Source organism: Streptomyces hazeniae (genome assembly GCF_031845485.1).
In the GTDB taxonomy this organism is placed as follows: domain Bacteria; phylum Actinomycetota; class Actinomycetes; order Streptomycetales; family Streptomycetaceae; genus Streptomyces; species Streptomyces hazeniae.
Map to the genome: position 1 here is coordinate 114,019 of NZ_JAVREQ010000010.1, position 55,727 is coordinate 169,745.

55 protein-coding genes, 1 tRNA gene, 1 pseudogene and 1 riboswitch (2 of these 58 only partly in view) are annotated in these 55,727 nt (G+C 72.2%); of the genes and pseudogenes, 30 read left to right on the plus strand and 27 right to left on the minus strand.

Features of this window, described 5'->3' with window-relative positions:
- The 6 genes from RM572_RS13425 to RM572_RS13450 all read left to right on the plus strand — a co-directional run.
- Positions 1-169, plus strand: the 3' end of a protein-coding gene (locus RM572_RS13425) for a metallopeptidase family protein (RefSeq protein WP_311673550.1). It extends 194 nt beyond the left edge of the window; 169 of the gene's 363 nt are visible here — the last part of the coding sequence; its start codon lies beyond the left edge, outside the window; the stop codon is at positions 167-169.
- Positions 166-684, plus strand: coding sequence for a fluoride efflux transporter FluC (locus tag RM572_RS13430; protein ID WP_311673551.1), 519 nt, complete (start codon positions 166-168; stop codon positions 682-684). The genes RM572_RS13425 and RM572_RS13430 overlap by 4 nt, the downstream gene beginning before the upstream one ends.
- Positions 681-1,052 (plus strand): fluoride efflux transporter CrcB, encoded by a 372-nt coding sequence (gene crcB / locus RM572_RS13435; protein WP_311673552.1) that lies wholly within the window; start codon positions 681-683, stop codon positions 1,050-1,052. Before RM572_RS13430 ends, crcB begins: the two co-directional genes overlap by 4 nt.
- 249 nt (positions 1,053-1,301) lie before the next feature.
- Positions 1,302-2,063, plus strand: a complete 762-nt coding sequence (locus RM572_RS13440) for a hypothetical protein (protein WP_311673553.1) — start codon at positions 1,302-1,304, stop codon at positions 2,061-2,063.
- Positions 2,064-2,320: 257 nt separating this feature from the next.
- Entirely contained in the window at positions 2,321-4,261 is a 1,941-nt protein-coding gene (locus tag RM572_RS13445) for a DEAD/DEAH box helicase (protein ID WP_311673554.1), read from the plus strand.
- A 227-nt stretch (positions 4,262-4,488) separates the two neighbouring features.
- A tRNA-Lys gene (locus tag RM572_RS13450) sits at positions 4,489-4,561 on the plus strand.
- Positions 4,562-4,620: 59 nt separating this feature from the next.
- Here the strand turns inward: RM572_RS13450 and ppk2 are convergent.
- Entirely contained in the window at positions 4,621-5,625 is a 1,005-nt protein-coding gene (gene ppk2, locus RM572_RS13455; protein WP_311673555.1) for a polyphosphate kinase 2, read from the minus strand.
- A 337-nt stretch (positions 5,626-5,962) separates the two neighbouring features.
- Positions 5,963-7,603, minus strand: a complete 1,641-nt coding sequence (locus RM572_RS13460) for an alpha/beta hydrolase (protein WP_311673620.1) — start codon at positions 7,601-7,603, stop codon at positions 5,963-5,965.
- 645 nt (positions 7,604-8,248) lie between these two features.
- Here RM572_RS13460 and RM572_RS13465 point away from each other — a divergent pair.
- The 7 genes from RM572_RS13465 (at position 8,249) to RM572_RS13495 (ending at position 14,442) form a co-directional block, all read left to right on the plus strand.
- Complete coding sequence (locus RM572_RS13465) at positions 8,249-8,929, plus strand: response regulator transcription factor (protein WP_311673556.1); 681 nt, start codon at positions 8,249-8,251, stop codon at positions 8,927-8,929.
- Positions 8,926-10,263 (plus strand): sensor histidine kinase, encoded by a 1,338-nt coding sequence (locus RM572_RS13470; RefSeq protein WP_311673557.1) that lies wholly within the window; start codon positions 8,926-8,928, stop codon positions 10,261-10,263. The genes RM572_RS13465 and RM572_RS13470 overlap by 4 nt, the downstream gene beginning before the upstream one ends.
- A 116-nt stretch (positions 10,264-10,379) precedes the next feature.
- Complete coding sequence (locus tag RM572_RS13475; protein ID WP_311673558.1) at positions 10,380-10,592, plus strand: hypothetical protein; 213 nt, start codon at positions 10,380-10,382, stop codon at positions 10,590-10,592.
- Between the two features lie 227 nt (positions 10,593-10,819).
- On the plus strand, positions 10,820-11,620 hold the full coding sequence (locus RM572_RS13480) for a peptidoglycan DD-metalloendopeptidase family protein (protein WP_311673559.1): 801 nt from the start codon (positions 10,820-10,822) through the stop codon (positions 11,618-11,620).
- Positions 11,614-12,891: a hypothetical protein gene (locus RM572_RS13485; protein ID WP_311673560.1), complete on the plus strand. Its 1,278-nt coding sequence runs from the start codon at positions 11,614-11,616 to the stop codon at positions 12,889-12,891. The genes RM572_RS13480 and RM572_RS13485 overlap by 7 nt, the downstream gene beginning before the upstream one ends.
- Before the next feature lie 121 nt (positions 12,892-13,012).
- Positions 13,013-13,441 carry a PPOX class F420-dependent oxidoreductase gene (locus RM572_RS13490; protein ID WP_311673561.1) on the plus strand — a complete coding sequence of 143 codons (429 nt, stop codon included), beginning with the start codon at positions 13,013-13,015 and terminating at the stop codon, positions 13,439-13,441.
- A 152-nt stretch (positions 13,442-13,593) separates the two neighbouring features.
- Positions 13,594-14,442 (plus strand): GNAT family N-acetyltransferase, encoded by an 849-nt coding sequence (locus RM572_RS13495; RefSeq protein ID WP_311673562.1) that lies wholly within the window; start codon positions 13,594-13,596, stop codon positions 14,440-14,442.
- On the opposite strand, the gene RM572_RS13500 is transcribed toward RM572_RS13495, so the two are convergent.
- The gene (locus tag RM572_RS13500) at positions 14,415-14,570 is read right to left on the minus strand and encodes a hypothetical protein (RefSeq protein WP_311673563.1); all 156 of its coding nucleotides are present in this window, start codon (positions 14,568-14,570) and stop codon (positions 14,415-14,417) included. The two genes, RM572_RS13495 and RM572_RS13500, sit on opposite strands and share 28 nt — an antisense overlap.
- A 140-nt stretch (positions 14,571-14,710) precedes the next feature.
- Here RM572_RS13500 and RM572_RS13505 point away from each other — a divergent pair, with 140 nt between their 5' ends.
- Entirely contained in the window at positions 14,711-16,294 is a 1,584-nt protein-coding gene (locus RM572_RS13505; RefSeq protein WP_311673564.1) for an FAD-binding oxidoreductase, read from the plus strand.
- 10 nt (positions 16,295-16,304) lie between these two features.
- On the opposite strand, the gene RM572_RS13510 is transcribed toward RM572_RS13505, so the two are convergent.
- Positions 16,305-16,574: a GntR family transcriptional regulator gene (locus tag RM572_RS13510; protein WP_311673565.1), complete on the minus strand. Its 270-nt coding sequence runs from the start codon at positions 16,572-16,574 to the stop codon at positions 16,305-16,307.
- A gap of 155 nt (positions 16,575-16,729) precedes the next feature.
- Here RM572_RS13510 and RM572_RS13515 point away from each other — a divergent pair, with 155 nt between their 5' ends.
- Together RM572_RS13515 and RM572_RS13520 are read left to right on the plus strand one after the other, a co-directional pair.
- Entirely contained in the window at positions 16,730-16,939 is a 210-nt protein-coding gene (locus tag RM572_RS13515; RefSeq protein WP_311673566.1) for a hypothetical protein, read from the plus strand.
- Positions 16,936-17,259 (plus strand): hypothetical protein, encoded by a 324-nt coding sequence (locus RM572_RS13520; protein WP_311673567.1) that lies wholly within the window; start codon positions 16,936-16,938, stop codon positions 17,257-17,259. Before RM572_RS13515 ends, RM572_RS13520 begins: the two co-directional genes overlap by 4 nt.
- A 46-nt stretch (positions 17,260-17,305) precedes the next feature.
- Here RM572_RS13520 and RM572_RS13525 read toward each other — a convergent pair whose 3' ends face one another.
- The 4 genes from RM572_RS13525 to RM572_RS13540 all read right to left on the minus strand — a co-directional run bounded on the left by RM572_RS13525 (position 17,306) and on the right by RM572_RS13540 (position 21,822).
- Positions 17,306-18,298, minus strand: coding sequence for an SCO2400 family protein (locus RM572_RS13525; protein ID WP_311673568.1), 993 nt, complete (start codon positions 18,296-18,298; stop codon positions 17,306-17,308).
- Positions 18,299-18,528: 230 nt separating this feature from the next.
- On the minus strand, positions 18,529-19,860 hold the full coding sequence (locus RM572_RS13530; RefSeq protein WP_311673569.1) for an RICIN domain-containing protein: 1,332 nt from the start codon (positions 19,858-19,860) through the stop codon (positions 18,529-18,531).
- Positions 19,861-19,974: 114 nt separating this feature from the next.
- On the minus strand, positions 19,975-20,757 hold the full coding sequence (locus tag RM572_RS13535; protein ID WP_311673570.1) for a class F sortase: 783 nt from the start codon (positions 20,755-20,757) through the stop codon (positions 19,975-19,977).
- Positions 20,758-20,937: 180 nt separating this feature from the next.
- Positions 20,938-21,822 carry a hypothetical protein gene (locus RM572_RS13540; protein WP_311673571.1) on the minus strand — a complete coding sequence of 295 codons (885 nt, stop codon included), beginning with the start codon at positions 21,820-21,822 and terminating at the stop codon, positions 20,938-20,940.
- A gap of 327 nt (positions 21,823-22,149) precedes the next feature.
- On the opposite strand from RM572_RS13540, the gene RM572_RS13545 reads away from it, so the two are divergent.
- The gene (locus RM572_RS13545) at positions 22,150-22,728 is read left to right on the plus strand and encodes a hypothetical protein (RefSeq protein ID WP_311673572.1); all 579 of its coding nucleotides are present in this window, start codon (positions 22,150-22,152) and stop codon (positions 22,726-22,728) included.
- Between the two features lie 616 nt (positions 22,729-23,344).
- A riboswitch (cyclic di-AMP (ydaO/yuaA leader) is annotated at positions 23,345-23,485 on the plus strand.
- Positions 23,486-23,497: 12 nt separating this feature from the next.
- The gene (locus tag RM572_RS13550; RefSeq protein ID WP_394813602.1) at positions 23,498-24,625 is read left to right on the plus strand and encodes a M23 family metallopeptidase; all 1,128 of its coding nucleotides are present in this window, start codon (positions 23,498-23,500) and stop codon (positions 24,623-24,625) included.
- 215 nt (positions 24,626-24,840) lie between these two features.
- On the opposite strand, the gene RM572_RS13555 is transcribed toward RM572_RS13550, so the two are convergent.
- The 6 genes from RM572_RS13555 to RM572_RS13580 all read right to left on the minus strand — a co-directional run bounded on the left by RM572_RS13555 (position 24,841) and on the right by RM572_RS13580 (position 29,654).
- Complete coding sequence (locus tag RM572_RS13555) at positions 24,841-26,034, minus strand: macrolide family glycosyltransferase (protein WP_311673573.1); 1,194 nt, start codon at positions 26,032-26,034, stop codon at positions 24,841-24,843.
- A 179-nt stretch (positions 26,035-26,213) separates the two neighbouring features.
- The gene (locus tag RM572_RS13560; RefSeq protein ID WP_136183423.1) at positions 26,214-26,651 is read right to left on the minus strand and encodes a PPOX class F420-dependent oxidoreductase; all 438 of its coding nucleotides are present in this window, start codon (positions 26,649-26,651) and stop codon (positions 26,214-26,216) included.
- A 95-nt stretch (positions 26,652-26,746) separates the two neighbouring features.
- Positions 26,747-27,694, minus strand: a complete 948-nt coding sequence (locus RM572_RS13565; RefSeq protein ID WP_311673574.1) for a DUF5996 family protein — start codon at positions 27,692-27,694, stop codon at positions 26,747-26,749.
- A 132-nt stretch (positions 27,695-27,826) separates the two neighbouring features.
- Positions 27,827-28,168 (minus strand): GNAT family N-acetyltransferase, encoded by a 342-nt coding sequence (locus tag RM572_RS13570; protein ID WP_311673575.1) that lies wholly within the window; start codon positions 28,166-28,168, stop codon positions 27,827-27,829.
- 50 nt (positions 28,169-28,218) lie between these two features.
- Entirely contained in the window at positions 28,219-28,533 is a 315-nt protein-coding gene (locus RM572_RS13575; RefSeq protein ID WP_027764818.1) for a tetratricopeptide repeat protein, read from the minus strand.
- Between the two features lie 77 nt (positions 28,534-28,610).
- A complete protein-coding gene (locus RM572_RS13580) occupies positions 28,611-29,654 on the minus strand; it encodes a pirin family protein (protein ID WP_311673576.1) in 1,044 nt (347 codons plus the stop codon).
- A gap of 215 nt (positions 29,655-29,869) precedes the next feature.
- Here RM572_RS13580 and RM572_RS13585 point away from each other — a divergent pair, with 215 nt between their 5' ends.
- The 6 genes from RM572_RS13585 (at position 29,870) to RM572_RS13610 (ending at position 37,320) form a co-directional block, all read left to right on the plus strand.
- Positions 29,870-30,328 (plus strand): SSI family serine proteinase inhibitor, encoded by a 459-nt coding sequence (locus tag RM572_RS13585; protein WP_311673577.1) that lies wholly within the window; start codon positions 29,870-29,872, stop codon positions 30,326-30,328.
- Between the two features lie 139 nt (positions 30,329-30,467).
- The gene (locus tag RM572_RS13590) at positions 30,468-31,184 is read left to right on the plus strand and encodes a DsbA family protein (protein ID WP_311673578.1); all 717 of its coding nucleotides are present in this window, start codon (positions 30,468-30,470) and stop codon (positions 31,182-31,184) included.
- A 58-nt stretch (positions 31,185-31,242) separates the two neighbouring features.
- The gene (locus tag RM572_RS13595) at positions 31,243-31,845 is read left to right on the plus strand and encodes a DUF4291 domain-containing protein (protein ID WP_311673579.1); all 603 of its coding nucleotides are present in this window, start codon (positions 31,243-31,245) and stop codon (positions 31,843-31,845) included.
- A 298-nt stretch (positions 31,846-32,143) separates the two neighbouring features.
- Positions 32,144-33,619, plus strand: coding sequence for an ATP-grasp domain-containing protein (locus tag RM572_RS13600; protein WP_311673580.1), 1,476 nt, complete (start codon positions 32,144-32,146; stop codon positions 33,617-33,619).
- Positions 33,616-35,700 (plus strand): PEP/pyruvate-binding domain-containing protein, encoded by a 2,085-nt coding sequence (locus tag RM572_RS13605; RefSeq protein ID WP_311673581.1) that lies wholly within the window; start codon positions 33,616-33,618, stop codon positions 35,698-35,700. Before RM572_RS13600 ends, RM572_RS13605 begins: the two co-directional genes overlap by 4 nt.
- A 213-nt stretch (positions 35,701-35,913) precedes the next feature.
- Positions 35,914-37,320: an MFS transporter gene (locus RM572_RS13610; protein ID WP_311673582.1), complete on the plus strand. Its 1,407-nt coding sequence runs from the start codon at positions 35,914-35,916 to the stop codon at positions 37,318-37,320.
- A 39-nt stretch (positions 37,321-37,359) separates the two neighbouring features.
- On the opposite strand, the gene RM572_RS13615 is transcribed toward RM572_RS13610, so the two are convergent.
- Positions 37,360-38,352 carry a helix-turn-helix transcriptional regulator gene (locus tag RM572_RS13615; RefSeq protein WP_311673583.1) on the minus strand — a complete coding sequence of 331 codons (993 nt, stop codon included), beginning with the start codon at positions 38,350-38,352 and terminating at the stop codon, positions 37,360-37,362.
- Between the two features lie 128 nt (positions 38,353-38,480).
- Between RM572_RS13615 and RM572_RS13620 the strand changes: the two genes are divergently transcribed.
- Positions 38,481-39,296: a hypothetical protein gene (locus tag RM572_RS13620; protein WP_311673584.1), complete on the plus strand. Its 816-nt coding sequence runs from the start codon at positions 38,481-38,483 to the stop codon at positions 39,294-39,296.
- A gap of 45 nt (positions 39,297-39,341) precedes the next feature.
- On the opposite strand, the gene RM572_RS13625 is transcribed toward RM572_RS13620, so the two are convergent.
- The 3 genes from RM572_RS13625 to RM572_RS13635 all read right to left on the minus strand — a co-directional run bounded on the left by RM572_RS13625 (position 39,342) and on the right by RM572_RS13635 (position 41,196).
- Positions 39,342-40,085 carry a sporulation protein gene (locus tag RM572_RS13625; protein ID WP_311673585.1) on the minus strand — a complete coding sequence of 248 codons (744 nt, stop codon included), beginning with the start codon at positions 40,083-40,085 and terminating at the stop codon, positions 39,342-39,344.
- A 114-nt stretch (positions 40,086-40,199) separates the two neighbouring features.
- Positions 40,200-40,625, minus strand: coding sequence for a DUF3592 domain-containing protein (locus tag RM572_RS13630; protein ID WP_311673587.1), 426 nt, complete (start codon positions 40,623-40,625; stop codon positions 40,200-40,202).
- Positions 40,626-40,746: 121 nt separating this feature from the next.
- Positions 40,747-41,196 carry a lamin tail domain-containing protein gene (locus tag RM572_RS13635; RefSeq protein ID WP_311673588.1) on the minus strand — a complete coding sequence of 150 codons (450 nt, stop codon included), beginning with the start codon at positions 41,194-41,196 and terminating at the stop codon, positions 40,747-40,749.
- Positions 41,197-41,504: 308 nt separating this feature from the next.
- Between RM572_RS13635 and RM572_RS13640 the strand changes: the two are divergent.
- Positions 41,505-42,104 (plus strand): annotated as a pseudogene (locus RM572_RS13640) (dienelactone hydrolase family protein); the annotation flags it as partial.
- Positions 42,101-42,541: a (deoxy)nucleoside triphosphate pyrophosphohydrolase gene (locus RM572_RS13645; RefSeq protein WP_311673589.1), complete on the plus strand. Its 441-nt coding sequence runs from the start codon at positions 42,101-42,103 to the stop codon at positions 42,539-42,541. The pseudogene RM572_RS13640 and the gene RM572_RS13645, both read left to right, overlap by 4 nt.
- Positions 42,542-42,668: 127 nt before the next feature.
- Here RM572_RS13645 and RM572_RS13650 read toward each other — a convergent pair whose 3' ends face one another.
- Positions 42,669-43,112, minus strand: a complete 444-nt coding sequence (locus tag RM572_RS13650) for a very short patch repair endonuclease (RefSeq protein ID WP_311673590.1) — start codon at positions 43,110-43,112, stop codon at positions 42,669-42,671.
- Positions 43,113-43,201: 89 nt separating this feature from the next.
- On the opposite strand from RM572_RS13650, the gene RM572_RS13655 reads away from it, so the two are divergent.
- Complete coding sequence (locus RM572_RS13655; RefSeq protein WP_311673591.1) at positions 43,202-44,461, plus strand: DNA cytosine methyltransferase; 1,260 nt, start codon at positions 43,202-43,204, stop codon at positions 44,459-44,461.
- Here RM572_RS13655 and RM572_RS13660 read toward each other — a convergent pair.
- The 6 genes from RM572_RS13660 to RM572_RS13685 form a co-directional block, all read right to left on the minus strand.
- On the minus strand, positions 44,454-45,329 hold the full coding sequence (locus tag RM572_RS13660; protein ID WP_311673592.1) for an HNH endonuclease: 876 nt from the start codon (positions 45,327-45,329) through the stop codon (positions 44,454-44,456). The genes RM572_RS13655 and RM572_RS13660 overlap by 8 nt on opposite strands.
- A 628-nt stretch (positions 45,330-45,957) precedes the next feature.
- Positions 45,958-48,954 carry a Z1 domain-containing protein gene (locus tag RM572_RS13665; protein ID WP_311673593.1) on the minus strand — a complete coding sequence of 999 codons (2,997 nt, stop codon included), beginning with the start codon at positions 48,952-48,954 and terminating at the stop codon, positions 45,958-45,960.
- A gap of 69 nt (positions 48,955-49,023) precedes the next feature.
- Positions 49,024-50,568, minus strand: a complete 1,545-nt coding sequence (locus RM572_RS13670) for an ATP-binding protein (protein WP_311673594.1) — start codon at positions 50,566-50,568, stop codon at positions 49,024-49,026.
- Between the two features lie 695 nt (positions 50,569-51,263).
- Positions 51,264-51,839, minus strand: a complete 576-nt coding sequence (locus RM572_RS13675; RefSeq protein ID WP_311673595.1) for a class IV adenylate cyclase — start codon at positions 51,837-51,839, stop codon at positions 51,264-51,266.
- Between the two features lie 24 nt (positions 51,840-51,863).
- Positions 51,864-52,112 (minus strand): hypothetical protein, encoded by a 249-nt coding sequence (locus RM572_RS13680; RefSeq protein ID WP_311673596.1) that lies wholly within the window; start codon positions 52,110-52,112, stop codon positions 51,864-51,866.
- Between the two features lie 22 nt (positions 52,113-52,134).
- Positions 52,135-52,965, minus strand: a complete 831-nt coding sequence (locus RM572_RS13685; RefSeq protein WP_311673597.1) for a helix-turn-helix domain-containing protein — start codon at positions 52,963-52,965, stop codon at positions 52,135-52,137.
- A gap of 509 nt (positions 52,966-53,474) precedes the next feature.
- Here RM572_RS13685 and RM572_RS13690 point away from each other — a divergent pair.
- On the plus strand, positions 53,475-53,978 hold the full coding sequence (locus RM572_RS13690; RefSeq protein ID WP_311673598.1) for a GNAT family N-acetyltransferase: 504 nt from the start codon (positions 53,475-53,477) through the stop codon (positions 53,976-53,978).
- Positions 53,975-54,388, plus strand: a complete 414-nt coding sequence (locus RM572_RS13695) for a RidA family protein (protein WP_106965615.1) — start codon at positions 53,975-53,977, stop codon at positions 54,386-54,388. The genes RM572_RS13690 and RM572_RS13695 overlap by 4 nt, the downstream gene beginning before the upstream one ends.
- Before the next feature lie 31 nt (positions 54,389-54,419).
- Here the strand turns inward: RM572_RS13695 and aac(6') are convergent, their stop codons facing one another.
- Together aac(6') and RM572_RS13705 are read right to left on the minus strand one after the other, a co-directional pair.
- On the minus strand, positions 54,420-54,905 hold the full coding sequence (gene aac(6'), locus RM572_RS13700) for an aminoglycoside 6'-N-acetyltransferase (protein ID WP_311673599.1): 486 nt from the start codon (positions 54,903-54,905) through the stop codon (positions 54,420-54,422).
- Positions 54,906-55,198: 293 nt separating this feature from the next.
- Positions 55,199-55,727: the 3' portion of a sugar O-acetyltransferase gene (locus RM572_RS13705; RefSeq protein ID WP_311673600.1), read on the minus strand. It continues 26 nt past the right edge of the window; 529 of the gene's 555 nt are visible here — the last part of the coding sequence; the start codon falls outside the window, past its right edge; it ends in the stop codon at positions 55,199-55,201.

Sequence of the window (55,727 nt, forward strand, 5' to 3'; positions counted from 1 at the left end):
GCTGCCGGACCGCATCACGGTCTACCTCGGACCGACGCTGCGGCTCGTCGAGTCCGAGGGCGGCGACCGCGACCTGGTGGTCGAGGAGGTCGAGATCACGGTCGTCCACGAGATCGCCCACCACTTCGGCATCGACGACGAACGTCTGCACGCCCTGGGCTACGGGTGACCCGCTCCGGCGCCCGGCGACCGTCCTCCGATCCCGTCGACTCGGACGTCGACCTGCGCCTCGCGCGGCACCGGGCGGAGACCGTGGGCCGGCGACGGTGGCCGCTGCTCGGCGCGATCGCCTGCGGGGGCGCGTCGGGCGCGCTCGCGCGCCACGCGTTGACGCTCGCGCTCCCCGCACGCCCCCATGGCTTCCCGTGGGGGACGTTCGCCGTGAACGGGCTCGGCTGTGCGCTGATCGGCGTGCTGATGGTGCTGATCGCCGAAGCGCGGCCCGGCCCGGGACGGTGGCGCGCGGCGTGGTCCCACCCGCTCGCCCGGCCGTTCCTCGGCGTCGGCGTGCTGGGCGGGTTCACCACCTTTTCCACGTACGCCGTCGAGGCGGTCGCGCGGGCGGCGGACGGTCGTCCCGGCGTGGCGCTCGTGTCCGTGGCCGCCACGCCGCTGGTGGCCGTCGCCGCGGTGGCCGCGGGTGCGTGGGGGACCCGCAGGGTCGTGGGGAGGCGACGGCCGTGACGTGGCTGTGGGTCGCACTGGGCGGGGCGCTCGGGGCCCCGCTGAGGTACCTGGCGGACCGGGCGGTGCAGAGCCGTCACGCCACCGACTTCCCCTGGGGGACCTTCGCCGTCAACGTCACCGGCTGCCTGGCACTGGGCCTGCTCACGGGTGCGGTTCTCGGCGGGAGCGGAGCGGGGGACGACGTGCAGGCGCTGCTCGGAACGGGGCTGTGCGGGGCGCTGACCACGTATTCGACGTTCTCCTGGGAGACGCTGCGGCTCGCGGAGAGCGGCCGTGGGGTGCTCGCCGGGGCGAACGTGGCCGCGTCGGTGTGTGCGGGCACCGGCGCGGCGGCCGCGGGACTGGTGCTGACCGGCGCGGTCTGAGGCCCCCGGCGACGAGCCGCACACCCGCGCCGCCCCGCCGCCGGGCGCGGCGAACCACGGGACGCGCAGGGAATGCTGACGGGCCGGCGGGTCACCGGCGCCGAACGGCGGTGCTCGCCTGCGCCGACGGAGGGAACGTCGGGTCCGCGGCGGTGCCCGGCGCCGTGTCCTGCGGGAGGTCGGGGAAGTTGAGCAGGACGCTGGTTCCCCGCCCGCACTGCCCGCACCGCTCGCATCCCCGGAGGCACCGTGTCCAGAGCGTCCCTCGCCCGCAGCGTCCCTACTCGTGTCCCCGCCCGCGTCCCCGCCCGTGCCGCCGCCCGCAGGGTCGGCCGCGCGACCGCCCGTACGGTCGCCTGTGCGCTGCTGCTGGCCGCCGCTACCGGCTGCATGGCCGCCGGGTCGTCCGACGACGCGAAGGACGGCCGTGACGGCGACCGGAAGTCGGCCGGCTCGGACGAGAAGGCCGGAGGCCGGGACGGGGAGAAGGCGGACGGCCACCACGGTGACGGAGGGCGCCCGGGCCGCGCGGGTGCGGACGGGGGAGACGGCAAGGAGGCCGGCGACCGGCGCGGGGACGGCTCCCACGGCTCCCACGGCGACGACGGCGACGACGGCGGCGAGGGCGGCAAGGACGGGAAGGGCGAGCGCGAGGGCGACGACCGGGCGAAGGGCGGCCGCGGCGACGGGAGGGACGGCGACGGTGACGACGGGGGCACCCCCGGCGGCGGCCCGCAGCCCCCGGCCACCGGCGGCACCCCGGGTGACGCGACGGGCGGCGGCGACCCCGGCCCGTCGCCGTCCAGCGGCACGGGCGGATCCGAGGGCGGCAGTACGCCCGGCGGCACGGGCGGCGGAGACGCGAACGGCGGCGGCGCCACGTCCGGCGGCACCTCCGGTGCCTCGGGACCGTCCGGTGGTGCCACCCCGCCCGCGGGGGGCAGCGGCGGCGGCTCGGAGGGCGGCGGTGCGGGCGGCGCGGGAGCCCCGGCCTGGGCGCACGACCGGTGACACCCGGGCATCCCGAACCGCCTGCCGAGAACGCGTGTGTGACGGCCCTCACCACCGGCTGCACCGGTTTGCGCGCCACCCCACCGGGTGCGTATGGTGGTAGATCGTTTGATCCCATTCACCCTCGCCCGGCGCCACGACTGAAGCGCGCCGTGTGGCGCGTTCCTTCCCTGCCGTGGCAGACCGCATCGAGGCGGTCCAGTGTGCTTCACGGAGTTATGGGCACGTGCCGATGACTCCGGAAGGTTTGTTCACGCATGTCTGCGCCCGTTTCCGCCCTTGACGCCGTTCTCCCCGAGGACGCCGACGCGGAACAGTCCCTCACCTTCGGCGACCTCGGTCTTCCCGAGCAGGTCGTCCGCAAGCTCGCACAGAACGGCGTCACCACGCCGTTCCCCATCCAGGCCGCCACCATCCCCGACGCCCTCGCCGGCAAGGACATCCTCGGCCGCGGCCGTACCGGCTCCGGCAAGACGCTGTCGTTCGGCCTGCCGCTGCTCAGCCGCCTCACCGGCGGCCGTACGGAGAAGAAGCGCCCGCGCGGCGTCATCCTCACCCCGACCCGCGAACTGGCCATGCAGGTCTCCGACGCGCTCCAGCCGTACGGCGACGTGCTCGGCCTCAAGTTCAAGGTCGTCTGCGGCGGCACCTCGATGGGCAACCAGATCTACGCCCTCGAGCGCGGAGTCGACATCCTCGTCGCCACCCCGGGCCGCCTGCGCGACCTGATCAACCGCGGCGCCTGCTCGCTCCAGGACGTCGAGATCGCCGTCCTGGACGAGGCCGACCAGATGTCCGACCTGGGCTTCCTGCCCGAGGTCACCGAGCTCCTCGACCTCATCCCGGAGGGCGGCCAGCGCATGCTGTTCTCCGCCACCCTGGAGAAGGAGATCGGCACCCTCGTCGACCGCTACCTCGTCGACCCGGTCAGCCACCAGGTGGACGCGGCCCAGGGCGCCGTCACGACCATGACGCACCACGTGCTGGTGGTGAAGCCGCGTGACAAGCAGCCCGTCACCGCGGCGATCGCCGCCCGCAAGGGCCGCACCATCATCTTCGTCCGCACCCAGCTCGGCGCCGACCGCGTCGCCGAGCAGCTGCGCGACGCCGGCGTGCGCGCCGACGCCCTGCACGGCGGCATGACCCAGGGTGCCCGCACCCGCACCCTCGCCGACTTCAAGGACGGCAAGGTCAACACGCTCGTCGCCACGGACGTCGCCGCCCGCGGCATCCACGTCGACGGCATCGACCTGGTCCTCAACGTGGACCCGGCCGGCGACCACAAGGACTACCTGCACCGCTCCGGCCGCACCGCCCGCGCGGGCGAGTCCGGCACCGTCGTCTCCCTCGCCCTGCCGCACCAGCGGCGGCAGATCTTCCGGCTGATGGAGGACGCGGGCGTCGACGCCTCCCGCCACATCATCGGCCGCGGCGACGTCTTCGACGACGAGGTCGCCCGCATCACCGGCGCCCGCTCGCTGACCGAGGTGCAGGCCGAGTCCACGGCGAACTCCGCCAAGCAGGCGGAGCGCGAGGCCAAGGACCTGGCCCGGCGCCTGGAAGGCGCGCAGCGCCGCGCCGCCGAGCTGCGCGAGGAGGCCGACCGCCTCACCGCGCGCGCCGCGCGCGAGCGGGGCGACGACCCGGACGAGGCCGTCGCCGCGGCCGCCGAGGCGCTCGCCGCCGAGGCGGCGGCGGAGGCCGAGGCCGAGGCGAAGGCCCGCGCCGCGGAGGAGCGCCGCCGCGAGGAGCGCCGCGAACGCAAGCGCGACGAGCGGTCGTTCGACCGCCGCGACGACCGGCGCGAGGGCGGCGGCCGTGACGACCGGCGGGACGACCGCCCGTTCAACCGTGACCGTCGTGACGGCGGCCGTCCGTTCAAGCGGGACGACCGGCGCGACGACCGTCGGCCCTACAACCGCGACCGGCGGGAGGACCGTCCGTTCAACCGCGAGCGGCGCGAGGACCGTCCGTTCAACCGTGACCGTCGTGACGGCGGCCGTCCGTTCAACCGCGACGACCGGCGCGACGACCGCCGGCCCTTCAACCGCGACCGTCGTGACGAGCGCCGCCCGTACGGCCGCCGCGACGACCACCGCGGCAGCGGCGCCGGCTCCTTCCACCGGGGCGGCGGCAACGCGGGCGGGCGCCACTCCGACCGCCGCACCGACAAGCCGCGCTGGAAGCGCAACGGCTGACGCGACGGGCTGACGCCCGGCACGACTCCCCGGCCCGGGACCCGAACTCCGTTCGGGTCCCGGGCCGTTGTCGTCGCGGTGGCGTGGGCCGGTGCGGCTGATGACGCGGCCGGTGTGCTGCCCGCTGACGAGATCGCCGTGCTCTCCGGGGGAGGGCCCGAGGTGTAGGCGCTTCACGGGGGAATGGCTTCGATGATCGACCCGCCTCCGGGCTATGCTGCGGGGGCGGGTCGTTAGCTCAATTGGCAGAGCAGTGGACTTTTAATCCATTGGTTGTGGGTTCGAGTCCCACACGACCTACCGAAGGAGCCCGGGCCGGGCGATGTCCCCGCCCGGGCTCCGCGGCGTCCGGGGGCGTCTCACCGCGTCTCGGCCGTGTCACAGGTGGGCTGCCCGGGGTGGCGGCCCGGGCCCGCGTCGTGGTCGGCGAGGGGCGTGGGGGAGAGGTCGGTCGGTTCCTCGCCCGCCTCCAGGAGGGTGTCCGCGGGGCCGACGATCAGCGGGTCGCAGTCCCCGACGACGTCCGGGTCCTTGGTGGGGTAGTCGCAGCGGCTCAGCAGGTGGCGCATGGCCTCCAGCCGGGCCCGCTTCTTGTCGTTGCTCTTGACCACGGTCCACGGCGCGTGCGGGGTGTCGGTGGCGCGGAACATGTCGACCTTCGCCGTGGTGTAGGCGTCCCACAGGTCGAGCGACGCCAGGTCGGTGGGCGAGAGCTTCCACCGGCGCACCGGGTCGACCTGGCGTATCGCGAAGCGGGTGCGTTGCTCGCCCTGGGAGAGGGAGAACCAGAACTTCACGAGCAGGATGCCCTCGTCCGTCAGCATCTGCTCGAACAGCGGAGCCTGCTCGAGGAAGAGGCGGTGCTCCTCCGGGGTGCAGAAGCCCATGACCCGCTCGACGCCGGCCCGGTTGTACCAGGAGCGGTCGAAGAAGACGATCTCCCCGGCGGACGGGAGGTGGGCGGCGTACCGCTGGAAGTACCACTGGCCGCGTTCCCGCTCGGTCGGCTTCTCCAGCGCGACGACGCGTGCGCCGCGGGGGTTGAGGCGTTCGGTGAAGCGCTGGATCGTGCCGCCTTTGCCCGCCGCGTCCCGGCCCTCGCAGACCACGACGATGCGCTGCCCGGTCTCCCGGGCCCACCGCTGCACCTTCAGCAGTTCGATCTGGAGCAGGCGCTTCGTGCGCTCGTACGGTTTTCTGCGCAGCTTCTCGTCGTACGGGTGGTTCTCGCGCCACGTCGAGAGCGGCCGTCCCTCCGCGTCCAGCACCACGGGTTGCTCGGGGCGCCGGTCGTCGATGGTCAGCCCTTGCAGGAGCTTCTTCTCCGCCGCCCGGAGGTCGTCCTCGACGGGTGACCCGGTCATGCTGTCCCCTTCCCCGGCCGGAACGCGGACCGGCGCCCGCCTCCCCCCGGCCGTCCCCTTCCCTCTACCCCGGTCGCGGGGTCGCAGACGGGGGAGGCGGACGGGCCGGGTGGTGCGGCGTTGTGGGAGGGAGGCGCGGGGGGTGTGGGGTGGTGAGGGGAGGCGGGGGAAGTCGGGCACCGCTCTCCCCTCACCGGTATGGGGCCTCACCGGTATGGGGCCTCACCGGTATGAGGGGTGGGCGGGGGCCGGAGTGTGGGGCCTCCGGCCCCCGCCTGGTCGGTGCGGCGCCGATGCCGTGGGCGGTGGGGAGCGTCCGCGGTGTCGGCGCCGCGGGTCAGGGAGCGGAGACGGTCGCCGTGCCCGGCGCCTGCGCCTGTGCCGACGCCTGTGCCTCGGGCTGCGGTTCGGCGTGCGGGGCGCAGGTGACGTCCCGCTTCCCGAGGGTGCCGTCCAGCAGGTAGGCGTCGACGCGCTTGTTGACGCACGGGTTGGTGAGCCCGGAGACGCCGTGCGAACCGGCGTCCCGTTCGGTGACGAGCCGGGAGCCCTTCAGCCGCTCGTGGAGCTCGACGGCGCCCTCGTACGGGGTGGCGGCGTCGCGTTCGGCCTGGACGATCAGCGTGGGAGGCAGCTTCCGGCCCGGACGGACCTCGACGGGTTCGCGCTGCTCCAGCGGCCAGTCGGCGCAGGGCAGGTTCATCCAGGTGTTGGACCAGGTCAGGAACGGGTGGTCGCGGTGCAGGCGGGTGCTGTCCCGGTCCCAGCGCTTCCAGTTCGACGGCCAGCGCGCGTCGTTGCACTCGACGGCGGTGTAGACGGCGTTGCCGTTCTCCGAGGAGACGTTGCCCGCGGTGTCGGAGGGGTCCGGGCCCGCGGCGTCGACGAGGGCCTGCTCGTCGCCCTTGGCGTAGGCGGACCAGACGGCGGCGACGGGCGCCCAGGCACGGTCGGAGTAGGTGGCGCCCTGGAAGAAGCCGAGCAGTTCGGCGGGGCCGACGAGGCCGCCGACGGGCTCCTTCTTCACGGCGGCGCGCAGCGCGGTGAACCGCTCCTGGACCTGCTCGGCGGTGGCACCGATGCCGTACACGTCGTCGTGCTCGGCGACCCATGCGGTCCAGTCGTTCCAGCGCGTCTGGAAGGCGACGTTCTGGTCGAGGTTGGCCTGGTACCAGATCTTCTCGCGGGACGGGTTGACCACGCTGTCGAACACCATCCGGCGGACGTGGCCGGGGAACAGCTCGGCGTAGACGGCGCCGAGGTAGGTGCCGTAGGAGACGCCGAGGTAGTTGAGCTTCTTCTCGCCCAGCGCGGCCCGGATCACGTCCAGGTCGCGGGCGGTGTTCGGGGTGTTCATGTGGCGGAGGAGGTCGCCGCTGCGCTCGACGCAGCCGTCCGCGTACGCGCGGGCGAGCTTGCGGTGGGCGCGCTTGTCCGCCTCGTCGTCGGGGACGGGCGCGGGCTTGGGGGCCTTGGCGAACTCCTGCGGGTCCATGCAGGAGAGGGGGGCGGAACGGCCGACGCCGCGCGGGTCGAAGCCGACGAAGTCGTACGCCTCGGCGAGGTTCTTCCACGCCTCGCTGCCCGTGGTGGAGCGCAGCGGGAAGCGCATGCCGGAACCGCCGGGACCGCCGGGGTTGTAGAGGAGCGAGCCCTGGTGGGCGTCCTTCCCGCCGGTCGCGGCGGCGCGGTCGACGGCGAGCTTCACGGTGTCGCCGTTCGGCTCGGCGTAGTCGACGGGCACGGTGACCCAGCCGCACCGGACGGGGTCGGGCAGTTCCCAGCCGGCGGGGCAGGCCGCCCAGTCGATGCCCTGGGCGGCGGCACGGGCGGCGGCGACGCGCACGCCGCGGGCCTCGGCCCGGTGGTCCCGTTGGGCCCGGTCGGCCGCGGCCGTGGGGGCATCGGCCGCGGCCGCCGGGGCGGCGCCGGCCGACGGTACGGCCACGACGCCGGCTATGAGGGCGGTGGTCGCCAGGGTGCTCGCGGCGGCGAGGACGGTGCCGCGCCGGGTGCGGGCGCCGCCCGGACCGGTGCCGGCGGTGCCGCGTGCGGCTCCGCGTCTGGTGCGGCCGTTCGGTGCGGTGAAGGCGGTCAAGGCGTTCCCCCTTGCGGTTCCGCCGCGGTGGCGGCGATGGTGCCGCTGCCGGCAGGTGGGGTCTGCGGGCAGGTGCTGCTGGTGGGTGTCGCTGGTAGGTGGGGCTGATCCTTCAACCCCACCGAGGGGTGTGCACAAGCCTCGGACGTGCTTCTTTACTTGTGCATGGCGAAGTGTGGCCATCAGGGGGGCGACGGACCGCCAACTGGCTGGCGGGCGCCCGCCGACCGGCTGGAGACGGCAGCCGTCCGGTGGTTACGCCGTACGGGTGGGGGCGTCAGACTGGGCGGCGGCCGAAGCACTCGGGGGGGCGCCGGGCGGGGCGACCCGCTCGGCGTTCGGCCCTCGTTCCGGCGTACTGCCTCGCCGCGGCGACGGCCCGCTCCGGGGTACGGGTCAGGCTGCCTCCCCGCGGCGGCCCGTACGCGATGTGAGACCCGCCACATCGGCTGGTCCTCCGGGGCGCCCTCCCGCAGTGTGTTCGGGACATCCCTGACGGTCCGGTACGAGCTCCCGAGGTACGCCGTGTCCCCCACCGCGGAAACCGCCGCCACGCTGCGGCTTCTCATCGTCGACGACGAGGTGCTCATCCGGTCGGGCCTGACCGTGATCCTCGGCAGCGCCCCGGACATAGAGGTCGTCGGCTCCTGCGCGGGCGCGGACGCGCTGACCGCCGTACGGGAGCACCGGCCCGACGTCGTCCTGCTCGACATCCGGATGCCGGACGTCGACGGGATCACCCTGCTGCGGCACATCCGCCGCCTGCCGGAACCGCCGCACGTGGCGATGCTGACGACCTTCGACACCGACGAGTACCTCGGCGAGGCGCTGGCGCTGGGCGCGGGCGGGTTCCTGCTGAAGGACACCGACCCGGAGGTGCTGGTGCGGTCGGTGCGGGCCCTGGGCACGGGCGCGGGGTGCATGTCGTCCTCGGTGGTGCGGCGCCTGCGGGACGGCGGCCGGGGCGGCGAGGCGGTGTCCGCCGACCGTGCCGTCGCGGAGCTGTCCGGGCGGGAGAAGCAGGTGCTCACCTTCATCGGGGAGGGGCTGTCGAACGGCGAGATCGGCGCCCGGATGTGCTTCTCCACGGCGACCGCGAAGGACGACGTGAGCGCGGTGCTCACCAAGCTCGGCGTGGCCAACCGGGTGCAGGCGGCCGTGATCGCGGAACGCGCGGGCCTGCTCGGCGCCGACGGCGCGCGATGAACGCCCACGGCGCCGCCGGATTCCGCGGCACCCGCGAGGTTCCCGACGCCCGCGAGACTTCCGGCACTCGCGAGAACTTCGACGCGGGCGACGGCACCGCCGCCGACGAGGTGCGGGCCGGCGACCAGAGGCGTGCCGGCGACGCCCCCGCGCAGGGCGGGGGCCGGCTGCGGCGGGCGGTGCGCGCGCCGCTGACCGCCCTGCGGTGGATGCGCCGCGGCTGGCTGACCGACGCCGTGGTCGCCGTGCTGGCCTCGCTCGACGTGTACTTCTCGCTGCCCACCCCGCATCTGTGGCAGACGGTGCTGTCCTGGGTCGCCGCGGGGGCGCTGCTGCTGCGCCGCCGCTGGCCCCGGCTGACGCTCGCTCTGGCGCTGCCCGGTCTGTACGCGGGGGTCGCGCTGCTGGCGTCCATCGTGGCGCTGGGCACGCTGGCCAGCCGGTGCCGGGTCGCCTGGCAGGTGCGGCTCGCGGTGGTGGCCGTGGTGACGGGCAGCTTCATCCCGTGGCCGCTGAGCCGGTTCGCGGAGGCGGAGCCCGGACTGCTCGTGCAGAACCTGATCTACGCGCTGGTGCTCGGCGTCGGTCCCGCCGTCATAGGGCTCCTGGTGCAGACCCGGCAGGACCTGTCGGCCCGCGTCGCGGAGCTGGCGACCGTGCGCGACCACGAGCGGGAGCTGCACGCCCGTACGGTCCTGGCCCGCGAACACGCCCGGCTGGCACGGGAGATGCACGACGTGGTGTCCCACAAGGCCAGCCTGATGGCCGTGCAGGCGGGGGCGCTGGAGGTGACCGCCGCCGACCCGGAGGTCAAGGAGGCCGCCGGGACGCTGCGCCGGCTGGCGACGGGCACCCTGGAGGAACTGCGCGGCATGATCGTGGTGCTGCGCGCGGCGGGTGCCGGGCCGACGGAACTGCTTCCGCAGCCGCGGCTGGGCAACCTGCCGGAGCTGGTCGAGGGGTCCGGGCTGGACGCCGAACTGCGCATGGACGGCGCCGACGGCCGCCGGCTTCCGGAGGCGGTCGAACGGACCGCGTACCGCACCGTGCAGGAGGCGCTGACCAACGTCCGCAAGCACGCGCCCGGCGCCCGCACCCTGGTCACCGTCGACGTCGACGACGAGGCGCTGCGGGTGAGCATCCGCAACGGGCCGCCGGACGGGGCGGCGCCGCGTCCGGACATTCCCGGCGGCGGCCACGGCATCGTGGGCCTCCAGGAGCGCGCCGTCCTGCTCGGCGGCCGGCTCACGTTCGGGCCGACCCCGGAAGGGGGCTACGCCGTGCGCGCCGAGGTGCCGCTGGAGCGCCCCGCGAAGCACGCGTCCGCGCACTGAGCCGGCGCCGGAGACCCTGCTTTCCGTCCGCCCTTCCGTCCGCGAGCCGCCGTCCGAGGCCAGCCGAATGGGCGAAAGGAGATGCGGCGGGCGGCGCGGAGAGCGAGCGTGGAGGCATGGCCCGTGCACCCGTCGTCGTGTATCCGCCCGCGGAGGGCGGCGGTGGCGGCCGCCGTGTCCGTGCCGACGGAACGATTCTCGGCATCGCGTACAGCGAGGCCGACCTGCTGGAGTTCCTGCGCCGTGCGGGCCTGGACCCGGAGGGCATCCGGCTGGACGACCCGGACCTGATCGAGTGGCGCGGCGGCGGGCCCGACGTGTGGCTGTGAGGCGGCCGGGCGGCCGAGGGGGAGCCGGGCGCCAGAGGTCGGACCAACGGCACCCGCTCCGCGTTGTCCACCGGTTGGGGACGATTCGTCCACCAGTGGTCTTCTGCTTCCCGGGTCCGTCACTTTCGCACCCCGCCCGCTTATTGTCGCGTGCATGACGCCCCTGCTTTCCTGGCGGCATCCGGCCCGGACGGAAACACGATTCCACTACGCCTCCAGGAGAGCGCATGTTCCGATTCCACGGCAGACGCGCCGCCCGAAGACTTCTCACCACGGTCGTCTCGGCCGGCGCGGTACTGGCGACGATGGTCGCCCTCCCCGCCGCCGCCACGGCCGCACCGCAGCAGGCGCCGACCGCCCCGGCCCTCGCCTACTCCGGCTCGTGCCCGACCGCCGGTGTGATCAGCCAGGGCTACCACGACGGGCACGACGGCGTGGACATCGCCAACAGCCGGGGCACGCCCATCTACGCCGTCGGACCCGGCACCGTCACCCACTCCGGCCCGGCCGGCGGGTACGGCCAGTGGATCCGCATCCGGCACACCGACGGCACGGTCACCGAGTACGGGCACATGTACCACCGTGACGTGTCCGTCGGACAGACCGTCACCGGCGGCCAGCGCATCGCGCTGATGGGCAGCGAAGGCCAGTCCACCGGCCCGCACCTGCACTTCGAGGTCCACCCGGACGGCGGCTTCGGCTTCGGCGCCAACCCCGTCACCTACCTGTCGGCACGCGGCGTCGGCCTGCCCTGCACCCCGGGCGGCGGAGGCGGGGACGGCACGTCCTTCCCGACCTGGGGCTCCGGCGTGAACATCCGCGCCCAGGCCACCACCAACTCCTCCGTGACCGCCACCCTCTCCGGTCCGACGACGGTCACCGTGCAGTGCCAGAAGCGCGGCCAGATGGTGCACTACGGCGGCTACAGCAACGACGCCTGGTCCTACCTGCCGGACTACGGCGGCTACATCTCGAACATCTTCATCGACGTCTCCGACGCCTGGCTGCCGGGGGTGCCGACGTGCTGACCTCGCGGGTACGACGCCACCGGGCGCTGAGCGGCGCCGTCGCACTGCTCGCCATGGTCGGCCTGGGCGCCGCCTCCGGCCCGGCCGGTGCCGCGCCCGCCGGCCCGGCGAAGCCGGGCCAGGAGGTGTCCTGGCGTGCGGAGTTGGGTGTGCGGGGCGGTGACGACGTGGGCGTCCGTTTCACGGACGGTGCGCTGCGGCTGCGTGCGGAGGGTGTGCGTCCGGCGTCGGCCGGGGGCGAGGGCGCGCAGGGTGCGGCGGTGCTGCCGGTGCGCGAGCTGGGCCGTACGGTGCACCGGGTGTCGGTGGACCTTCAGGCGCGGACGCCGCAGGGCACGCGGGTCGCGGTCGACGTGCGCGGGCGCGGCGCGGGTGGCGTGTGGACGGAGTGGCGGGAGGCGGCGGCCGGTGCGCCGGCGCTGCTGCCGCGTGCGGCGTCCTCGGTGCAGGCGCGGGTGACCCTGTTCGGGATGGCGGACGGCTCGGCCGGTCCGGTGGTGGAGGGGTTGCGGCTGTCGGCGGAGGCGGTGCCGGCCTCGGAGCGGGCGAAGGAGCGGCCGCAGGCGGCTGCGGCGTTCTCCGCGACGGTGTTCGCGACCCGTGAGGGTCTGGTGGGGCACACCACTGCCAACGGTCATGTCATCCAGCCCAACGACCACTTCGTGGCGCTGCCCTCGCGGCGGGGTCTGTCGCCGAGGGGCAGCCACGAGTACTCGGTGCGGGTGTGCGGCCCGGCGCGCTGCGAGACGGCGCCGGTGTGGGACGTCGGCCCGTGGAACACCAAGGACGACTACTGGAACCCGTCCTCCGTGCGGGAGATGTGGAAGGACCTGCCGCAGGGCAGGCCCGAAGCGCAGGCCGCCTACCAGGACGACTACAACGGCGGCGCGGACCAGTTCGGCCGCCAGGTCGCCAACCCGGCGGGCATCGACCTCGCCGACGGCACCTTCTACAACGTCGGCCTGAACGACAACGGCTGGGTCACCGTCACCTACCTGTGGACGGGGGGCGGCGGTTCGGACACCAAGCCGTTCCCGACCTGGGGCTCGGACGTCAACATCCGGGAACAGGCCACGACGAACTCGGCGTCGGTGGCTTCCCTGCCCGGCCCGACGACGGTCAACGTGCAGTGTCAGAAGCGCGGTCAGATGGTGCACTACCAGGGCTACAGCAACGACGCGTGGTCCTACCTGCCGGACTACGGCGGCTACATTTCGAACATCTTCGTCGATGTGGCCGACTCCTGGTTGCCGGGAGTGCCCACCTGCTAGCGCGCACCCGTCGGCTCGCCGCCCTCCCGTGTGCGGCGTGACGGCCGGCCCCGTGGACGTGTGCCACGGGGCCGGTCCCTTTCCGCCGGGCTTGTCGGTGTTGCGTGCGATCATCGGGCGCATGGCGAAGAAGATGACCGAGGACGAGTGGCGGGCCTTCGTGTCGGCGGGGACGCGCACCGGCAAGCTCGCGACCGTGCGCGCCGACGGCAGCCCCCACGTCGCCCCGGTGTGGTTCGTGCTGGACGGCGACGACGTGGTCTTCAACACCGGCGCGGAGACGGTGAAGGGCCGGAACCTCGCCCGCGAGGGCCGGGTGTCGCTGTGCGTGGACGACGAACGGCCGCCGTACTCCATGGTGGTGCTGCGCGGCCGCGCCGAGCTGAGCGAGGACCTGCCCGAGGTCCGCGCCTGGGCGACGCGCATCGCCGCCCGCTACATGGGCGAGGGCCGCGCCGAGGAGTACGGCGCGCGCAACGGCGTCCCCGGCGAACTCCTGGTCCGCATGCGCGTCGAACACGCCCTCGGCCTCGACGCCCTCGCGGACTGACCAAGGACGTCACTGCTGCCTCCGGCCTGCTCAGTGACCTCCGCGAGCACAACGTGCACCACGTCGCGCGCTGAGCGTTCCTGCCGCGCACCGGCCGGCCGGGTGCCGGGAAAACCGGGTGCGGGACGACTGGAGGAGCGAGAGCCTGGGCCATGGCCTGGACACTCTCGGACGACCTCGACGCCTTCCGTGCGCACGCCGGGGGCTTTCTGCGCGCCCGCCCGGACGTCAACACCACGACGCTCTCGGTCAGCAGCACGCTGGCCGCGCTCGGCATCGACGTGTACGGCGACCGGCCGCCGGTGTTCGGCTGGTGGCACGCGGCGGACGGGGAGGTGGCCGGGGCGTTCCTGCGCACTCCGCCCTACCCGGTGGCGCTGTCCGCGATGCCCGAGGAAGCCGCCGCCGCACTGCCCGCCGCGCTCGCCGGACGCGACCCGGCGCCCCCGGGCGTGAACGGCCCGGCAGCCGTGGCCGAGGCGTTCGCCGCCGCGTACGGCCGGGAGAACAGCGGCGAGGTGCGCGTGCTGCGCCACGAACGGCTGTTCCGGCTGGGGACGCTGCGCCCGCCGCAGCCCGCGCCGGCCGGCCGCGCCCGCACGGCCACCGCCGCCGACCGCGACCTGCTCGTCGCCTGGTGGGCCGCGTTCCGGCGCGACGCCGGGCTTCCGTCGTCGGACGACGGGCGCATGATCGACGACCGGATCGGCGGCGGCCGGTTGATGCTGTGGGAGACCGGGCCGGAACCGGTGGCCATGGCCGCCATGGGCGCACCGGTCGCGGGCGCGGCACGCGTCGGACCGGTGTACACGCCGCAGGCGCAGCGCGGCCGGGGCTACGGCGGTGCCGTCACGGCGGCCCTCTCGCAGGCCGCGCTCGACGCGGGCGTGCGTGACGTCCTGCTCTTCACCGACCTCGCCAACCCCACCAGCAACGCCCTCTACCAGCGCCTCGGTTACCGCGTCCTCGGCGACTACACCTCGTACGCGTTCGCACGGTGACCGGCCACGGGAGCGCCGCCGGGGATACCGGTGCGCGCCCCGTCCGGGGGCTGCAGGCGTTCCTGCAGGTGCACGGTGACGGTGCCGCCCTCGTGCTCGCGGAGTGTGCGGCGGAGGTCGGCCTTCACGGGCAGTGCCGTCCGTCCCGGGGAGCGCGCCGCTCCCCTCCGTGGCGACGGCCCGCGCTGCGGAAAGTCATCGCCGACGACCCGTGGGCAGGGCACCCACCCGGAGGTTACCGTCGGGTAGGACCTGGGGAGGGCAACGCATGACAGACGTGTGGGAGCGTTCGTGGTGGGGTTGGGGGCGGGCCGACCGTGCCCTGAGCGACGAGGAGTGCACCGCCCTGGGCGCGCAGTTGCCGGGGCTGCCGGACGCGCCCCTGCCGGTGCCGCGCGTGGCCGGCCTCGACCTCCCGGCGCCCCGCGTCGCCCCGCCGCCCGCACTCGCCCACGCGGTGACCGACGCGCCGCCCGACCGCGCCGGGCACACCTACGGCAAGGCGTACCGCGACGTCGTGCGCGCCCTGCACGGCGACCTCGCCGCCGCGCCCGACCTGGTGGCCTACCCGCGCGCCGAGCAGGAGATCGCCGACCTGCTGGACTGGGCGGGGGAGCACCGCGTCGCCGTCGTCCCGTACGGCGCGGGCAGTTCGGTGGTCGGCGGCACGGAGTACCGGCCGGGGGACGGCGACCACGCGGGCGTGCTGTCGCTGGACCTGTCCGCGCTGGGCCGGGTGCTGGAGATCGACCGCGCCTCCCGCGCCGCCCGCGTCCAGGCCGGCGTGTACGGGCCGGCGCTGGAAGAGCAACTGCGCCCTGCGGGGCTGACGTTGCGGCACTTCCCGCAGAGCTTCGAGTTCTCCACACTCGGCGGCTGGCTCGCCACCCGCGCCGGTGGCCACTACGCCACGCTGCACACGCGCATCGACGACTTCGTCGAGTCGCTGCGCGTGCTCACCCCCGTCGGGGTGAACGAGTCGTGGCGGCTGCCGGGTTCGGGAGCCGGGCCGTCCCCCGACCGCCTGTTCCTCGGCTCCGAGGGCACCCTCGGCGTCATCACCGAGGCGTGGATGCGGCTCCAGGCCCGTCCCGTCCACAAGGCGTCGACCGCCGTGCGGTTCGCCGGGTTCGCCACCGCGTGCGAGGCGGTGCGCGCCGTCGCGCAGTCCGGACTGCACCCGGCCAACTGCCGCTTGCTCGACCCCGGCGAGGCCGCCCTCTCCGGCGCGGGGAAGGGCGAGGAGAGCGTGCTGGTGCTCGGCGTGGAGTCCGCGCACCACCCGGTGGACGGCCGGCTCGCCGAACTCGTCGCCCTGGCCCGGGACCACGGCGGCGCCCCCGCCGCCGACGAGGTGCGGGCGGAGGACGACGCCGTCGGCTCCTGGCGCCGCGCCTTCCTGCGCATGCCGTACCTGCGTGACGCACTCGCCCGGATGAGCGCGCTGACGGAGACGTTCGAGACCGCCTGCACCTGGGACCGTGCGGCCGGGCTGTACGAGGCGGTGCGCACGGAGGTGGGCGCGGCGGTGGAGAAGGTCACCGGCGCGCCCGGCATGGTCAACTGCCGCTTCACGCACGTCTATCCGGACGGCCCGGCGATGTACTTCACGGTGATCGCCGCGGGCCGGCGCGGCTCGGAGGTCGCCATGTGGGACGAGGTGAAGACGGCCTCCCTGGAGGTCCTGGCCCGCCACCGGGCGACCGTGACCCACCACCACGCGGTCGGCCGCGACCACCGCCCGGCCTACGACCGCCAGCGCCCGGACCCGTTCGCGCTGGCGCTGCGCGCTGCGAAGTCCGCCCTCGACCCGCAGGGCGTCCTCAACCCCGGCGTCCTTCTGGGCGACTGAGCGGGGACGGTCAGCCGTTCCCGGACGCGTCGGGCTGCGCGACGTAGGTGCCTCGCTGCGGCACGGTGAAGAGTTCGCCCGACTCCGTCAGTACGGCGATGGCGCGGCGGACCGTCGAGCGGGCGAGGCCGTATTCCTGCACGAGCGAGGTCTCCGAGGCGATCGCCCGGCCGGGCGCCCAGTCGCCTCGGGCGATGCGCGCGCGGATGATCTCGGCGAGCTGCCGGTAGGGCGTCAGAGGTGCGCCGTGATCGATTTCCGCGTCCGGATCCATGGCCATGGCTCGACGCTAGGCGTCTGGGTACGAGCCAGCACCTTGAGATACGTATAGAGACGTAGCGATACAAGACGCTACTATGGGCGCACAGGAAGACCCCCGCAGCCGTGCGACCGGCTCGGGGGCGTGGCCCTTCGCTGCTGAGGAGCGAACGACGTATGAAGACTATCCGGCGCGCGTTGGCGCGTGTGTATCCGCCCACGGGACGGCACCGGCTGGGGATCGCGGAACCGCGGCCCGCGGGGCGTCACGCCCGGCGTGGTGTACGGGTCGGCGCCTGGCAGCGCCGCCTCGTGCTGCTGCTCGCCGTGCACTACGGCCTCGACCTCGACACCCGCGACATCCACGCGCGGGGAGTGGCGTGGTGACCGGCGAACACCGGCGGGCCGTATGCCGGCTGCTGCCCTGGGACTCCCCGGAGGGCAAGCCCGCCTACCTGGTGACCGACGACCCCGAGGGAATGCTCTCGCTGCTCGCCGACGGCATCGAGGACACCCAGGTCGACACGGCGCGGCGCGTGCTGGCGCACGCCCGGGAGATGCTCGCGGACGAACGGGTCCGCATGACCGGCGACGAGTACGCGTTCGTGACCCGGCGGCTGGCGGAGTGCCTGCACGACCTGCTGCGGATCGTCGCCTCGCGCGGGGCGCGGCTGGGGATCGAGGAGTTGCCGGTGCGCGGCTCCTGAACTCCCCTGAACTCCCCTGGACTCCTCGCCTGCCCGGTGAGGGCGGTCAGGTGCAGAAGATGAACCAGCAGTCGTCGTAGTCGTCGTCCGGGGGTTCCGGGTTCTCGTCCTGCGGCGGGGTCGGCTGCGGCTGGGTGGGCTCGGGTTCCGGCTCCGCGGGCGTCGTGGGGGCGGGGTCGGTCGGCTCCGGCTGGACGCTGCCGACCACCTCGGTCGGCTCCTCCTCCGGCTCCTTCGACTCCTTCTCGTCCTTCGGCTCGTCGCTCTCCTCCGCGCTCGCGGAGGCCGAGGGGTCCGAGCCGGGGCTGCGGGAGGTGTCCGCCGCGGAGGGGTCGGGGGACGCCTCGTCGGCGGGCTCCTGCGTCTCCGCGCCGTTCGCGCCGACGGCCTGCGGGTCCGGGCTGGAGGCGGTGGGTTCGCTCCAGGGGAGCGACGGGCTGCCGACCTCGGTGACGGCCATGCCCAGCAGCACCGTGCCCAGGCAGGCGGCGAGAACCACCAGGCGCTTGCCATGGCCCTTGCGGGCGCGCCGACCGCGGGAGCGGCGCGCGCTGCGGCCGGCCGGGGCGGGGGTTTCCGCGTCGCGCGCCTCGGGTTCGGCGCGTTCCTCGGCGGGGGCGGCGGAGGGGACGGGCTCTTCCCGTTCCGGGCGGCGCCGGGGAGGGGCGTAGAGGTCCTGCGGCGGCTCCTGGTGGAACGCCTGTGCGCGATAGGCCGATTGACCGGGCCCACCCGGCGCCGGTCCGCCCGGCCGGGGATGCCCCTGTCCGTGGTGCCCCTGTCCGTGGTGACCTGGCCCGGGGTGCCCGTGTCCGGGGTGGCCGGTGGGTGTCGGGCCGCCGCGCTGCGGGTGGCCGTACTGCTGCGGCGGGCCTGCGTGGCCTCGGGGAGCAGCAGGGCCGGGGTGCGGTGTGTGGGGCGCGGGATGGCCGTCGTAGGGGGTTCCGGGTGCAGGGGTGAGGTACCCGGCCGGGACTCCGCATCCCGGACAGGCCAGGGCGCCGTTGAGGTGCCTGCGGCACGTGGGGCAGTAGTCCATGGCGTGCGGAAGGCTATGCGGAGGCACCGCGACGCGTAACCGGGGTTCTGTGAGGGTCCTGTGCCGAATCCGTTGACGTGTTCACGGCGACGGGCGGTCGGTCCCGGTTGTGCCCCCTCTGTGCGGGTGCGCAGAGGGGGCGGGTCGCGCCCCGGGGCCCGGGGAGGTCACTGTCGGGGCGCGACCCGGATCGGTGGCCGGCGGTCGGTCCGACGGTCGGGGCGGGTGGGTCAGGAGGGTGCGTTCCATTTCTGGTTCGCCGTACCTCCGCACGTCCAGATCTGGAGCCGGGTGCCGTTGGCGGAGTTGTTGTCGGTGACGTCCAGGCACTTGTCCGCCTGCGGGTTGACGATGTCCCGCGCGCCGGTCACCACCCACTGCTGCGCGGCGCTGCCGTTGCACGTCCACAGCTGGACCCTCGTGCCGTCGGCGGTGCCGCCGGAGTCCACGTCCAGGCACTTGCCGAGCGCCCGGATCGTGCCGTCGGAGGCGACGGTCCAGTGCTGCGCGGCGTTGCCGTTGCAGTCGTGGAGCTGCACGGGTGTGCCGTCGGCGGTGCCGGCGTTGGCGACGTCCACGCACTTCCCGGCGAGCCCGGTGATCTGTCCGCTAGGGCCCGTACCACCGCCCTCGCCGGAGGTCACCCGGACGTAGTCGACGACGAGCTGCTGCGGGAAGACGGTGCTGCCGTCGGGGTCGCCGGGCCAGTAGCCGCCCACGGCGAGGTTGAGGATGAGGAAGAACGGCTTGTCGAACACCCAGTCCCGGCCGCCGAGGTCGGCGGGCGTACGGGTCTGGTAGACGTTGCCGTCCACGGACCACGTGATGCGGTTCGGCGACCAGTCCACGGCGAAGGTGTGGAAGGCGTCGGCGAACTGCTGCCCGCCGGGCAGGGTGTAGGCGGCGCCGATGCCACCCGAACCGGAGTAGCCGGGGCCGTGGAGCGTGCCGTGCACGGTGCTGGGCTCGAAACCGACGTTCTCCATGACGTCGATCTCGCCGCTGGCCGGCCAGCCGATGTCGCCGATGTCGTTGCCGAGCATCCAGAACGCCGGCCACATGCCCTGGCCGCGCGGCACCTTCAGTCGGGCCTCGACGTGGCCGTAGGTGGTGGTGAACTTGCCCGAGGTGTTGAGGCGGGACGAGGTGTACTCGCAACGCCCGTACCAGCACTGGTAGTTGCCGGGGTTCTCCTTGCGGGCGGTGATGACCAGGTTGCCGTTGCCGTCCAGGGCGGCGTTGTCGTTGCCGGGCGTGTACCACTGGCGTTCGTGGTTGTTGACGTTGTCGCCGGTCTCGATGTGCCACCGGGACCCGTCGACGGCTGCGCCGGCGGGTCCGTCGAAGTTGTCCTCGAAGAGCACCGCGCGGGGGGCGTCGGCCTGCGCGGCCTGTCCCTGCGGGGCGGTGGCGGTGTGGTCCGGGCGGTCGGGGGCGGGTGCGGCGGCGCCGGGCACGGCGGCCGTCCAGCCCAGCGCGGCGGCCAGGCCGACCGCCAGCAGGGCGCTGCGGCGGCGTCGCCGGGTGGTGGGGTGCGGGTGGTGGGGGTGTCTGTGGGGCATCGCGGTCACCTCGTCGCTTGGGGGAGCGAACTCGGCCCTGTACGGGCGGGATTGGTCCGTACCTCTGACGCCACGAGTGAAGCGGTTGAGAATGTCCGCGTCAAGAGAGCGCTCTCACTCGCTCTGGTGGACCGTCCGCCGGACGTCGGTGAGGTGCGCGAAGACCACGACGTTGCCGGTGTACTCCCCGGCCTCCTCGTCGAACGTCCCGCCGCAGGTGATCAGCCGCAACTCCGGCCGTGCGGACGGGCCGTAGACCTCGGTGTCCGGGAAGTGCGCCCCGTCGTAGACCTCCACGGCGTCGAGGGTGAAGACGGCGGTGAAGCCGTCCCGCCGCTCGATCTCCACCTCCGCGCCCTTGCGCAGCGCGCCCAGGCCGTAGAAGACGGCCGGGCCGTCGGCGGTGTCGACGTGTCCCGCGACGATCGCGGTGCCCACGGCGCCGGGCGGCGTGCCGTCCGCATACCACCCGGCGAGGTTCTCGTCCTGCGGAGGCGGCGCCTCCAGACTCCCGTCGTCGTGCAGGCCCAGGCGGGTGAGCGGGGCGGAAACCCCGATCGACGGGATGCGAACGCGCAGCGGGTCGGAGGCGCGCGGGCCGGACCGGGAGCGCTCGGGGCGGAGGCTCTCCCGGCCGCCGGTCTCCCGGCCGCCGGTCTCCCGGCCGTTCGTGTCCTGGCCTTTCGTGTCCTGGCGGTTCGTGTCCCGGCCGTTCGTGTGCGCGCCGGACGGCGTCGGGGCGGGCGTCTCGGGATCGGGGAGGGCGCGGGGGGCGTCGCGGGCGAATCCCGCCTCGGCGGGCGGCTGCGGCGGGGCCTGCCCGTCCGTGCCGTGGTCGAAGAGCCAGACGGCGGCACAGGCGGAGGCGGCGACGAGCGTCGAGACGCACGTCTCCACGCCGCGACCGCGGCGACGTGGGCGTGATGCCGCCGTCGGACCCGCCATCGGACCTCCTCGCGTGCGGGTACGTGTACGGGTGCGGGTGCGGGTGCGGGCGTCAACGGCGGTACGGTGCGGACGTCGCCGGGGCGACGCCGCACCCGTACGCCGGAACGGCCTGCCGTGGGGCTGCCCGGGTCAGCCGTCCAGTCTGCGGTGGCGACGGCGCAGGTAGAGCGCACCGCCGGCCGCGGCCACCAGGGCGAGTGAGCCGCCGGTCAGCATGGCGGAGTCCACACCCGCTCCGGCGCCCCCGACGCCGGTGTGGACGCGGCCGTGCGGCATCTTCCCGTGCCGGTCGTGCCGCCAGTCCTGCCGGTCGTCGTGGCCGTCCTTGCCGTCCCTGCCGTGCTTGCCCCAGTCGTCCCCGTGGTGGCCCCCCTTGCCGCGGTCGCCGTTCTTGTCGAACGGGTCGCCGCCGTCCCCCGGCCACTCCTTCCAGTCCTCGCCCTCCGGCCAGGAGTCCCCGGCACCGGAGCCCTTCGGAGCGCCGTCCTCCGGAGCGCCCTCGTCGGACCACTCCTTCCAGTCCTCGCCCTCCGGCCACTCGTCGCCGGCCTTCGCCTCGGCGCTGCCCGTCGCGGGCTGCCGCTCACCGGCGCGGTGCTCCGCGTCCCCGGCCGCGGGCTTCGCGGGACCGACCACGACCGTGCCGGCGAGTTCCCTCCCGTCCGTGCAGGAGCCGCCGAGCGCGTACCGGCCCGGCTTGGTGTCGCGCGTGACGCGCAGCTTGCCCTTCGCCGTCCGGGCCTCCGCGTCCCTCGGCTCCAGCCCGAGGATTCCGGCGCCCAGGGCACTGGCGTCCACTCCGGCGCTGCCGCCGGGCCCGCAGGCGTCCGTCGACAACGTGACCGTGCCGCCCGGACGCGCCGTGCCCGGGGCGACCCTGATGGCGCCGTCGTCACCGGCGGCGAAGGCGGTCGTGACGGTCGTTGCGGTTATGCCGACGACGGCCACGGACAGCGCCGCGCCGGAGAGCCGCCGAGCGACTCTCGGCCGGCGCGGCGTGGAAAACGCACGCATGAACGAACCTCCGACGATGGCGGGGTGCGCGGCGCGCGGCTGCGCCGGCGTGCTCCCGGGACGCCCCGCGTCCGCATCCGAGCCAAGTCGCATCCCCCCGGTTCCGCGCTCCGGGCGGAGCGCCCCGTCGTCGGCGCAGGTGGGCGGTGGTGCCCGTGGACGTTGCTCCATGCGGCGGACGGTGGACGGAGCGATGCCCGGGCGGCGGGACCGGGCGGGCCGGGCCAGGGGGATGTACGGGTGAACTCCGGGCCCGTACCCCCCTTGTGGGTGACACGGCTGATCCGGGCGGGTGACTTCGGGCCGGTGGGCCTCGTTGTCTCTGGCATGGCTGTGATGCTCACGCAGTGGTCGCCGGTGCCCTGGTCGGGAGAAACGGTTCCCCGTCCGGCTCTTCCGCCCCCGGCGGATGCCTCCGCGCCCACGCCCATCTACGAGACGCTCGTACGCGAGTGGTCCCTGGCCGGCCGCACCGTTCCGGGGCAGGGAGGCCGTCACGGCCGCAGCGAGCCCGTGGAGACCGGCGCGCGGTGGTGGCGCACGGAGGAGGGGCGGCCGTCCTACGGCGGCCCTTCGCCGGTGGTGCCCGGTCCTGCCGCGTACGGGGGCGCGGTGTACGGCGGCAACGGCGGTGACCTGTACGGCACTTCGCTTGAGCGGTACGGCTTCTCCGCAGAGCGGCAGGCCAACGGTACGGAGGGGTACGGCACCTCCGCCGCCCCCTACCGGAGTGTCGCGCCCTACGTGGGCGTCTCCGGTTACGGCGACGGGGGCGACGACGCGGGCGGCCGTGCAGCGGAGGCGCGACCGGCGGAGGGTGTGGCCGGCGAGACGGAGGCGGCGGCCGCCGATCCGGAGAAGGCGGAGGAGAGTCCGCCCGCGTGGGAGCGCGTGGCGATTCTCTGACGCGTCCGGGGCGGTTCGGTGCCGTGGGGCGGTGGCTGGTGGGGGGCGGGGGCGTGGGCTGCGGTCCGGGCCGACGACCCGGAAACCCATGATGTACGGGCCGCGTTCTCGGTGAACGGTGGGCACGACTCTTACTTCGCGGCCCACACATCACGGGCAAGTGTTTCCGGGCGCATCGCCCCTGCCCTCCGCCCACGCCCCCTCACGTCCGTCGCGGTCGCGGCCCGCCCGTGCGCTGGAGGGGGAGGCGTGCGGGGTCGTCTGCCCTGAGCTTCGCTCGGGTGCGCTCATGTCCGACTCGCACCGGAAGGCCGGTTCCGTGACGGAGGTTGGGGCGGGTGCGCTGACGGTCCGTTGGTGGAGGTTCGGTGTCGGCCGTCGTGATCCACTCGTGATCACCCACGGAACCGGCGTGCTGACGGGGTGTGTTGGTGCGTCCGTATTGCTCCTCGGTGGGCGGGAAGTCCCTGCCAAAGCGTAGGCAAAATCAGCGGCCCGGCTTGGTTTCCCGGCTGCGGGTCTATTAACGTTCGATAACGCAGCGCGGTCGTCACTGCCGTCACTCCAGGCGGCACCGTGCGCCGTCGCCTAATCCCGCACGTGGGTCACGCGAGTCTCACCGCTCGCGCCGACACACCGAGGGAGCCGGGGAACCACCTTTCAGGGGTGAATCGGCGGTCCCGCCCAAGGACCGCTGTAGGAGACCTTCCTGCTCCGAACCCGTCAGCTAACCCGGTAGGCGAGAAGGAAGGAAAGGAGAGCGCCCCCAGTGGCGTCCACCAGGCATGCCCCCGAGGCCCGCGACCTCTACGGAAGCGGACATGTCGGCGACACCGACCTCACCACCGAGTTCCCCCAGTTCGAGGAGTCCTTCGACGCCACCGGCGCCTACGCCGTGCCGACCGTCTACGGGCCGGAGCAGGACGGGGCGTACGACGGGTGGAACCCGACCGCCGAATCGGTGCGGCCGGTGCGCGGCCGGCACCGCGTGGCGAAGCAGCGCGGCGGGATGGCCCGCAGCGGTGCGGTGCTCGGGGTCGGCATGATCGCGGCCGTCGGCGCGGGCGGAATGGCCACGGCCAAGGACAAGCCGTCCTCCGTCACGATGGCCGACATGTCCTCCCTCGCCGGCACGGTGGCGGACGAACTGCCCAGCGAGATAGGTGACCTGGTCCCCGGCGTCGACGGTTCGGCGGACACCACGACGGTCGCCGCTCACGCGCCGCTCGCCCAGGCCGGCTTCAGCACCGAGACCGCTGCTCCGGAGGGGGACGCCGGGGAGTCCCTGCGGGCCCGCATCCTGGCGCAGGCCGCCCAGCAGCAGTCGGCCGCCGACGCCACCGTCCGCGAGGACGCCGCGGACATCGCGCGCGCGGAGGCCGCCGAGGCCGCCGCGAAGAAGGCGGAGGCCGAGCGCAAGGCCGAGGCCGAGCGCAAGCGCGAAGCCGCCGAGGAGGCCCGCCGCAAGGCCGAGGCCGCTCGGCTCGCCGAACTCGCCCGCAGCTACAGCGTGCCGCTCTCCTCGTACACGCTCAGCTCCAGCTACGGCGCCGGCGGCAGCATGTGGGAGAACGACCACACCGGCCAGGACTTCGCCGCGCAGACCGGCACCCCGGTGATGGCCGTGCACAGCGGCACCGTGAAGGAGGCCGGCTGGGCCGGCTCGTACGGCTACCGCGTCGTACTCGAACTCGACGACGGCACCGAGGTCTGGTACTGCCACCTGTCCTCGATGAACGTCTCCGCCGGGTCCGAGGTCAACACCAAGGACGTCATCGGCAACGTCGGCTCCACCGGCAACTCCACCGGACCGCACCTCCACCTGGAGGTCCGGCCGGGCGGCGGTTCGCCCGTCGACCCGCTGTCCTGGCTGCGTGGGAAGGGACTGAACGTCTGACCCTTCTGCTCCGGGATTCCTTTTCACGTCCCTGATGCAGGGACGGTGCCGCCGCCTCGTGCCCGTCGAGGCCTGTGACACCTCCTCCCCCCACCGCAGTACTCGGCGACAAGGAGGGGCGGGGCGGCGGCAACCGGGGAACCGGGGCGGGCGGCCACCGAGACTCCGGCGGTCCTGGCGGACCACCCCCCGACGCCAGGGCCGCCGGACCCTTTCTAGCGCCGGCTCAGGAGGGCTTCCAGGAGGTCGGCGGCCCGTGTGGTGCCGCCCTCCGCGCGGGCGTCCTCGCGCAGCCGGGCGGACCGTCGGGCCACCTCGGGGTCGGAGGTGAGGGCGGTCAGCGCGGCGCGCAGCGACGCGGCGTCCGCGTCCGCGGTGTCGAGGCGGCGGGCCACGCCCAGTTCGACGAGGCGGTCCGCGTTCTGGAACTGCTCCGCGCCCTGCGGCACCGCGATCATCGGCACGCCCGTGAAGAGCCCTTCGCTGCTGCCGCCCATCCCGGCGTGCGTGACGAAGGCGTCCGCCTGGCCCAGAATCGCCAACTGCGGTACCCAGGAGTGCACTTCGACGTTCACCGGGATCTCGCCCAGCTCGGACGGGTCGACGTAGCGGCCGATCTGCAGCACCACGTGCCAGCCGGGGAGGCCGCCGAAGGCGGCCAGGCACTGCCGGTAGAACTCCGGCTGCCGGGTGTACGCCGAACCGAGCGACACGAGCAGCACGTTCTCGGCCCCGGCCGGACGGGTCCACGCACCCTGGTCGGCGCGGTCCCCGAAGCAGGGCCCGACGAAACTCACCACATCGGGGTCCACGAGGTCGGCGTGCGGCTGCATCGCCCGGGGGATCATGGCCAGCGCGCGGTCGGGCAGCCCGACGAAGGACGGGCCGTCCGTCGTGGTCGCGCCGGACGCCTCGGCCCAGGCGGATACGCGGTCGAAGTACTCCTGGGCGCCGGGCAGTTGCAGCATCTGCTTCAGCACGGCCTGTTCCTCGTCGTGCCAGGCCACGTACGTCGGTGACAGCTGCACCGCGGGGCGGCCCTGCCGCTCGGCGAGGGCGCGGACGGCGTAGCCGCCGATGTCGTACAGGTAGAGGTCGGCGGGGTCGTCCTCGTACACCGCCTCGATCTGCGGGAGCACGTGCATCGCGTCGTCCAGGAAGACGCTCATCGCGCCGACCGGGTCCTCCGGCCAGTCGTTGTCGGTCACCGGGAGCGTCGAGTCGAACGGCACGAACGTGGCGCCGGTGCCGGTGACGAGGTCCGCGACGGCGTGCCCGTTGGCGTAGGTCACGCGGTGGCCGCGCGCCACCAGTTCGCGGATGATCTCCAGGCTCGGCAGCACGTGGCTGACGGCGGGCACGCCGACCATGGCGATGTGGGCGCGCGGGTGGGAGCGGGGCAGGTTCATGAGTCTCCTCGAGGATCTACGGGCGTGACGGCATCGGCCCGCGGCGAAGGCCCGGGCACGGGTGACGGTGGCGGCGCGCTGCGCCGCGCCGTCTCACTCGTAGATCTGCAGGAAGGAGTACATGCCGGCGAGGTTAGCCCGTGGCCCTCCGGGCTTCCACCGGATTTCCGCCGGGCGGCTCAGCGGCGGGGCTGACCGTAGGCGTGGCGGACGTGGAGGCGGACGACGAGGCGGCGGTCCGTGACCATCGAGCGGCGGTACTGGTTCCAGTCGCCGTGTTCGCCGGAGATCGCGCGGTACACGTCGACCAGTTCCTCCACCGTCGCATCGTACGGGTCCGCCGCGACGGCGGTCAGCTCCGCGTCGCCCTCGGCGACCGTCCAGGACCAGCCGTCGGCCGTCGTGACGTGGTAGCTCGCGCGCGGGTCGCGGGCGAGGTTGCGGGTCTTGGCACGGTCCGCGGTGACCGACACCCGGACGATCCGCTGCTCCGGGTCGTACGCGTGCAGCACGTTGGACAGTTGCGGCCGGCCGTCCCGCTTCAGCGTCACCAGAACGCCCCGGTTCTGGTCCGTCAGCAGCGACAGCAGCGCCTCCTGCGGCACCTTCTCGTCCATGTCTCGCTCCTCCGCGCGTCGGGGAAAGGGCGGCGGCGCCCCCGGCACGCCCCTTCCCCCGATCCTCGCAGGCCAAGCCCGCTGCGGGAGACGGCTCAGCGCCGGGCGTCCCAGCGGCCGGGGTCGTCCTCCAGCGACGCCCGCGCCCACCGCCCGTGCTCGGCGGCCGCCGCGTAGGTGTCCTGGAGGAAGGCCATCAGCGCGCCGTCCGGGTCCGGGGACGTCCGCACGGCCTCGTAGGGGAGCAGGAACTGCCCGTTCTGCGCGCTGTAGTACGCCTCGTCCGGCCGCACAGGGTGGTCCGCGAAGCCCTCGGGTTCGGGGTAGGCGTACGCGTAGAAGGCGCCCTCCTCGCCGCCGCCCGGCCAGAAGCCGCAGCTGCTCAGTTCGCGGGAGTAGCCCTCGACCATCACCCAGTCACCGCAGTTGGGCGCGCCGCCGCGGTGCGGTGGGGCGGGGCGTCCGGAGAAACGGGTGCAGGCCAGGTCCATCGCGCCCCAGAAGAAGTGCACGGGACTGACCTTGCCGACGAAGTGCGAGCGGAACTCGCCCATCACCCGCTGCGCCTGGAGGAGCTGGCGCCAGAACAGCTGCGCGGCGCCGGGGTCGTAGGAGGCGTGCCGGTCGTCCTCGGCGAACGGGATGGCCGGCTCGACCTCGTTCGGGTGGCCCTGGATGGGGGCCTCGACGCCCAGTTCGTCCAGTGCGCGCATCGTCTCGGTGTGGAAGCGGGCCACCGACATGGGCTCCAGCGGTACGTGGCGCGTGCCGGTGGAGTCGCGGCGCAGCACCAGCCGGTGGTCGACGAAGTCGAACTCCACGTCGAAGGCCCCGTCGCGGTACGGCACGGCGGAGGTGGTCAGTCCGCGCGCGCTGACGTACAGGGTGACCTGCCACCAGTGGTTGACCAGCGGCGCGTGGGCCAGGCGCACCTTGCCCACGATCTGCGTCCACATGTGCAGGGTGTCGCGGGTGTCGGCCCAGTCGTCCACCCGCAGCCGCGGCCATGCCGCGGTCGCCCGTGCTGCTGTCCGGTCCGTCACGGCCGTGCCTCCCGGGTCGGCGTCGCCGGTCTCCCTTCGCAGGGTCGCCCCCCGTGCCCGGCCCGGCAAGTCAGGCGTTCGCGGGCTGCTCGGGCTGCTCGGGCTGCTCGGGCTGCTCGGGCTGCGTCCCGCCTACTCGGGCTGCGGTGCGTCGACGTCCGCGAGGTGGGCGTCGTCGACCAGGTCGGCGTACTCGCGGTGACGCCGGATGTACCGCGCGATGTAGGGGCACAGGGGCGTCACCCGGAGGCCGCGGTCGCGGGCGGTCTCGAGGGCCTCGCGGGCGAGCCGGCTGCCGAGGCCCTGACCCTCGTACGCGTCGGAGACCTCGGTGTGCGTGAGGACGAGGCGGCCGGGCTCCTGCCGGTAGTCGGCGCGGCCGGCGGGCTCGCCGGAGACGCGGAGTTCGAAGCGGGAACGGTCGGGGAGGTCGACGACCTCCACGTCCTCGTGTCGTGCGGAGTTCTCGGGCATGGGGCCTCCCTGGTCTACGGGCACCGGCCGGGCGGCCGGTGCCGGACGGATCACTCGCGGGCGCCGCCGCCGGTCATGGCTTCGGCGAGGCGCAGGTGCCGGATGGCCTCGACCGGGCGGTTCTGCCGTTCGAGGGTGCGGCCGAGCACCAGGTGCGCGTACGCCTCCGCCGGGTCCTGTTCCAGCACGGCGCGGAGTTCGGTCTCGGCGCGTCCGAGCTGCGCGGAGTGGTAGTACGCGCGGGCCAGGAGGAGCCGGGTGCCGAGCTTCCGCGGTTCCGCGTCGACGAGCGGCCGCAGGATGCGGGCCGCACCGGCGTAGTCGCGGGCCTCGTAGAACAGCACGGCGCGTTCGTACTCCTGCATCGGCGTCGGCGTGCCGCCCGGGGGCGCGGGTGTGCTCCGGTTCGTCGGGCTGTCGGGGGTCGCGGGCGTGTCCGGGGTCATCGGCGGTCACCCTCCGTCCTGGGGTCGGGGGAGCCGCCCCGAAGCTCCGCCGTGCCGGTGTCGGCGGTGGTGCGGTGCGGCAGCTCCTGTGGAGAGGTGGTGCCCAGTCGTCCGGCCTGGAAGTCCTCGAAGGCCTGGACGATCTCGGCCCGGGTGTTCATGACGAACGGCCCGTAGCGGGCCACCGGCTCGCGGATCGGCAGGCCGCCGAGCAGCAGGACCTCCCAGCCGGTGCGGCTGCCGTTGTAGTCCTGGCCGGGCGCCGCCTCGAGGGTGAGCGCGGAGCCGGGCCCGAAGACCGCGAGCTGCCCCTCCTCCAGCGGGCGCCGTTCCGGACCGACCGTGCCGCGCCCGGCCAGGACGTACGCCATGGCGTTGAAGTCCTCGGGCCAGGGCAGCGCGAGCCGCGCGCCGGGGCCGACGGTGGCGTGCACGTAGGTGATGGGTGTGCGGGTCACGCCCGGTCCGCGGTGTCCGCCCAGGTCGCCGGCGATGACGCGGAGCAGCGCCCCGCCGTCGTCGCTGGAGAGCAGCACGGTCTCGGCGGCCTTGATGTCCTGGTAGCTGGGGTCCGTCCACTTCAGCGACTTGGGCAGGTTGACCCAGAGCTGGACGCCGTGGAAGAGGCCGCCGGTGGCGACGAAGTCCTGCGGCGGCAGCTCGGAGTGCAGCACTCCGGCGCCTGCGGTCATCCACTGGGTGGCGCCCTCGGTGATGAGGCCGCCTCCGCCGGTGGAGTCCTGGTGCTCGAAGGCGCCGTCCATCATGTAGGTGACGGTCTCGAAGCCGCGATGCGGATGCCAGGGCGCGCCCTTGGCCTCGCCGGGGCCGTACTCGACGGCGCCGAGGTGGTCCAGGAGCAGGAACGGGTCGGCGAGCGAGAGGTCGATCCCGGGGAAGGGGCGGCGGACCTCGAAGCCCTCGCCCTCCTTGTGGCGGCGCGCGGTGACGGTCTTCGTCACCGGGCGCCAGGCGGTGCCGGCCCCGGAGGGGCGGACGACGCGGGGCAGGGTCAGGGTGTCGGCGGTCACGGCGGGCATGGTTGCTCCCTTCCACGGACTCCGGGTGCCCCCGGAGCGGCGTCACCCCCGGCAACATGGTTGAAAGTCGAACTATTCCTGGAGTCGGAACCTGCGACCATCCGTGTGCACCTCGTGGCACACCGCAACCCCGGCCGGGGTCGGCGCGTTGAGCACGGGGACCGGCGTCGCCGCCGGCCCGCGAACCGTACGCACGTACGCGCCTGGAGCACCGCATGCACGTCCACCGCGCCCGCCGCCCCCGCCGTAAGGCAGCCGCCGCACACGTCCTCGCCGCTCTCGCCGTCGTCACGGCGGCGCCGCTCCTCGCCCCGGCGCCCGCCGGTGCCGTACTGCCGCCGGTCAGCGACCACCTCGTACTCACCGTCTCCGACTCCGGCCACCCGGCGCGCGACGGCCGGTTCGAGCTGTTCTGCCACCCCGCCGGCGGCGACCACCCGCGCGCCAAGGCGGCCTGCGCGCGGCTGGACGAGGTGACGGTGTGGGGCAGCGACCCGTTCGCCCCCGCCCCGGGGGGGACCCTGTGCACCAGCCTCTACGGCGGCCCGGCGACCGCGCACGTCGAGGGCATGTGGGCCGGGCGCCCGGTGAACGCGGACTTCGGTCGCGCCACCGGCTGCGAGACCGCCCGCTGGGACGACCTCGTGCCCTTCCTCCCCCGCACCCGCCTCTGAGCGGCCCCGCGGCCGGTGTTGCCGTGGCCGGTCCCGTCGCACTCGACGGTGTGAAGATCCCGTAATCTTCTCGCTCATGACGTGTGGTGAAGGCGGGGCGCACACGGTGCGGCACCCTCGCAGGGGGAGACGTACGGCCATGGCGCTGGGGGCGGTGCTGCTGATGCTGGCGGCGGCCGCCTGCGGCACCCGGAGCAGCGGATACGCGGCCGCCGACGACACCGGGCCGGGCGCCCGCGACCGAGCCGGGTGGAGCCGGATGTCGGCCATCCCCGAGCGACTGCTGCCCGACGGCACGACCATCCTCGTCGGCGACCCGTCGGCGCCCATCACCCTGAGCCTCTACGAGGACCCGCGCTGCCCGTCCTGCTCCGATTTCGAGACGTCCGGCGCCGGCCCCACCGTCCGCCGGCTGGTGCTGGAACGCCGCGTGCAGGTGCGGTACACGCTCGCCTCGTTCCTCGACCGCGACGGCGGCCAGGGCTCGAAGAAGGCCGTCAACGCCCTGCGGGCTGCCCTGGATCAGGACAGGTTCGTCGAACTGCACGAGCGCGTCTTCCTCCTGCAGCCGACCGGAGCACAGGACGGCTTCACCGACGACTACCTGCTCCGCCTGGCCGACGGGGTCGACGGGCTGCGCGGCAAGGCCTTCGACTCCGCCGTCCGGGACATGTCCCACCGGCGCTTCGTGGCCGCTTCGCAGCAGCGGTTCGACGCGGACGGGGCCACCGGCACGCCGTCGATGAAGATCGACGGCCAGTGGCTGCCCGAGGACTACGGCGGCGTGCTCTACGAGCCCGACATCTTCGAGGACTTCCTCGTCCTCTTCCGCGAGGACCCCGAGCTGCTGCCGTAGGCCCGGCGCCCGAAAACCCCTCGCGGACCGTGCCGCCCGCAGGGCACCCTCCGTGTCTGTGGGGGAGCCGAAGTACCGCATCCGCGCGGCGCACGACGACACGACCGTCACCGTCCACCAGGCGTACGCGCCGCAGCTGGGCCTGCCCGCGGCGCGGGACGGGCGCTTCCCGCCCGGCTGGAAACGGGACCGCATGACGTGGATCAAACCGTCGTTCCTGTGGATGATGTACCGCTGCGGCTGGGGCGAGAAGCAGCACCAGGAGACCGTGCTCGCCGTCGACCTCGCCCGCGAGGGCTTCGAGTGGGCGTTGCGGCACGCCTGCCTGTCGCACTTCGACGCGGATGTGCACGCGGACCGGCCTGCCTGGCGGCACGCCCTGCGGGAGTCGCCCGCGAGAGTGCAGTGGGATCCCGAACGCGACCTGCACCTGCGGCCGTTGGCGCACCGTTCGCTGCAGCTCGGCCTGTCCGGCGAGGCCGTCCGCCGCTATGCCGACGCGTGGATCACCGGCATCCGCGACGTCACGCCGCTCGCGCACGAGGTCCACGCCCTGGTGCGTGCCGGGGAGCTGGACGAGGCCGCGCGGCGGCTGCCGTACGAGCCCCCGTACCCGGCGCCGGACGGACTGCTCGACCACCTGCTGCCCATGGCGCGGTGACGCACGAGACGTGTGGGGCGGGTGGGGCTGACAGGGCGCCGGGGACGCGAGGGACGTTCGGCGTTCCATCAAACCGGCCCGCCGAGGCAACCTCTTTGGCGAACGCCTAACCGAAGAACCGCACTTGCGTGCGTCGATCACTCTCCGATGTGATGTGGTAGCTCACGGTTCTGTGCGCGCTCCCGGTCGCGGACGCGCCCCGGGCTCCGCCGCCGACCACGGCGGGCCCCCGCGACCGGCAGCCGTGCCGACCTCCGGGCCGGACAGGCCCAGCCCCCGCCATCGACCGAGGAGAGTCGTGACCCCCATCCTGTTCGTCTACGCCAAGGGCGGCCCGCCGCTGGAGTACGCGATACCGAGGATCGCCGCCCACGCCGAGGTGCACGTGCTGGCGCTCGCGCCACTGCCCGAGGTCACCGCCCCGACGTGGCGGCCGAGTTGCGCCTCGGTCACCGAGGAGGCGCCGCGCGAGGGGGACGCGCTGGTCGAGCTGATCTGCGAGCACGCGGAGCTGGTGGGGGCCGGCGCCGTGACGACGCTCTCCGAGTACGCCGTGGTGGCCGTCGCGCACGCCTGCCGCCGCCTCGGCCTGGCCGGTGCGGGCGGCAACGTCGAAGCCGCCCGCGACAAGCGCCTGATGCGCCACCGCTGGCACCAGGCCGGCGTCCCGGTGCCCGGCTTCCAGCCGGTCCGCGAAGCCGCCGACATCGACGCGGCCTTCGACCGGCTGCGCCCGCCGCTGCTGCTCAAGGCCGCCTGGAGCGCGGGCTCCACCGCCCACGTGCGGGTCGAGGACCGCACGCAGGCCGAACGTGCCTGGCAGCTCGGTCGCGACGTCATGGCCGCGTCCGCGACCGAGGGGTATGCCGAACTCCACTCCGCCCGCGACGGTGTGAGCGACTTCCTTCTGGAGGAGATCGTCACCGGCCGCGCCGACGCCTGGTTCGGCACCGACAGCAAGCACGCCTGGGGCGACTACGTGTCCGTCGAGGGCATCGTCGCCGACGGCGTCTACCACCCGCTGTGCCTCACCGGCCGGATGCCGACCATCCCGCCGTTCACCGAACGCGCCGGGATCGCCCCGGTGGCGCTGCCACAGGCGGCGCAGCGCCGCATCGAGGAGGTGTCGCGGGCCGCCGTCGACGCCCTCAACCTCGACACCTGCGCCACCCACACCGAGATCAAGCTCGGCGCCGACGGCGAGATGTGGGTCATCGAGACCGCCGCCCGCTTCGGCGGCGTGATGACCACCCGCCAGGTCGAGGCGGTGTACGGACTGGACATGCTGGGCATGCTGGTCCGCCAGCTCCTCGGCGAGCCCGTGCGATACCCGGAGTGGATGCTGACCGAGGGCACCAGTGAAGGGCCGGGTGCCGCCGGCTCCCTGGTGGTGCTGGCCGCCGACCCGGAGGGCCGGCCGTGGCGGGACCTCCCGCCGTGGAACTTCGCCGCCGTCGACTGGCACGAACTGCTCGGCGAGGGCACCCGCATCGAACTGGTGCGGGAGGCCGCCCTGCCCGACGGCACGCCGATGCCCGCGTACACCGAGGCCGGCGGCGCCAACGCGATGGCCGCCCTGTGCTTCCTGACCGCCGATTCCGAGCAGACGCTGCTCGCCGACTGCGAGCACGTGATCGCCGCCCTGCCCCGCGCCCTGGCCGACGCCGCCGCCCGCGCCGGTGAGGACGAGGCGTTCCCGGGGCAGGGCACGACGGATCGCACGGACCGCACCGACCGCACGGACCGTACCGACGACGCGGAGGCCGACGTATGAGCACCCCGAGCACCCGGACCAGCACCGACACGGCCGCGACCCCCGACACCGCCGACCCGGCGGCCGTCCCCGCCCGGGGCGGCGGCCCGTCCGGCGAGCACCGGCACGGCGCCGTCCGCGGCGGCCTGCTCACGCTCCCGCTGTTCGAGCAGCTGTGCGGCGTACTCGGCGGCCACCCGTACGTGAAGGTCGTCGTGGACCGGCACGAGGGCGTCTGGCACGTCCTCGACAGCTCCGTCCACTCCTTCCACGTCAACTACCTCGCCACCGAAGTCCTGGGCATGACCCTGGACGAACTCGACGCCGACCTCGACGGGTTCAACCACTCCGTCTACCACGACCCCGAACGGCGCTTCCTGCTCGGCGTGCTCTCCCTGCACACCGGCGGCGACGCCGTCCCGCAGGACCGGCCCGCGCAGCCGTTCATGGTCCTGGAGACCACCGAGGCCGACACCATGGGCGCCGCCCTGCTCACCGAGTTCTACACCGAGGTCCGCGCACACCTCGACGAAGCGCTCGCCCTGGCCGTCAAGCCCGCCAACCACGGCCAGGAGAACGCCGTCGCCGCCGTCCCCGAGACGGACCTGCCGCGCGCGCAGGGCCACGAGCTGTTCTCCGCCGCGCCCTTCGTGCCGCTCACCCTCGGCACCGCGACCGGGCGGCTGCGCCGCTTCGCCGACGAGGACGACTACCGGGCCGCCCGCGCCGGCCTCGCCTGGTACGACATCGTGGCCATGCCCGTCGTCCCCGACGACATCCCGCGCCTCGCCGGCCTCCTCAACGCGCAGCCCACCACGCCGCTCTCGCACACCAACATGCTCGCCGCGGGCTGGGGCGTGCCCAACGCCATCGTGCGCGACGCCCTGGACCGCATCGACGACGAGAAGCTCGACGGCGCCTGGGTCACCTACGAGGTCACCACCGAGGGTGCAAGCCTGGAACGCACCGAGGAGCCCGCCGACCTCGCCGAACCCGCCTGGCACACCCAGCGCATCCGCATCGACGCGCCCAGCCGCGACGACCTGCCGATCGTGCCGCTGGCCGCGCTGCGGACCGGCGACCGGCACGCGTACGGCACCAAGGCCGCCAACCTCGGCGAACTCCACCACGTACTGCGGAACGGCTCCGCACGCCTCACCGGCTACTACGCGGTGCCGCGCCCGCCCCGCGCCGACCTCCTCGGCCACCTCGCCACCCGGCTCGGCGCGAGCGCCGAGGGCGAGGAACTCGCCGAGGCCGCGGACGGCTTCCTCGCCCGCCACGTCAAGGCGCCCGAGGGCGTCGCGGTGCCGTTCTCGCTGCAGCAGCGCTTCCTGGACTCCTCGCCCGCCGTCCAGCAGAGCATCGGCAAGCTCAAGATGGCCCTCGAACTGGGCGCCATGGACGCCGTGGACGCCGTCTGCGTGCAGTTGCAGCACCTGGTGCGCACCACGCCCGTCCCCGACGACATGGCCCGCACGCTCGACGCCCACCTCGTACGCCACCTGGCCGGAGCCCAGCGCTTCGCGGTGCGGTCCTCGTCCAACGCCGAGGACCTGCCCGGCTTCTCCGCCGCCGGCATCTACGAGTCGCACACCCAGGTCACCGACCTGCCGGGCGCCCTGGACGCGATCCGCCAGGTGTGGGCCTCACTGCTCTCCCCGCGCAGCGTGCGCCTGCGGCACGAGGCCGGCATCTCGCTGGACGACACCTACATGGGCGTCATCGTGCAGCGCTACGAGCCGTCGCCGCTCGGCGGCGTGATGGTCACCTGCAACCCGACCAACCGCGCCGACTTCCGCAACGTCTACCTCAACTGCGCCCACGGCTCCACGGCCGCGGTGGTGGACGGGTCGACGCTGCCCATGCAGTACCTCTACAACACGGTCGAGGGCGGCGGCCGCACGCTGTCGCTGGGCGCGGCGGACACCGACCTGGACGTGGAGACCCGCGAACGGCTGGCCCGGCTCGCGCTCGCGGGACGCCTGCTCCAGTCCCACTTCGCGACGGACTACACCTTCGCGGCGCCGCTGGACGTCGAGTGGCTCCTCACGGCGGAGGGGCGCCTGCACATCCTCCAACTCCGTCCCTACAACGCGTAGTCCGGCCCGCCGCGGCGACGGCCCCCGGAGGCGGAGCGCGTCGCCCGGTTCGGCGGCGGGGAACGCCTGACGGCGTGCCCCGCCGGGCCCGGCCCCCGCCCTGCCGGGGCGGGCCCGGGCGGGGGCGGCGGGCGTGGCGTCGGCCGCCCCGAGCCCGACGCGCCCGCACCGGCACCACCACACCACCGAACCCGAGGCCAGGTCCGCACCCCCATGTCCCGCATCAGCAAACCCCGTTCCGCCCGGAAGTCCGCGCCGCCCGCGCAGGCGAAGCGCCTGATCCGGCTCAACAACGGCTTCCAGCTGCTCTTCAACCTCCTGTGGTGGATGCCGGTCTTCTACCAGTACCAGCGCGACGCCGGCCTCTCCGACGCCCAGATCTTCGCCATCCAGGGCGCGTACTACGTGTCGTTCTGCGTCCTGGAGATACCCACCGGCTTCCTCGCCGACCGGATCGGGCACCGGCGTGCCCTCCAGCTCGGCGCCGCCGTGATGGTGGCCGCGAACCTGATCCCCGTCGCGTCCCCGTCCGTGACCGGCTTCCTGCTGCACTTCCTCACCATCGCCACCGCGCGCTCCCTCGTCTCGGGCGCCGCGAGCGCCTACCTGTACGAGTCGCTGCACGCCCGCGGCGCCGGAGCGCACTACGTGCAGGCCGAGGGCACCGCCCGTTCCATCGGCCTGTGGGCGAAGATCGGCTGCTGGCCGCTGGTCGGCGTGCTGATGCAGATGCGCCAGGAACTGCCGTACGTGCTCACGGCCGTGTGCGCGCTCGGCGCGCTGGCCTGCGCGATCGCCCTGCCCCGCCTCGCCGCGCCCACGTCCATGCGCACGGCTCCCGCCCCTTCTGCGGCGACCGGACCCGCCGACGGCGAGCGCGAGGGGAAGGGCACCGGCCTGCTGACCTCCCTGTTCGGCGCCCTCGCCGTCTTCCGCCGCTCCTCCGCACTCGGCCCGCTCATGCTCCAGGGCGTCGCCCTCTTCACCCTCGCCCGCATCTGCCAGGTCAACCTGTTCCAGCCGCTGCTGATCGACAAGGACGTCCCGCTCACCCAGCACGGCGCGATCCTGTCCGCCATGACCGTCGCCGAAGCGGTCGCCTCCGCCCGCCCCGAGTGGCTCCGGCGCCGGCTCGCCGACACCACCTCCGTCACCGTCCTCAGCCTGGTCCTGGCCTTCACCCTCGCCGCGACCACCGTCGCCGGGGGAGCCGGAACCGTCGTCTGGCTGTGCCTGTTCGCCGCCGCGACCGGCCTCGCCTTCCCCATCCAGCGCAACCTTGTCAACTCCGCGATCCCCGACTCCCGGCACCGCGCGACGCTGCTGTCCCTGGAGTCGATGCTGGACCGTGGCGTGTGCGCGCTGGCCGCCGTCGCGGTGGGCGCCTACCTCGCCGCCGACCGCCTCGACGCGCTGCTCGTGCACTCCGCGCTGGGCACGTGCGTGCTGCTGGCCGCCGTCGCCCTGGTCCTGCGCCGCCTCCGCCGCCGTGGAGCTCCCGGCCTCGCCGGAAGGGCCTCTCTGCCCGCCCCGCGCGACCCCGCCGCAGGCGACCCCGCCCCGCGCGACGCCACCGCAGGCGACTCCACTCCGCCTGCTCCGGCCGACCGCCGGAAGTAGACGCCCCGTCCGCGCCCGACACGTGAACGGCCGCCGCCGTCAGGCGTACCGGACGACGCTGGGACGTGGCGGCCAGGCCGTCGCGTCCAGCAGGCCCGCGCAGTAGGCGCGGGCCACCAGCGCGGGCCGCGACGGCGCGTCCAGCAGGCTGCGCAGCCGCCGCAGGTGGTAGTCCAGCGCCTGCCGGGACAGCCCGAGTGCCGCCGCGATCGCCGTGTTCGGTTCCCCGGCGGCCAGCATCACCAGCACCCGCAGCTGCACCGGGCTCACCCGCGGCCGCCCGGCGAACTCCGCCCCCACCGGGGTCAGTACGGCCACCACCGCGGCCGGCACCCCTGCCCGCCGGACCAGCGACAGCTCCGCCCGCACGGGCCGCCCGCCCCCGGCCGTACGCAGCACCAGGACGCCGCCGCACCGTGCGAGCCGCCCCTCCGTCAACGCCCGCCACGCACCACCCGGCAACGTGCCGGACGCGTCCTCGACGTGCTCGGCCACGTCGTCGCCCTCCACGACGCCAGGCGGCAGCCCCAGCAGCGCCGCCGCGGCCGCGTTCACCCGCCGCACCCGCCCGTCCAGCCCCAGCGTCACCACCGCCAGCCCGGAACGCTCGCGCAGCGCGTGCAGTTCCTCCCCGGCCGCCGCCCTCTCCTCCAGGGCCCGGTGGTGGTCGGTCACGTCCACGTAGATGCCGCCGACGCGGCAGGCCCGGCCGCTCAGCCCGTTCAGCGCGAACCGGTGCCCGACCGCCTCGCCGGGGGCGCCGCCCGCGTGCAGGAAGCGGATCACGTGCCGCACCGGCCGTCCCGACGTCAGCACCTCGCGGTCGAGTTCCCGTGCGGTCGCCGCGTCCTCGGGCGGATCGACGTCCTCGACCGTCCGCCCGACCACACCCTCGGGCGCCCGCCCGTACAGGTGCGCGTAGGCGGCGTTCACCCACAGGTAACGGCCGCGGTCGTCCCGTACGAAGGCAGCGGCCGGCGAGTACGCGGCCAGCGCCTCGAACCACTCCGCCGCCTCTTCCCCCACCGCCACACCCGTACCCCCATCACCACGTCGAGCCCTCATGCTGGACCACTCGGCCCCCGCGGTCACCACCCCCGCCGCGCCCGTATCGTGAGCCGCCCGCACCGGAACAGCCCGCAGCCCCTGAGGAGTCGCCCATGAGCTCGCCCCCGCTGTGGATCGGCGGGCCGCCCGGGGCCGGGAAGAGCACGGTCGCCCGGCTGATCACCCGGCGCCGCGGACTGCGCTGGTACCAGGCGGACACGCGTACCTGGGAGCACCGCGACCGGGCGCTCGCCGCCCGGCACCCTGACGCCGTCCGCTTCGAGCAACTCTCCCCCGAGCAGCGCTGGTCGGCGCCGGACGCGGCGCTCCTCGCCATGTCACTGCACCGCGAACGCGGCCCGATGATCGCCGACGACGTCCGCGCCCTGCCCGACCGCCCCGCCACCGTCGTCGAGGGCACCCCCGTCGTCCCGGAGATCGTCGGACGGGACGAACCCGCCGTGTGGCTGCTGCCCGCGCCCGGCCTGCAGCGCCGGCGCCTTGCGCGGCGCGGGCCGCACGCGGCCGGGACCCTCCGCCTGTACGAACTGCTCGCGGACGAGATCGACGCCGACGCGAACGCCCACGGAGCCACGGTCCTCCGCATCCACGAGAACACCACGGTGGCGCAGGCCGTGGCGGCGGTCGAGGAGATCTTCGCCGGCGCCCTCGCCGCCTGCCCCGCCGCCACCACCGCGGCCGAACGGCGCGCGCTCCTCCGTGACGCCAACCGCGCCGTCGTCGACCAGCACCTGGCGTTCTTCGCCCGCCCCTGGTCCACGGGCGACCCGGCGGCGGCCGTCGTGGACTTCGCCTGCGAGTGCGGCGCCCCGGACTGCCTCGCCGACGTGCCCCTCCCGGTCACCGCCCACCCGTCCGGGCCGGGCGGGCCGCCCCTCCTCGCCGCCGGGCACCGGACCGTCGCGTGACGCCTGCCGCGTGCCGCCTGCCGCGCCCGGCCCGGTCCGCGGGGCTCAGCGCTGGAACAGACTCCTGCTGTACGCGTCGATCTCGGAGCGGCAGCGTTCCGCGTCGAGACCCGCGTAGGCCAGGGTCAGCCGGCCCGCGTTGCCGAAGAGCAGGTCCATCGCGTCCTCGCGCGCGTTGAAGACGAACTCGAGCTGCGCGCCGGTGTAGCCGTACTCCGGCGGGAACCACATCTCGATCTCCTGCCAGTAGTTCACCCGCGAGGCGACCGACTGCTTCGGCGTACCCTTCTTCACCTCCGCCTCGTCGAAACGGAAGCCCAGATCGCCGAACGCGGCGAGCACGAGGTCCTGCGCGGGCAGCGTGTGCACCGCGAACTCGTCGAAGTCGCCCCGGTCCACGGCGCCGTCGATGGACAGCTCGGTGCGGACCGCCACCCGGCCGCCGCGCAGCCGCCGCCCGCCGAGCACGTGCGTCAGCGGCGTCTCCCACGGCAGATCGACCGGGACCTGCAGCACGTGCTCCCGGCCCGCGCCCAGCTCGAATCCCTCGGCGACCGTCTGCGAGACCACCACGCCCGGGTTGGTCCACTCGCCCTCGACCGGCTCCATGTCCTCGAAACGCGTCACCACGTCCAGGCCCAGCCGGGCGATCTCCACGTCCGCCCCGCCGCCGCGCAGCGTCACCGTCGCGTTCGCCCGCTCCCCGGGCCGGTACGCGTCCCGGTCGAGCACGGTCTCGACCTCCGGCGCGTTCACACCGAGCGCGCTCAGGAACTTGCGGAATGCCATGCGGGGCTCCTCCCCCTCGTACGGGTCCCTACCCCCGGCACCCTACGCACGCCCGGTGCCCCCGCCGGGCGGAACCAGGGCTTCCGGCGCCGGCGAACTCCCGTCCCGCCGGGCTCACATCGCCGCGACGACCGCGGACGTCAGCAGCAGCAGCGCGACCGCCAGCACGATCCCGCCGAACACCATCAGCGTCACGGCCGTGCCCTTCGGCGTCGGCGCACCGTCCACCAGGACCCGCGACGGGTGCCGCGGGGCGTACCGCACCGTCACCGGCGAACCGACGTGCAGCCAGCGCAGCGCCGCCGTGGGGAACCGTACGGCCCGGTGCCGCGGCTGCCCCTCCGCCGTGTGCCACAGCACGATGTGGGTGATGCGGTGGCCGTCGTCGGTCCGGCGGTACCGCACGTCGACCACCTGCCCCTGCACGGGCACGCCCGACCGCTCCAGCCGTCCGAGCCGGTCGTACCTCACCCACCCCCAGACGAAGAGCGGCAGCCCCAGCAGCAGGGCGAGCACGAACAGTACGAACAGCGCGGCCATCGGCCCTCAGACCCCCGTCCGGGCCCTCGGGCCCACTCGGCCGCCGACCGCCCCGGTGCACAGCGAGGCCGGGACGGCCGACGGATCTCTCAGCACCTCAGTGGATCACTTGATCAGTGGATCAGCACATCTTGTAGTCGACGCGCGTCGAGTTGTACGCGCAGGAGTCGCGGAACGAACCCCCCGGCTTCCGGAGCGTGGCCGTGTCCTTGTCGTTGTTCCACACGTACCAACCGCGCCCCATGTACAGGTGCCCGGGCGACTTCGTGCCCTTCCCCGTGTGCACCTTGACCGTCTTCCCGGGGCTGATGCGGTAGGAGGGGAAGGTGTACGTGTGCCCTGCCGCGTCCCGGACCGTGTAGCCCTGCATCTGGAACTTCGCACCGGTGGTGTTCTTGATCTGCACGTACTCCGCGTTGAGGCTCGAGTTGCCGCCCCGGTCGCTGCCGGGGCTGTCGTAGTGGATCTTGTAGACGTACACGTTCCCGGCTGCGTGGGCCTGGGAGGGGGCGAGTGTCGCGGCGGCCGCCAGAGCGGCCACACCGGCTGCGACGGTACGGAATCGGCGCATGAGCGTCCTCGGTGATTCTCGGGCCGGGCACCCCACAGGGCCCGGCAGAGCCACAGAATATGGTCAACTCATCCGATTGAAGGCCCTGTTACCGAACAGCGACAGAACCGTCGTAAGCCGCAGAGGGCCGAGCCCGCGGCGCACTCGGGCAGGAAGACGCCCGCGGACCCGGCCCCTCGCCCGACTCCCGGAGTGCAGGCGGGCACTCCCGGAGCCGGACACTCCTCAGGTCGCGCGCACCCCCCGCCCCGGTTCCCCGGGGCCCGGCGTTTCACCCGCCCGGCCGCACGTCCCCCGCCCGCCCCCGGGACACTGGGCGCATGGCCACCGTCCTCCTCTTCCACTCCGTCCTCGGGCTGCGCCCCGTCGAACTCCAGGCCGCCGAACGCCTCCGCGCCGAGGGCCACGACGTCACCACGCCCGACCTGTACGACGGCCGGACCGCCGAAACCCTCGACGACGGCTTCGCCCTCAACCGCGCCGCCGGCCGCGACACCCTGGTCGAACGCGCCCTGTCCGCCGCGGCGACGCAGCCCGACGACGCGGTCCTCGCCGGGGTCTCCATGGGCGCGTCCGTCGTCCGCACCCTTCTGCCGCACCGCCCCCACACGGCCGGCGTGCTCGCCCTCCACGCCCTGCCCGGCCGCCCGGAGACCGTCCGCGACGACCTGCCGGTACAGATCCACGTGGCCGACCCCGACCCGTTCGTGCCACCCGCCGACCTCGCCGCCTGGCAGCACGCCGCCTCCACCGCCGCCCCTGAACCGTCAGCCGCCGACGTCCACACGCACCCGGGGCTCGCCCACTTCTTCACCGACCCTGCCTCCGCCGGCTACGACCCCGCCGCAGCCACCCTCACCTGGCAGCGCGCCGCCCGCTTCCTCGCCGCCCTGGACTCGACCCCGTGACCCCGGCACCGGCTCCCACCCCGCCCCGCGTCGTCGTCGGCGCCGCCCTGTGCTCCCACGGCCGCTTCCTCGCAGCCCGCCGCACGTCCCCGGCCGCCGTCGCCGGGCGCTGGGAGTTCCCCGGAGGCAAGGTCGAGCCCGGCGAGACCGAACAGGCCGCCCTGGCCCGCGAGCTCCGCGAGGAACTGGGCGTCGAGGCCACCGTCACCGCACGCGTCCCCGGCGCCTGGCCCGTCGGCGAGGACCTGGTCCTCCACATCTGGCTCGCCCGTCTCACCTCCGGCACCCCGCAGCCCCTCCAGGACCACGACGCCCTCCGCTGGCTCACCCCCGCCGAAGCCCTCACCCTCTCCTGGCTCCCCCAGGACCTCCCCGCCGTCCACTGGCTGACCGAGCACCAAACGTCATCGGCGGGCCCTGGTCGCGAGCGCATCTAGTCTCGTTTCACCTGCCTTAGCTACACGAGCAGGAGGCGGCCGTCGAGTGGACCGGTGACGGTTACAGCAACGGTCGGAACAGATGCGCACGAAGGATGCAGCTCAAGCTCTCATCGAGTCGGCCGCGTCACGTAGCTGGGGCGACGTCATCGAGAACCGCGATGATGCGTCTGGTCGCGGTCTCGGGGTCCTCGTGCTCCCATACACGTACAACCGTCCAGCCCGCGGCCGCCAGGGCCTCGTCCGCAGCCCGATCTCGCGCTACGTTCCGCTCGAGCTTAGGGCCCCAGTACCCGCCATTCACTTCGGGCTGCCGACCGTGGTGAGGGCAGCAGTGCCAGAAGCAGCCGTCGACGAAGACAGCAACTCGAGCACGCGTGAAGGCGATGTCCGGCCGTGGGCGGGCTCCCTCCACCTGCACTCGGACATCAACTCGGTAACGCTTCCCTGCGGCGTGAAGCAGCGAGCGGATTGCCCGCTCGGGCTTGGTGTCCCGCCGCTTGATCGCTGCCATGTTGCGTGAGCGGCCTGGGGTTGGCGGTGTCGCTGCGTTCTCTGGGGTGGGGGTCATCGCTACCACCGTAACCAAGGGTGTCAGACTCACGGTGTTTGATGGGGCAGGATGGCAGGGCTGTGAAGGCCAGAACTGGAGGTACGAGCGTGGCTGACCTGTCGGTTGTGGAGATCTGCGCGGGCGCTGGAGGCCAGTCGCTCGGTCTTGAGTTGGCAGGCTTTGACCATAGGGTCGCCGTCGAGCTCGACAAGAACGCTGCCAACACTCTCAGCGAGAATCGCAATCACTGGGACGTCCGGCTAGGTGACGTGGCTGACGAAAGTATCTGGAATCCCAAGGAGTTTCCGGAAGTCAGCCTGCTGGCTGGGGGCGTTCCCTGTCCTCCATTCTCCATCGCTGGCAAGCAGCTTGGCGCAACCGATGAGCGTGACCTTTTCGCGTGGGCCGTTGAAGCCGCAGGAAAAATGGAGCCGCAGGCAGTCCTCTTGGAGAATGTGAGAGGTCTTTCGATGCCTCGCTTCTCTGCGTACCGTCAGCATGTTAAGGATCGTTTCAAGGAGCTCGGGTATTGGTCTGACTGGAAGCTCTTGCATGCGAGTGATTATGGCGTCCCGCAATTGCGCCCCCGTTTCGTGCTTATTGCACTCCGTAACGAATATACTCCGTGGTTTGAGTGGCCTGAAAAAGCGCCATACCAGGGCACGGTTGGGGACGCACTTTTTGACCTGATGGCCGCCGACGGCTGGCCGGGTGCTGAGCCATGGAGAGCAAAGGCGAACGACATCGCGCCAACCATTGTAGGCGGATCTAAGAAACACGGCGGCGCAGATCTTGGTCCAAGCCGTGCTAAGGCTGCTTGGCGTGCGCTGGGTGTCGATGCGATGGGCGTTGCGGATGCCCCACCAAGCGAGTCGCATCCTATTGATTTTCAGCCCAAGCTGACCACGGAAATGGTCGAACGCATCCAAGGGTGGGGGCCTGATTCTGAGTATGCTTGGAAATTCACGGGTCGCAAGACAGCGAGGTATCGGCAAATTGGCAATGCTTTTCCCCCGCCAGTGGCCAGAGCGGTTGGTACATCCATCGCCAATGCCTTGAATCGCAAGGGGCGGCGGAAAAAACTGTCCGAGGTGGAAAATGATGCCATGCATGACCGGCTCTACCTGGCACTACGGAGTGCACCAGTCGCACTAACAGCGAAAGAGTTGGTGAAGCTGGCAGGAGAGAAAATCGATGGCCCCACTTTTGAGCGCCGCATGGCCAGTCTGGCCAAGGACTTTGTGATTCGCGAGGACGACCAACTTGGAGGGCGAGCGTACCGGCTCGTGGGCTTCAAAGGATTCGTGGGCCAGGAAGATCACGAGCGGCACTCACGCTTCTCCGAGATGCGGTCTAGAATTAGCTAGTCTCGCCTACGCGCTGAGACAGGTGATCGATTAGCGCATTTCGGTCCCTAATTGGGAGTTTGCGGGCTCGGTCGTATGCCTGGTCGACTCGCGAGCGAACACGTTCGCCTTTTCGCATCCAATTGAGAAGCTCTCTCGTCTCGTTGATGGTGAGCCTCTTCATTCCTGCCAGGACCTCGTCATATCGATCTGGGTCGGGTACCTCGTCTCTTACCGTCTCGTTGCACCTCGAGCATTCCGTGCGCCAGTTGTTCAAGTCGTCTCGGGCTCCGCGGGACCGGAGTCGCTCTTGAGGCACGAGGTGGCCGATAGTAAGTCGAACATTGCTGCCGTCTTCAGGGTATGTATCGTCTACACCGAGTCCGCAGATTCTGCACCGAGAGCCATCCTGGTCCATGATCAACCTGCGGATGCGAGCACTTGGTGCGAACCTCTCGTATTTGGCCCGCTCGCTGTCAAGCCAGAGTCGACCACCCTTTTTTCGCAGTCGGTACTCGTCGTGTGCAAGAGTGGCATCGTTCCGTTGTGAAGGAATTTCCCAGTCGCATTTGCGTAGCTCGCGCAAGCGTCGGTTCAAGTGCTCGGATGACTCGACTATATCCGCGCCCAAGGCAGCTCGAAGTTCACGCATTGTGAATGTGTCGCCTGTGTGCTTGTTGAACCAGAGCCAAGCCGCCAAGCGTCGCTCCTGGCCGAACGGCTTCTTCTTGGTACCGGGCTGAATCGAGAGCTCCCACCAGGGTGTCCCGTCCGGTGCCCTCGACTCGTCGTGTTCGCTGGCTTCTGCAGGGATCATGCACAGGAGTATGGCCGGCTGAACGCATCTTTGCCCAAGCCTGTGTTGGGCTTGATCCGCTTCGACGGACATCCGAGATCAGGGGTTCAGCCCCGGGAGGATTGAGACCCGGTGACGGTACACCGTTCATCGAGGCGGAGAAGCGCGCAGGTCACAAGGTCAAACGGGCGTCTGAACTGCTCAAGGTCTCCCGAACCGCCTTCTACGCCGGCCGCAATGGCATGCCCGGTCTGCGGGCGGCCCGCGATGCCGAGTTGACGAAGCAGATCACCAGGGTCCACCAGCGTTCGAAGGGCACCTCTACGGAGCCCCGCGCATCGACGCAACCCTGAAACGTAAGGCGCCGGATGCGGTCACCGTCGCGTCGCCAGACTGATGCGGGCGGCCGGACTGCAGGGTCGGCATCGCCGACGGCGTCACCTGACCACGGTCCCCGACCCGCGGGCAGCATCCCGGCCGGACCTCGTTCTGCGGGACTTCATTCCCGACCCGACAGCGATCGACACCAGCTGGTACGGCGACATCACCTACGTGAACCGCCCCGGGACCGGTTCAAGCTGAACCGCCCCGGGACCGGTTCCATCTCGTTCTCCCTGCCGTCGATCTTGAGGACGTGGAAGGTCATTGTTGAGGCCTGGCCAGGTGCGTCCTGGACTAGTCGTTGTCCTTGAGCCAGCGAGCAGTCATTAGTATCAGGGCGTCACTGCGTCGCAGGTGTGGCCACGATCGGGGCGTCGATGTGGGTAGAGTCCTTCGTTTGGAAACGGACAAGGCGGCGGGAGGAGTCGGTCGCGGACTTCGGGGGGATCAGGGTGAAGGCCATGGCCAGCTTGGCCGGGTCGGCCTTGCCCTGTGAGACTCCGGCCACGGCGCTGAGATCCGCGCCCAACTTGGCTTCCACGAGGGGGTAGAGCAAGGCGACCCCGGTCCTTGGGCCGACACCGTTATTCGATGCTGTCACCGAGGCGACATCGACGGCCGAGTCGATCAGCCACTGGGCAGCGGCCCGATGCTCGAGCCCCGCGATGCGCCCGAAAGAGGACTTGCCAGGTTGACGCTGGCGCCGTACAAGGGAGAGCGGAACTGAGTTCAGTACGATGGCTTCTACCCGGTCTGCCTTGGTGAGCTGCGGGGCCAGAACCAGCCAGTCATCGACCTTCGCGAGGGTGCCGTCTAGCTGGGCTAGGTAGCGCAAGTGGGGTTGGAAGATGCCCTCACGCTCCCACTCCAGCTGGCTGAGCACCGCGATGAGCTCAGAGTGGCTGACACGCGCCGTGAGAGCGGAAAACGTAGTGCCTTGGGCACCGGCTACCTTGGGCGGGCTGGTAAAGCTAACGAGCTCCGGAGACAAGGCGCCGAGTAGCGGGCCCCACCGTTTGGTGTTGCGGCACAGGGCCGACTCGTCGGTCGGGTATGCTGCTGGCTCGATCGGCTTGCCTGGAGAGCGGATTTCGACGAGCTCCGCATTGAACATCTTGTTCCGTGCCGATGGCTTCACCCAGGGAAGGTGCTGAGCGACCAGTGGTGGCACCTGTGCGGGCGTGAGTTGAGGAAAGCCATCGACCAATTCGGCGTATTGGGTCAACTGCTGACGGAAGAGTTCCTCGTCGCGGCAAACCGCTCCGAATGCCTCGTAGAGGTCCGCCGTCGCCGTCTTGGTCAGCGGCTCCTCCCTGCCAATGTATAGCCGCACGAGATCGCGGTAACCGGGCCGAAAGCCAAACCAGCGGCCCATCTGCATAAGTGTGTCCGCCTGGCGGGCGGTACGGCGGTAGTAGGTGGTGGTTAGGCCCTCGACAGTGAAGCCGCGAGACAGTTTGGTACCGCCGACCAGGATCTTCCAGATGTTTGGTGTGCGGTCGAAGTCAAGGTCGAGTTGTTGGAAATACTTGTCTGAGTTGCCGTTGACGACGATGACGGGGTTTCCACCCTTAGCGATGAGCTGGCGGGCGCGGCTGACGTAAGGACGCAGTTCGTCGTATGAGTCAGGATTCGGGAGGTCCGCGGCGCGGGCACCGGAGACTTTGGCGAAGTCAGCGGTCCAGAGATGCGCGAGGCGGTGGTGGCCGTCCGTGGAGGTGTAGCCGGCCTGGTGCCACATGGTGTTGATGCGCAGCGCGAGGGCTGCATGGTCGTCCGTCTTCACGGATTCGTGGACAAGCATCGTGTGGTGGCGGAACGGCTTGTCGGGGACCTTGTGATCAGCGCGGTACAGCTTCAGTGCGCCGCTGAGAAGGAAGGCGTCCATCGCCTCCTGCAGACGATCGTCACCCTCGCTGTAGATGCTCCGCACATGTGCTTCCTCTTGGGAGTTGGCGACCGTGCGCTGTGCGGGATCAGGGGGTGAGTCGAAGTCGTGGAAGTCCTGGACCCCCATGTAGCCCTCGGGGCGCGGCAGGGAGATCAGGAAATCGCTGGGGAAGATGTCCTCGGCGTCCCCAGGATCGACGAAGACGTTCGCGAACGGGGTTGCCGTGTAGCCGACATACTGGGCGCGTGGGAGTAGTTTCAGCAGCTGCGAGATGAGGTCGTTAATCGCGGTGCGCTCGGTGGAGTCCTTTTCCCACTTCTTCGGGTCTGAGGTATTCACGGAAGCCTGGTCGGACTCATCGTCGATGATAAGAGTGGGCAGTTCGCCGAGGATGCCGTGGATCTGCTTGAGGTCCTTGACTAGCTTCGTAAGCACAGCCTTATTCTTTTTGACGACCATCACGCGTGCTGCTGCCCTGTGAAGATTAACCGGGTCGTACAGCGGCAGAGTCGGCGAGTGCTTTTCGAACTCCAGCGCCCTGATGCCCTGAGCTAGGCTCATGTAGTCCTTGTCGCGGGTCGTAAGGCGCTCGATGTCGAATGCCTGCAGCGTCGAGGGACGCCCTGAGTGGCAGACGAACTCGTCCCAGTCCTCGTCGTCGCCCACATAGTCGACGCCCACAAGGGTGTCCGGATCGGCAGGGTCTGCGCCGCGCAGGATGTTCTCCTGGCCGATCAGCTCCATGTCGAGACGACGCTGCGTCTGAGCGCGTAGGAGGTTTAGGGTGCCGCCGAGAACGATGATCAGGCGGTAGCCGACGTCGAGTGCCTTTGCCGTGACACCAGTGAAGTTGGCCGTCTTCCCGGACTGGACGTAGCCCACGACCAGGCCCTTAGCCTGGCGACGGGCCTCCTGCTCGGGATTAGTGAGACGCTCGACGACTGCTCGGCTGGCTTCGTGCAGGCTCGCGATGGCTGCCTCAGACCAGCCCTTACTCCGGAGTTTCCCCTCGTACGCCTGCCAGTAAAAGGTGCGGGCGGCAGCACGTTCGGGTGTGTACCAGGGGGTGTGCTCGCGGGCGATGACGGTTGCGCCCGGCATGTTGGCAACAGGCACGGCCGAGTCGAGGGCCTTGCGCACCGCGTCTCCGAACCGGAGGCGGTCATAGATCGCCGCGCGGCGTTCACGGGTTCTTGCTCCGATGCCCGGGGCCCAACTGGGATCTGCGGCGAAGTCCCAGGCCGTGAGTGCCTTCGCCCATACTGCGGTCAGCGCACCGCCGTTTCCCCGATCGTCCGCGAGTCTAATGCAGAGCGCCTCCTCACTTATGTCGACCCTCGGGATTTCGTCATCGGCCAGTGCGGTGGCCACCTTGATGAAGGACAGGGGTTTCGTCTCCATCGCGGCCAAGGCGGATGTGTGGATTTCCAAAAGCACGTCGCTCACGGCGGGTTCTCTTCTCGGGCAGGGCACGGCTGACTGGTGCGATCGACTCCGGATATTGATTGTAGCGGGTCAGGAGGTGGTGCGCTGTCGGCGTTCGCGCTGCGCGCGCGCTGATGCCAGAAGGATGCTGTTCCAGTACTCGATACGGTCGGCCCGACTTCTTTCCCAGCGGCCGAGCCCGAAGAAATCCTGAAGAAGCAGATACAGCAGCGCCTTGATGACTGGCGCATCGTTGGACCCACCACGTCTGCCGTCGTTGAAGTCGTCCCGGAACGCTCGGTTGAGCAGGATGGTGTGCTCGTCCCGGCGAAGGTCGAAGAACCGGCCCTCGGGGAGGGGCACCCACTCGATGCTGATGGGCTCCTCTCCGCCCCTGATCGGAAGCTCCTCGGCGATTGTCCGCTTGACCTTGGGGTCAAAGCCCTTGCCAGGGGCGATGACCGGCAGACGGTTGATGGCTGACCGTGAGGCGCCCTCACGGTAGGCAGCCTCGGCATCAGCGAGGTACGTGCGGAATGAGGTGCCCGCGGCATCGGTTGCCGTCTCGATTCCGCGGGTGAAGGCAGGAGTGACCTGCACGCCCTCCTTCTTCACGCTGAGGCTGAATACCCGGTTCCCGTCCGCGGGGAGGTTCACTGCGATTCGCGCCAACGACAGGTGCCCTTCCGGGCTCCGCAGGTTGTTCCAGCCGCCAGCCTGCACGAGCCGGTCATTGCGGTAAAAGTAGAAGCCTTGGCGCTCGCTCAGCGATCCGATGTGCCGGAAGCCAGCCTGCTTCGACTTGGCTGGCCAGATGTGCGCCTCTAGCTGGACATCGCCCGCTCCCTCGACCGGTGCCGTGAATGCCTTCGGGTAACCGGCCCTGCCAGGCACCTTGTAGCCGAACGGGTCGAGCGGCTCCACCCTAATGTGATCGGTCTCGTCGCCGGTGTCCACGTCCCACACGGCGATATCTAGTTTCAGCGAGCCGCTGAGGAACCGGTGCAGGTAAAGTCCAAGATGGGCCTCAAGCCGGGATATCGCTTCCGAGAGGAACTGCTCGCTCTGGCCGGAGGAGACCGTCTCGAAGGCGCGCACCCTGTCCCAGCGCACGATCGTGCCATGCCACTCGATCAGCCCGTCATACGTGTCGATCTGTCGTTGCGCGAAGTCCGGGTCAACGGTGTCGCAGCGGAAGCCGTCCTCGATGCCCTCGGCGGTAAGCTTGCGGCCCGCCGCGCGACTGCGCTTGGTACGGCTGATGACCGTCAGCGAGCGCGCGTGTGATAGGGAGGCGGCTTTCAGGCCGGTGCCGTACATCCCCAGTGCCCGCTCCCCGTAGTTACGACGGCGGCCGACAGTCATAGCACTGTCGAGGCCCGCGTCGTCCATGCCCCGGCCGTTGTCGAGGACGAGCAGCGAGACGATGCGGTTGGCGTCACGCAGGAAGTGCACCACCACCGAGTCCGCACCAGCATCGACTGAGTTGTCGATGAGGTCGGCCACGGCAACCTCGAAGCCGTATCCCTGATTCGTCAGAGCCTTTGCATACCCAGCATCCGGTGGCAGCCGTGTGCTGTTGGTGACAGGCACGTCGTACTGCCAGCTGCCGGTGAGTGATGCAGGGTCAGTCATACGTTCGCAGTTCCTCGGTCGCAGCGGACGGAGGCTCACCTGAGGGGACATCAGGTTCGTCTCCAAGGCTCATGATTATGGAGATCCTGTATGGAATTTGTACAGTCGATCTATGCCTGTCAGCTTCAGGTCGCGAGGACAGTGCAAGCGCGACGGACTCTATCCAGCAGGGTCTTGCCCGGGTCATGCACCGCCCGGGCCTGCGCGCTGTGTTCGCTCACGCGCCAGTCTTCGCCCTGCCACACTGGGCATAGCTGCCCAATGCTGATGCTTCGTCAACCTCAGCTCGTGTGGGTGCAGTATCTCCGAGGGCCATAACGACGGGGCCGTGCCGCCGTGTCGTATCCCGTTGAGCGTCCGAGAGGCAGGCCAACACGCCCCCGCCGCGGGACATACGGAGGGACGGTGAGGGCTGCGAGAGATGCGAAGTAGAAAACCGTCGTGGCAGCGATGTCACCGCGGGGTTTGTATCCCACCGCCTCCGCACAACGACGGCTCCTGACCAGGAAGAACGGTCAGGAGCCGTTGTTGTGCTCACTGCCCGACTGCGACCGCTGTTCCCCGCGATTTCCCGCCCGATCTGGCACGCGAGTGGCACGAGCTTCGTCATCGACCACTCAGGGCCGCGCACCCGGCCGAGAACCCTTGCGGCTGCCTCGCTCCGCCGGTGCGCACGGCGCATGCTGCGTCGGAGGCTAGCTGCGTTGCGGTGCCGCGGCTTGGCTGTCTCCGAACAGAAGGGTCGGTTCGGCGAGGATGTCGCGGGCTGCCTCGCTCTTGTAGATGAGGTCGATGCTGCCGTAGCGGGCCTCGTTGTAGTCGTAGCCGAGGTCGGCGACGGCCGTGCGTACGGCGTCCTCGGATGGGCCTTCGATCTCGAGGAAGGTGGGTAGGTCGGGCCAGGTGTCGAGGTCGTAGGTGATGTGACCGAGATGCCACTCTTCGCGGTAGTTCTGCTGGTATCGGACTTGGCGGAGTCCGAGGGCTTTGAGTAGTTCGGTGGTGGTGTCGAGTGAGTTGATTTCGATCTCGATCTCGGTGGTGCCGTGGATGGTGGTGGCGTCGCTGACCTGCTTGAGGGTGAGGGTCGTTCTGCCGCCTTCGTCGCGGAGGCGCAGCCACTGTTCGCCTTGGACGGCGTCGTTCTCGAAGATGAGCCTGGTGAAGAGGGTCTTCTCGAAGGTCTGTTGTGCGCCGACGATCCGGAGCTGTTTGCGAACAGCGTCGACGTTGATGTTCAGGAATTTGGCTTCGTACTCGTGCTTGGGCATCGCTGGTTCGGCTCCCTGGTGTGGTCAGGCGGTCAGCTGGTGGAAGTCGTTCTCCCGCAGTCTGGCGACTTCGCTGCACGCCCCGCTGGTGTCGAAGTTCCGGACGGGCCGGCAGAGGTCCATGCGCTGGATGCAGATGCCGACGTGAAAGTCGCCGGCGGTGTCGCGGTGGAGGCGTACGCCGCAGTAGCCCTCTTCGTAGTCGGTCGTGTTGTTGAAGCGGCAGGTGGTGCTGGGGTTGTGCGACCGCGGCTGTGTCCTGAGGGAGCGCACAGTCCAGCGGCCGACGCGCTGGTCAGGCTGCCTCTTCGGCGCACTCCGGGCAGAGGCCGGGGGTGGGGGCGCGGTGGGCGCGGTCGCAGGAGGGGCAGTTCTGGAGGGGGTTGGGGCGCGGGGGTGGTGGTGTTGGGGTTGAGCGGGAGAGGTGGGCGAGGGGGAGCGCGGGTGGGAGGGATTCCGTGAGGCGGTAGTGGAGGAGACCGGCGGGGCGGTGGATGACGCCCTCGGGGAGGTCGGCGGTGAGGGTGCGGGCGGCTGCGGCGGGGTCGATGCCGCGGTCGAGCCAGGTGGTGAGGGTGGGGATCAGGCGGGCGATGTCCCGGGCGCCGAGGACGAGGCGGGGGTCGTAGACGCGGAGGGCGGTCAGGAGGTGGCGGGCTTCGCGGCTGTTGGGGGTGGTGTCGGCGTCGGGGGAAGGCGCGGGGGAGGGCCGGTCCTGCTGCGGTTGCGGCTTCCGAGGGGGCGTGGGCGGCGCGGAAGGGGGAGCCGTGCGGGCGGCGGGGTGGTCGTGGAAGGAGGTGCGCGTGATGCGGCGGCCGTTGGGGAGGCGTACGAGGGTGCGTTGGAGGTATCCGGCGGCCTCCAGCTCGCGGAGGGCGCGGGCGACGACGACCTCGCCCTCGGGGAAGCGGGCGGCCAGGGCCTTGATGGTGACGGAGGTGCCGTCCGGCTTGGACTGGATGTAGACGGCGAGTCCGATCGCGACAGCCGACAACTCGGCGTGCTGGGCGAGGTGGTTGCCGACGACGGTGAAGCGCTCGGTGTGCCGGTGACGGATGTGGGTGACACCGGCCTGCGGAACGCCGTGGTGGGCGCGCGCGGGCGCGTTAAGCTGCGGGACAGCCATGTGGGAAGGTCCTGACTTCCTGGGTGGTCAGACCCTCGCTCGGGATGCCAGTCCCGGCGGGGGTCGTCGCATGTGCGGGTGTTGTCGAGCCCGAGCGTAAGGCCGAGTTGGGGATGTTTCGGCCGGAGATCAAGATTCTCACCCGGACGAGGGACGCCGGGCCGGGTTTGGTGGGGAAGGGTTTTCTCCACAAGTTCTTGAGAGGGGCGCGGGGCGGGCCAGGTCCTCGGCGACCAGGTCCTGGAAACCTCGATCTGGTGCGTGCGGCGCGGGCGCTGCGGGCAAGGGAGGAGCCCCGGCGCAGGAGTGGGAGGCACCGGGGCTCGTTGTTCCCCCTCAGCTCCGGCCGGGAGGCCGGCGGCGCGCGTCCACCGGTCGTTGTGGCGGCGCCGACGTCCAGCCTGGGGGACGGGCTTGGGGTGCCGGTACCGCCGACCGGCTGGATTCGGGCCGCCGGTCGGCGGGGAAATCCGTGTGCGGCCGGGGTGGTGGGCTGGGAGGGTGCGGGGGTGGAGACCAGGGAGACGGACGTAGGACGGGCGGAGACGGACGTACGGCGGGCGGAGGCGGGGGACGCCGAGGCGGTGGCGGGGGTGTGGTTGCGGTCGTTCGCGGCGGCCCTGCCGACCGTGCGGCGGGCGCACGACGACGAGGCCGTGCGCTGGTGGATACGGGAGATCGTGCTGCCGCAGCAGGAGACGTGGGTGGCGACGGCGGACGGTGCCGTGGTGGGGATGCTGGCGCTGGACGGCGGCGCGTTGGAGCAGCTGTACGTGGAGCCGGCGTGGCGGGGGCGGGGCGTGGGGGACCGGCTGGTCGCGCTGGCGAAGCGTCGCCGGCCCGGCGGGCTCGCGCTGTGGACGTTCCAGGTGAACGGTCCGGCGCGGCGGTTCTACGAGCGCCACGGCTTCACGGAGACGGACCGTACCGACGGCGGCCGGAACGAGGAGTGCGAGCCGGACGTGCGGTGTGTGTGGCGGCCGGAGGGCCGTCGGGAAGGGACGACGACGTGAACGCGCGGATCGAGCGGGTGAATCCGGAGCCGCTGCACGCGACGCCGGGCTACGCCCATGTCACCGTCGTGGAGGCGGGGCGGACGGCGTACCTGGCCGGGCAGTGCCCGCTGGACGCTGCGGGGGAGTTGGCCGGGCGCGGTGACCTGGACGCGCAGATCGACCAGGTCGCGGCCAACGCGCTGGTTGCCCTGGAGGCGGTGGGCGCGCGGCCGGAGGACGTGGTGCGTTCGGTGATTTACGTGCGCAGCGACGAGACGGGCGTGCTGGCCGGGGCGTGGCGGAGGCTGAACGACTCGGTGATCGCAGGTGCCTTCGGCACGGCGAGCACGCTGCTGGGGGTGGCGCAGCTGGGGTTCGGCGGGCAGTTGGTGGAGGTGGACCTGACGGCGGCGCTGCCGCCCGGGTGATGGGCGGCGCGGCGGCTCCGGGGCCCGGTGGTCAGACGAGTTCGTCGGCGAGGAGATCCATGAGGAGGCCGTCGCGCCAGTCCCCGGTCAGCGGGTCGCGTTCGTAGGCGCGGAGGACGCCGACGGGACGGAAGCCGACACGGGTGTAGCTGCGGACGGCCGTGGTGTTGGCGGCGGCGGGGTCGATGGTCAGGCGGTGGTGGCCGCGCGCATCGATGAGCCAGCGGGCCAGCGTACGGACGGTCTCGGCGCCCAGGCCGCGGCCGTGGTGGCGGGCGGAGAGGAAGAGGTCGATGCCGGCGTGCCGGTAGTCCGGGTCGTCCTCCTCCTCGTACTGGACGGCTCCGATCACCTCGCCGTCGAGGACGACCGCCAGCATGTCGTCGAAGCCCTCGGGGGTGCCCCACCAGGCCGCGACCTCGGGTTCGCGGACGATGCGGTGGAGGGTGGGGGTGTCGTCGGCCATGACGGGGCGGAGGACGATTCTGTCGCCGCGGAGTTCCCAGTCCGGTTCCATGGGGTCATCCTGGCCTGTCCCGGCCCTTCGGCGCAGGGCGGTTTCTGCGGCTGCCGAGCCGTCGTACGCGCATCGGGCGCTTCCCCGAAACCTCTCGGCGTGGCCTTTCGCTCCTCGTCGTACAGCTTGGCGCCGCGCACGGTGCCGGGGAAGCGTGGCGGGCGTGCCACGGGTGGAGGCGAGAGGCGAACGAGCCGCCGCCCGTCGCGGGGACGGCTGCGCGGTGCCCGGAGGGGGCGTGCCGCGCAGCCGGGGCGCGTGACGGTCGACGGGCCGACGGGGTCGGGGTGGGGTCAGAGGTGGCGGGTGATGCGGGCGGGGTTGCCGACGGCGACGACGTTCGGCGGCAGGTCCTTGGTGACGACCGCGCCGGCACCGACGACGGTGTTCTCGCCGATGGTCACGCCGGGGCAGACGATGACGCCGCCGCCGAGCCACACGTTGTCGCCGAGGGTGAGGGGCGCGGCGGCCTCCCACTTGGCGCGGCGCGGTTCGGGGTCGAGAGGGTGTGTCGGGGTGAGGAGCTGGACGCCGGGGCCGATCTGCACGTCGGCGCCGATGGTGATGCGCGCGACGTCGAGGAACACGCAGCCGTAGTTGACGAAGGTGCGCGGGCCGATGGAGATGTGGGTGCCGTAGTCGACGTGGAGCGGCGGTCGTACGTCGACGTCCTCGCCCACCTCGCCGATCAGCGCGCGGAGTGCGGCGCGGCGGCCCCCGGGGTCGGCGGCGCGGGAGTCGTTGAACGCTTCGCCGAGCTCGGCGGCGCGCTGGGCGTCGGCGGCGATCTCGGGGTCGTCCGCGAGGTACGGCTCGCCGGCG

Coding starts and splice junctions, on each gene's coding strand:
- RM572_RS13445 (WP_311673554.1), top strand. CDS start 2,321: ATGTCTGCGCCCGTTTCCGCCCTTGACGCCGTTCTCCCCGAGGACGCC.
- ppk2 (WP_311673555.1), bottom strand. CDS start 5,625: ATGACCGGGTCACCCGTCGAGGACGACCTCCGGGCGGCGGAGAAGAAG.
- RM572_RS13470 (WP_311673557.1), top strand. CDS start 8,926: ATGAACGCCCACGGCGCCGCCGGATTCCGCGGCACCCGCGAGGTTCCC.
- RM572_RS13475 (WP_311673558.1), top strand. CDS start 10,380: ATGGCCCGTGCACCCGTCGTCGTGTATCCGCCCGCGGAGGGCGGCGGT.
- RM572_RS13480 (WP_311673559.1), top strand. CDS start 10,820: ATGTTCCGATTCCACGGCAGACGCGCCGCCCGAAGACTTCTCACCACG.
- RM572_RS13490 (WP_311673561.1), top strand. CDS start 13,013: ATGGCGAAGAAGATGACCGAGGACGAGTGGCGGGCCTTCGTGTCGGCG.
- RM572_RS13495 (WP_311673562.1), top strand. CDS start 13,594: ATGGCCTGGACACTCTCGGACGACCTCGACGCCTTCCGTGCGCACGCC.
- RM572_RS13505 (WP_311673564.1), top strand. CDS start 14,711: ATGACAGACGTGTGGGAGCGTTCGTGGTGGGGTTGGGGGCGGGCCGAC.
- RM572_RS13510 (WP_311673565.1), bottom strand. CDS start 16,574: ATGGCCATGGATCCGGACGCGGAAATCGATCACGGCGCACCTCTGACG.
- RM572_RS13515 (WP_311673566.1), top strand. CDS start 16,730: ATGAAGACTATCCGGCGCGCGTTGGCGCGTGTGTATCCGCCCACGGGA.
- RM572_RS13525 (WP_311673568.1), bottom strand. CDS start 18,298: ATGGACTACTGCCCCACGTGCCGCAGGCACCTCAACGGCGCCCTGGCC.
- RM572_RS13530 (WP_311673569.1), bottom strand. CDS start 19,860: ATGCCCCACAGACACCCCCACCACCCGCACCCCACCACCCGGCGACGC.
- RM572_RS13540 (WP_311673571.1), bottom strand. CDS start 21,822: ATGCGTGCGTTTTCCACGCCGCGCCGGCCGAGAGTCGCTCGGCGGCTC.
- RM572_RS13545 (WP_311673572.1), top strand. CDS start 22,150: ATGGCTGTGATGCTCACGCAGTGGTCGCCGGTGCCCTGGTCGGGAGAA.
- RM572_RS13555 (WP_311673573.1), bottom strand. CDS start 26,034: ATGAACCTGCCCCGCTCCCACCCGCGCGCCCACATCGCCATGGTCGGC.
- RM572_RS13560 (WP_136183423.1), bottom strand. CDS start 26,651: ATGGACGAGAAGGTGCCGCAGGAGGCGCTGCTGTCGCTGCTGACGGAC.
- RM572_RS13570 (WP_311673575.1), bottom strand. CDS start 28,168: ATGCCCGAGAACTCCGCACGACACGAGGACGTGGAGGTCGTCGACCTC.
- RM572_RS13575 (WP_027764818.1), bottom strand. CDS start 28,533: ATGCAGGAGTACGAACGCGCCGTGCTGTTCTACGAGGCCCGCGACTAC.
- RM572_RS13580 (WP_311673576.1), bottom strand. CDS start 29,654: ATGCCCGCCGTGACCGCCGACACCCTGACCCTGCCCCGCGTCGTCCGC.
- RM572_RS13585 (WP_311673577.1), top strand. CDS start 29,870: ATGCACGTCCACCGCGCCCGCCGCCCCCGCCGTAAGGCAGCCGCCGCA.
- RM572_RS13590 (WP_311673578.1), top strand. CDS start 30,468: ATGGCGCTGGGGGCGGTGCTGCTGATGCTGGCGGCGGCCGCCTGCGGC.
- RM572_RS13605 (WP_311673581.1), top strand. CDS start 33,616: ATGAGCACCCCGAGCACCCGGACCAGCACCGACACGGCCGCGACCCCC.
- RM572_RS13610 (WP_311673582.1), top strand. CDS start 35,914: ATGTCCCGCATCAGCAAACCCCGTTCCGCCCGGAAGTCCGCGCCGCCC.
- RM572_RS13620 (WP_311673584.1), top strand. CDS start 38,481: ATGAGCTCGCCCCCGCTGTGGATCGGCGGGCCGCCCGGGGCCGGGAAG.
- RM572_RS13625 (WP_311673585.1), bottom strand. CDS start 40,085: ATGGCATTCCGCAAGTTCCTGAGCGCGCTCGGTGTGAACGCGCCGGAG.
- RM572_RS13630 (WP_311673587.1), bottom strand. CDS start 40,625: ATGGCCGCGCTGTTCGTACTGTTCGTGCTCGCCCTGCTGCTGGGGCTG.
- RM572_RS13635 (WP_311673588.1), bottom strand. CDS start 41,196: ATGCGCCGATTCCGTACCGTCGCAGCCGGTGTGGCCGCTCTGGCGGCC.
- RM572_RS13650 (WP_311673590.1), bottom strand. CDS start 43,112: ATGACCCCCACCCCAGAGAACGCAGCGACACCGCCAACCCCAGGCCGC.
- RM572_RS13660 (WP_311673592.1), bottom strand. CDS start 45,329: ATGTCCGTCGAAGCGGATCAAGCCCAACACAGGCTTGGGCAAAGATGC.
- RM572_RS13670 (WP_311673594.1), bottom strand. CDS start 50,568: ATGACTGACCCTGCATCACTCACCGGCAGCTGGCAGTACGACGTGCCT.
- RM572_RS13675 (WP_311673595.1), bottom strand. CDS start 51,839: ATGCCCAAGCACGAGTACGAAGCCAAATTCCTGAACATCAACGTCGAC.
- RM572_RS13685 (WP_311673597.1), bottom strand. CDS start 52,965: ATGGCTGTCCCGCAGCTTAACGCGCCCGCGCGCGCCCACCACGGCGTT.